The organism is Peribacillus sp. Aquil_B1 (genome assembly GCF_022603275.1).
GTDB lineage: Bacteria > Bacillota > Bacilli > Bacillales > DSM-1321 > Peribacillus.
In genome coordinates, this window is the sequence record NZ_JAKXEE010000004.1 from 288,358 (window position 1) to 346,028 (window position 57,671).

The following is a 57,671-nucleotide window of genomic DNA, read 5'->3' on the forward strand; positions in this document are numbered from 1 at the left end:
AAATTTCATGAGCTTTTGTACGATAAGCAGCCAGCTGACCTGAAATATGAAAAGGAAGATGTCTTTACGGACAAATTCTTAGAAGAAACATTGAAAGAAATCGCAAATGACAAAGATGTGAAAAAGGTCGTTACCTCTTTTAAAGATGAAAAGTCCGAGGACCAATGGAACAAGGATATGGAGCTGGCCGACGAATTGGGCGTTACTGGAACACCTTCCTTATTTGTCAATGGCAAGAAGTTTGAAGGAAATACAATCGATGATTTAGTGAAAATGGTTGATGATGCAGCGAAGGAGAAATAGTGATGAGCAAGCCACTATTATTTTCTTGGATCCTGTCCATCATCGCCACTGCTGGAAGTCTCTACTTTAGTGAGATTCTCCATTATGTACCCTGTACCTTTTGTTGGTATCAAAGGATCTTAATGTACCCGCTCGTTATTTTATTAGGCCGTGCCTTTTATGAGCAAGACTTGAAAATCTATCGATACATCCTCCCATTATCGATTTTGGGCATGTTGGTGTCAGGGTATCACTATAGTCTGCAAAAAATTCCAGCACTGCAGCATTTCGAAATGTGCCAAAGCGGTGTTCCCTGCTCAGGTGAGTATATAAATTGGCTAGGATTCATCACGATCCCGTTTTTGGCCTTTATCGCTTTTACGCTCATCACAATCTGCATGGCACTGCTAATGAAAAAGAAAAAAAGCATGTAATTAAGAGGCGGCGCACCATTCTAAAAGGAATGGTGCCTTTTTATATATCTCCGAAAATTGCAATATATCGACGAAGATCCGGTTATATCTCCGAAATCTGCAATATATCGACGAAAATCCGGTTATATCTCCGAAAAACTCCAATATATCGACGAAGATCCGGTTATATCTCCGAAATCTGCAATATATCGACTGAAAATCCGGATATATCTCCGAAATCTGCAATATATCGACTGAAAATCCGGATATATCTCCGAAATCTGCAATATATCTCCGAAAAACCGGTTATATCTCCGAAAATTGCAATATATCTCCGAAAAACCGGATATATCTCCGGAAAACTCCAATATATCTACGAAACTCCCCAAAATATTATGTTGACAAGATGGTAACCTGTAACTTATATTATTACATGTAATCATTAAAGTTACAATTAAAACTAACAAGATATAGGAGGAATTTAAAATGAAAATCGGTATTATTGGTGCGAGCGGGAAAGCTGGAAGTCTGATTTTAAAAGAAGCATTGACTAGGGGACATGAAGTTACGGCCATTGTCAGGGATGAAGCAAAAGTCCAAATTCAAGGAGCATCCGTACTGGAAAAAGACGTATTTGATCTGAAAGCAGAGGACATTAAAGTATTCGATGTGGTAGTGAATGCCTTTGGAGCTGCTCCGGGGAAAGAACACCTGCATGTCGATGCAGGAAAAATCCTGATTGACGCAATGAAAGGGGCGCCTCAAACTAGACTGATCGTTGTTGGCGGAGCTGGAAGCCTTTTCGTTGACGAGGCAAAAACGATCCGTGTACTGGATACGCCTGAGTTCCCGAAGGAATACTTTGCAACAGCCTTTAATCAATCCAAGAACCTTGGGGATCTGCAAAATGCGACTGGCATCCAATGGACGTTCATCAGTCCTTCCGCCTTCTTTGATCCGCAAGGAAATAGAACAGGCGGGTATAAACTGGGTAAAGATAACCTTCTTGTAAATTCAAAGGGTGAAAGCTATGTAAGTTATGCCGATTTTGCCCTTGCAGTACTTGATGAAATTGAAATTCCAAAGCACATCAACCAACGCTTTACCGTTGTTGCCGAAGCTGAATAATTAAGTGGACGTCAATCCTTGTGGTGACGTCCTTTTTTCGACCTATTATGTACAACGAATTTTTGCCAAAAATGTTGACTGATGCCCATTTTTTGCAGATAATATAGCATGAAAGTCCTATAGAGGCTTTTTTTATTAATTTCTATTGTTAGATTTTAGTAGAAACATCTAGAATTACCAACACGGAAAGAAGGACTATGCGAAGATGAATTGGAAATGTTCTTACGACTCATGGGTGAATTTTGAAGCCCTTGATAATGAAATGAAATCATTACTTAACGAGATGCAAGATGATGAAAAAAATATAGAAGATGCGTTTTATAAGAACTTGGAATTCGGCACAGGCGGTATGCGCGGGGAAATTGGGGCAGGTACGAATCGGATGAATCTATATACAGTCCGTAAAGCGACATTGGGATTAGCCCATTATCTGCAATCGATGGGTGATGAAGCAAAACGCAGAGGTGTCGCGATTGCCTACGATTCACGTTTTAAATCGCCTGAATTTGCCTTGGAAGCAGCCAAGACCCTGGCTACAGAAGGAATCAAGGCTTATCTATTCGATGAGTTAAGACCAACGCCGGAGTTATCGTTTGCTGTTCGTGAACTGAATGCATATGCTGGGATCGTTATTACAGCAAGTCACAATCCTCCTGAATATAATGGCTATAAAGTGTACGGGCCAGATGGTGCACAGCTTCCTCCGGCAACGGCTGATGTAGTGATTGAATTCGTGAACGCGATTGAAAACGAACTTGCCATTTCGGTAAAAGATGAAGAGACATTGAAAGCGCAAGGCCTCATTGAGATTGTCGGAGAGGAAATCGATACCGCCTATAATGATAAATTGCTTACTGTGCCCGAAAACAAAGATTTAAGTGAAGAAGTGGATGTGACAGTTGTATTCTCACCGCTTCATGGCACGGCAAATAAGTCTGTCAGGCGTGCTTTACAAGATCTGGGATACGACAAGGTACACGTTGTAAAAGAGCAGGAATTGCCTGATCCCAATTTTTCGACAGTACAATCCCCGAACCCGGAAGAGCATGCAGCTTTTGAAATGGCCATTGAATTAGGAAATGAAGTATCGGCAGACCTTTTGATCGCAACAGATCCGGATGCAGATCGGCTCGGTATCGCCGTTAAAAATAAAGATGGCGAATATGTGGTGCTTACAGGTAATCAGACAGGTGCACTAATATTGGATTATCTTTTAAAAGAAAAGAAAGCGAAAGGCACTTTACCTCCCAATGGAGTTGTCTTAAAAACGATAGTAACTTCAGAAATCGGGCGCAGAATCGCTAAGGAATATGGTTTAGGGACCGTTGATGTATTAACGGGTTTTAAATTCATCGCTGAAAAGATCAATGAATATGAGGATAGCGGCAAGCATACCTTCTTATTCGGATATGAGGAAAGTTATGGCTATTTAATCAAGGATTTTGCCCGTGATAAAGACGCGATCCAAGCGGCCGTTCTCGCTGTGGAGGTTTGTGCCCACTATAAAAAACAGGGCATGGATCTATATGAAGGATTGCTTAGCATCTTTGAAAAGTACGGGTATTATCTGGAGGGACTACAGTCATTGACCTTAAAGGGGATAGAAGGCGCCGGCCAGATTCAAGGGATACTGAATCAGTTCCGTGAGGCTCCTCCAAAGAAAATTGCCGGAAAAGCCGTAACGATGCAGGAGGATTATCAAAGCGGTGTGAAGCTGACTGTAGGCACCAATAAGGAAGTAGTCATTGATTTACCTAAATCAAATGTAATTAAGTACTTCCTTGAGGATGGAACATGGGTATGCTTGCGGCCATCTGGTACAGAGCCTAAAATCAAATTCTATTTTGGGATCCAAAGTGAAACGATGGAAGAGGCCGAGTTGAAATTGAAGCAGGTCATGAATGCTTTCATGGAAAATATTCATGGTATGATCAATAGTGCTAAATGAATAATTCTAATTCTTTGGACCTACGAGCCATATAATTAAGAAAAATAAGGCCTTTTCCTGAAATATCGGGGAAAGGTCTTATTTATTTCAATAAGAAAGCGGGTTATTGCATTACTTGGAAGTTTAATTTATGGATGCGTTTACAAATGAAGGAATTTTTTCTGTTAAGATATTTACAAAAAACGAGTCTATGTTACTATAAAAAGGATGATTTAGAAAAAAATTGGGTTTTTTGTAGATTTATCTTAATATGAAGGAGTTACAAAGGATGAAAAAAGTTAAAAAGGCCATTATACCTGCAGCGGGATTGGGCACTAGATTCTTGCCCGCGACGAAGGCTATGCCTAAAGAAATGCTGCCAATAGTCGATAAACCAACTATACAATATATTATAGAAGAAGCCGTGAAAGCGGGAATTGAAGATATAATCATTGTCACAGGAAAGAATAAACGAGCGATAGAAGATCATTTTGATAATGCTTACGAACTAGAGAATAATTTGAGTGAAAAAGGGAAATTCGATTTATTGGAGAAGGTGCGATACCCATCCAATTTAGCTAATATCCATTACATTAGGCAAAAAGAACCGAGAGGCCTCGGACATGCTGTTTGGTGTGCCCGTAACTTTATTGGTGATGAGCCATTTGCCGTCCTTTTAGGCGATGATATCGTGGAAAGCGATGTCCCTTCACTACGTCAATTAATCAACGAATATGATGCTACAGGTTCGTCCATCATTGGAGTGCAGCCGGTAAATGAGAGCGAAACGCATAGGTATGGCATCATTGACCCGCTTACGCAAGAAGGCAGAAGATACGAAGTGAACCGTTTCGTCGAAAAACCAAAACAAGGAACGGCACCATCCAATCTAGCCATCATGGGAAGATACATACTGACTCCGGAAATATTCGATTTCCTGGCCAAGCAGGAAACAGGGGCTGGCGGTGAAATCCAGTTAACCGATGCTATCCAAAAACTGAATGAAATCCAAAAAGTCTTCGCTTACGATTTTGAAGGAAGACGCTTTGATGTCGGTGTTGTAGATGGTTTTGTGAAAACGACAATTGAATTTGCCCTGCAACGTCCAGATTTAAGAGACGACATAATAAAAGTAATGGAAAATATCCTCGAAATGCATAAGGCAGTGGACAAATAAACGTTTACTGCCATTCATAATCTTTTAATTTAATGTAGCAACCATCTTTACAAAATCTCCAACTATTGATCATTCATAGTTGTTATTTTTGGTTAATGAAAAGCAAATAATTTTGAATGGTGAATTTAAATCGATAAAAGGGGATGCCTATTTAGTGAATAAGAAGGTAATAAAAAGAAAAGTTGATTTCCTTAAACATCCTATCGCCAATTTTCTATTAAAGGAAAATCATCAACGCGTAAATAGATATGCAAAGTATTATGAGAAATTAACCGTGCAAAAAAACACAATTTTATATGAGAGTCGTGATGGAAACAGTATGACTGACAGTCCATACGCGATGTTTAAATATATGCTGGAGAATCAGGACTATCATGATTTCATGCACATTTGGTCCATCCAGGACTTCAGTGTCCTCTCAGGTGTAATAGCGAAGTATAAGGATATGCCGAATGTTCAATTCGTTCAGCGTAATTCAAAGGAATATTTAAAATGGCTGGCAACTAGTGAGTATTTAATCAATAACTCCACATTCCAGTCTTTCTTCATCCCTAAAAGCGATCAAATTTACATCAATACCTGGCATGGAACGCCCCTTAAGAATATGGGCTTTGATATACCGGGTAATCCTTCGGCCTCTCAAAACGTTGTGAGGAACTTCTTGGGTGCAGATTACATTTTGAGCCCTAATGCCCATACTACCAACATTTTTACACAAAGCTATAAGTTAAATGGATTGTATAAAGGTGAAATTATAGAAGAAGGATATCCGAGGATCGATTTGACGCTGAATACGGATCCGGGGGAGTATAAGGATTATCTAAGAACGCTAGGTTTGAAAATCAGTGATGCCAAGGAAAATATTTTATATGCCCCGACTTGGAAGGGGACGAACCTTGCCAAAGTTGATAATGACCTTCTCCAAATCATTGCCGATATGAATGATTTACAAAGTCAAATCGGTGAACAATATAATCTATTTATTAAGGTACATCCATTTCTATATAAAGAAGCGGCCAAGCATTCGGATATCAAGGATGTGCTAATACCTGACTATGTGGATACAAATGAATTGCTTGCTGCAGTTGATTTGCTTATCACGGACTATTCCAGCATCTTCTTTGATTACCTTGTTACCGATAAGCCCATTCTGTTTTACACATGGGATACGGACGTTTATGCTGAGCAAAGGGGACAATATCTCCAAAATGACGAACTTCCGGGACCAATGCTTTTTAACTCAAAAGAATTGGCACTGGCCATTAAAGATATTAAAAATGTGAAATTGAGATATTCCGATAAGTATAAAAAAATGCAGGAAAAATTCACGAACCATGAGGATGGAAAAGTAACAGAGAGAATAGTCAAAAATATTTTCAATAAGTCTACGAAACAACTGAACACAATTACTCGCCTGGATTCCGCAAAGGAAAAAATATTGATCTATCCGGGTGGATTGAGGGATAACGGAATTACATCCTCTTTCCTAAACTTAATGAATAATATAGATTATGATAAATATGATGTCAGCTGTTTTACTGCCACTCCTCACTCGCACGAGGTTTTGAAAAATATGGCCAAGGTTAATAAGAATGTACGTTTTCTATTCAAACCTGGCTTGCCTGTGTATAAATTTATGGAAGTCTACAAAGATAAATTCATCCATAACAGAGGGGAAAGAGGTTTCTTAGGGAAGAAGCTTTACCCGGAAAATGCCTATATTAGGGAGCATGCACGTTTATTCGGTAAAACGAAGTTTGATTTTGTTATCGATTTTAGCGGTTATAGTCATTATTGGGCTAAATATCTGCTGGCGGCAGATGCAAAAAAGAAAGTTTGTTATATGCATAATGATTTGCTTTCTGATAGTGAGCGTATCATTAATGGAAAGAGACCTCACCGTATTAATCTAAGAGGGATTTTTTCGGTATACAATCGATTTGATAAACTGGTGAGTGTTTCTGAGGGAACGATGGAATTAAACCGAAAGAATCTATTGGAGTATGCAGACTTCGATAAATTCGATTATGTAATGAATTCTATCAACCCGGATAAAATCCTTCAAATCGAGTCAAATGAACCTGAAGTTACCGAAAATGATGAAAAGGCACTGATCACAGAAAACTTCAAAGCAAGGGCGATATTAAACGATGTCAAGGATAATCATGTTTGGAATACTCTTCCGGGAATTTCGAATGCCATCCAATTTCCACTGGAAGAACGTTTTAAAGGTGCTGAAATCGTGATTTCGAGAAAAGCCCATGCCGATCAAAAGACATTTTACAAATTCAGTCATGACAATCAAATAATAGGGTGGATTAGTGAAGAAGCTGTGGAGCTGTTGCCAGACAGCATCATTTATGAAAAAGAAGTGGATAAAATTGCAAGGTTAGTAAGACCTCGATCGAACTATATTTGGTCCTTGCCGTATAAAGTCGAAGGAACGTACAAAGTTTCCGGCAGTCATGATTTTAAAGGAATCATTGTAAAAGTCGATAGGGAAGCAAAAACCCAGCATTCGATTTATAGCAGAATATCTGTAAAAAACAAGATAATAGGCTGGATAGATAATTCAGCTTTATCCATGCTTGAACATTGTACAATCAATGGAGACATGAGTCTTAATGACAAGCTGCAAATCATGATGAAAAGAAAGTATATACTATCCAGAAACTATAAAAACAATAAAAAGTTCATTGATAAGATTGAGAATAGAACGTTGAAAGAAATAAATACCGGTAATCAGAAGTACGGAAAAATAACGAACCCGGAAGACCATACAATCTGGACGAAGGCATATCCGAATTACAAGGCTAAAAGAGTGAGCAAGGCAATCGATTTTGAAGGGCAAATCGTCAGAATCATAAAGTATAACAGAACCAACAAAGGCGGCTATTACCTATTCGAAATCGATAATAAGAAAATTGGCTGGTTAAATACGGGGGCATTCGAAATCATAGAAGAGCCAGTCCTGTTAAAAGAACGGGAAGTGCGTGGCACTGCCGAAATTAACTTAGGCGACTATAATATTTGGGATAAGCCTTATGGATTGCAGGATGCCATGGTCTTGGAAAATGGGCCAACCTTTAATGGGCGGATTGTGGAATTCGATAAAGAAGCGGTTACTCAACTTGGTACTTATGCCCATATATTGTTGGACGGGATATCTATAGGCTGGATCGATAAACAGGCGTTAAATGTACAAGTGGTACATGGATTGGAAGTGAATGATCAGTTCGTTCCATATCCTGATAAAAGTGATTTTAACTTTGTCAATATGGGAAGATTATCTCCTGAAAAAGGTCAAGATAATTTGATTCGTGCTTTCGCAGGCTTTCATGAGAAACATAAAAATAGTAAACTGTATATTTTAGGACAAGGACCTTTAAAGGAAGATTTGCAGGCAATCATTGATGAGCTGGACTTAAATCATTCCATTCATCTTTTAGGCCAGCTTGAAAATCCATTTTCGTTCATGGAAAAATGTGACTGCTTCGTGCTTTCCTCACATTATGAAGGGCAGCCTATGGTATTATTGGAGGCAATGACTTTAGGAATGAAAATCATGGCTACTGATATAGTGGCTAACCGAACCGTTCTGGAAAACGGTAAATATGGTTTACTTGTCGAAAATAGCATAGATGGACTGGAAAAGGGCTTATCAACTATGATTAGTAATGATAATCCTGAACTAGCGAAGTTTGATTACACGCAATATAATGGGTTGGCCATGGAAACTTTCAATAAATGCCTATAAAATGAGGGAGATTCTAATAATTAGAGGAGCCTCACATATATAGGTTGCGAGATTTGGCAATGATTCATTTTAGCTTAAAGTAAAAGGAGAAATTCTATATGATTTTGGTCGTTGGCGGTGCAGGATATATTGGCAGTCATCTTGTAAAAGAGTTAGTGAATACTGAAGAGGTTGTCATTCTGGATAATCTCTCAACCGGTTTTCGTTCGCTGGTCGATTCGAAGGCCATCTTGGTGGAAGGGAATTTAGGGGACGAAGCGGTCTTGAATGATATATTCCTTAAGTATCCCATTAAAGCGGTTATGCACTTTGCTGCAAATAGCTTGGTTGGGGAGTCTGTCCAAGATCCTTATAAATACTATGAAAATAATGTAGGTGCCACTCTTACATTGTTGAATACGATGCTAAAGCATGATGTTAAGAATTTCATCTTTTCATCAACGGCAGCTACGTACGGGATACCGAATGTTGATATGATTGATGAAGATCAGCCAACCAATCCGATTAATCCATATGGCCGCTCGAAATTGATGGTAGAGCAGATCTTAGGGGACTTTGCAAATGCATATGGACTTCATTATGTCGTCTTGCGTTATTTTAATGCGGCTGGAGCACATGCGTCGGCAGAAATCGGTGAAAGTCATGATCCGGAAACACACCTGATTCCGATTATTTTACAGCATTTATTAGGGCAACGTGAGAAGATCTCCGTGTTTGGAACGGACTATGACACAGGAGATGGCACTTGCATTCGTGACTATATCCATGTAACGGATTTAGCCCAAGCTCATATAATCGCCCTTCAAGCCCTATTATCCGGGAAGAAGGATACGGCCACCTACAATCTTGGGAATGGAAAAGGATTTTCAGTTAAGGATGTAATCGACACTTGTGAAAAAGTCACAGGAGTGAAACCGACCATAGAGTATGCAGACCGTCGCCCTGGAGATCCAGCACGTCTGGTTGCTTCGGCAAATAAGATATATGAAGAGCTTGGATGGAAAGCATCGATAGATTTGGAAGAAATCATTGAAAGTGCGTGGAAATGGCATAAATCTCAAATGAATTAATGGTCACTTGGGACTCGATAGTCGTATCAGACTGTAGACAAACTCGAAGGAATACGAGTTTGCCTGCAGTTTTTTTATATAAAGATATTCTACGTGATTTTTACTATGTTATATGAAATGAAAAACTCAATGGATTGAAGAAATTTGCGACACTCCTGCCGATTTACTGGCTAGCCGAGACCCCACAGACGCTTGCTTTGATGCGGCTTGGCAGACAGTCTGCGGAAAGGGAGGTGATTTCTGAAATCAACTGCAACTTCCAGGTTATTTTAAAATCATGGGCCGCAGTCATTGGACCTAGCCGACACAATATTCGGCCGTAGCCGGCAGTCATTCGGCCGTAGCCGGCAGTCATTCGACCTAGCCGGCATTATATTCGACCTACCCGTACATTATTTGACGTTGATGAATTTTTTTCATTCTAAGCTTGCAATGCTTTCTGGATTGATTTTTTCATGGCTTTTACAAAATTCTGGCGTGTGTCATCGGTTAATTCCAACAGGGAAAGGTACGGATTTAAATCTTCCAGTTCTACTAATAAAAGTTCACCTTGCTCATTCCGGCAGGCATCAACACGTTGGATGCCCCAATCAAGATTGTTCCATTCAATAAATCGTTTAGCAAAAGCCAGGTCTGCTTCAGTAGGTGCATATTCTTTTAATTCCCATCTTTTCTCTTTATCAGGCGCATAAAGAGCGTACTGAAACTCCTTATCGATAAAATAAAAAGAGACTTCATAGTCAAAGTTGATAAATGGCTGTACCAATGTGTTTTTTGATTCTGCATCCATTTTATCTACCAATTCTTCTTTCGTGGCAAATTCCAATCCGATGGAATCCGCCCCATCTTTCGGCTTCACTATATACGTTTCTACATTGGGAAGTTTATTTAAAGATTCAAGTGTATCAATGGTCGGAATGACAGGGAATTGGGCATTCGTCAGTTCAATTAGGTATTCTTTCCCGTTCATATCAGCCTTTCCAACAAATGAATTGTACGTTTTCAGATAACCAGCAGCCACTCTATTACGGAATGCTAAATACTTATCTTTAAAATTGGCTACTGGACCGGCATTTCGAAAGACGATCAAGTCAAAATCCTCTTCAAACGTTTCAATGTCTTCAGGATGGCAAAGTACTAACTGAAAATCTTCTCTAAGCTTCGAAGTTAGGAACAAATCCTCCTCATAATAATTTCTTCCTTTTGCTTCATAGTATAAATCCGTTACGAATAATAGTGTCTGCATGACTCCTGCACCTGCTCTCCCGTTATTTTCATTGATTAGGTTAAAACAAAAAATCCCGTCTCATTAAGAGACGAGATTAGAACTAGCGGCACCACTCTTGTTTAATAAAATGCTTACGAACGCACATTAATGCGTTATCCCAATTAACGGGGGAAACCGGTAAAGCTTACTAAAGGTTCGGCTTTACTTCTCGGGGATGATCTTCGGTCAGATTCTGGACACTGGCTTTCAGCAAAGCACCAGCTCTCTTTGGAACAGAACGATAACGTACTCCTTCCCTTCATGGAATTTTACATTTGATGAATTTGAGTAATTGTACAATAGTCAGAAAATAAAATCAATGGTTGTTTCACTTAGTATAGGACGAAAAAGGGATATGGATCGTGATATAGAATTACTATTCAAGAGATTCATTTAATAGGAGATGTTAGATTTGAAAATGGTAAGGGTTTTTCATTACGATGCGTTTAGCAGTAAACCGAATAAAGGAAATCCGGCAGGTGTCGTTTTGGATGCTGATGGACTGACCGAAAAGGAAATGCAGGATATAGCACTTAAAGTGGGGTTCAATGAAACCTCTTTTCCGATGGAATCCGATATTGCCGATCTTAGAATCCGGTATTTTACACCGGGACATGAAATGAATCTTTGCGGACACGCGACAATGGCTACCATTCATGCACTGAAGACCAGGGGATTATTGGATAAAGATGACCTGATGATTGAAACAGGAGCGGGAATATTGCCAATCAAGATCCAAACGACGGAGGATCAAGATATATATATTACGATGAAGCAGGCCGCGCCGCAGTTTGAAGCGTTTAGCGGAGATAAAGGCGGATTGGCCAGTTCCCTGGGACTTGATATAGAAGATTTGGAAAATGAATTACCTATTGTTTATGGAAGTACAGGCTTATGGACTTTACTGGTTCCGGTAAAAGAACGCGATTCATTCAAAAGGATGAAGGCGAACAATAAACTGTTTCCGCAATTATTAAAGGAAATGCCAAGAGCTTCTGTTCATCCCTTTTGCCTGGAAACGTATGATAGTGATGCCCATATGCATGTCCGGCATTTTTCCTCGCCATTTTCAGGTACGCTTGAAGATCCTGTTACGGGAACGGCTTCAGGTGTAATGGGCGCTTACTATGCAAAATACATAAAGGGTGGTCTTGAAGATGAGGTGCACCTGTTAATCGAACAGGGACATGAAATCGGAAGGGATGGCAGAGTTCGCGTTACGGCTACCAAAAACGATGACACATACGATATTGAAATCACCGGTAATGCTGTCTACGTTAAAGAATTTGAATTAGAGATCTAAAGGTTCATGCAGAGGAGGATGGGAGGTTGAATGATAAGCATATAAAAACCCTGTGCTAAGACGTTTCATGTCTTAGCACAGGGTTCTTGATGAATCATTCTCATGCTCATTCCTTTTAAAACGACCGCCAGTCAGAAACACGGACGCGCAAATGATTGAGGTTGGATACTTACAATCGCTGTCGGTAAGTTCATTCCTTTAGATGATGGTCACACCGCTAAGATCAACCTTTGCTCCATGTAAAAAGTTGTAAGTGAGTTTATCCATCGAAGCTCCAGTAAAGTCGATTTTCTTTAAATCGGACATCCGAAATTGAACATTGATGAGTGTGGCATCGCGAAATGATGCCTTTCTCAATGAAGAACTCTCAAAAATGGTTTGTTTGAATGTTTCCCCATCAAATATAAGACCAGATAAATTACAGCCTTTAAAATGGGTTTTATTATAAACGCAGTTCTTGAAAGTTACTCCTTTTAAATTTGCACTTTTAAATAAGGTGCTGGTTAAATTGGCGTTTTCAAAGATGCAATTATTTAAATTAGTGCTTTTAAATGTGCTTTTCGTCAGGTCGGAATGGCTGAAATCAGAACGGCTTAAATCGCAGGAATTAAATTTTCCATCATGGACCGAAACCGAGCGGAAGTCGGAATCCACTAAGCGTTGCCTGGAATAGTCCATGCTTATCGCCTGCTCAAGCACATTGTATTGCAGATTAAGTGATTCCATTAGCTCTGATACTTCCCCAATCGAATCCACAGTCAGCTTATACGCTTCCTGCTCACTGGCACCATTCCTTCTATGGTCATTGTATTTTTCCAGTAAGTTTTGCAGCAGTTCTTCTTCCAATTCCTTTGCTGTTTTTGCACTTTTGTACGGGGCAAAAATGCTATGAACATGTGCATTCAATTTTTCAATCACATTTCATCTTCCTTTCTTACAAGAGGCGCTCAAGTATTCGCTTGGCCTGCTCCCAGTCATTTTTATTTTGGATATATGTGTCTTCCCCGATCTGGGTGAGTTTGTAATATTTCCTTCTCCCGCCTTGTGTGGCATCTCCCCAATAAGAGACGATGCATCCGTCCTTTTCCAGTCGTTTTAAGCTGGAATACATCGTTGCTTCCTTAATTTCATATTTCTCATTGGATTTCGTATATATCAGTTTGCTGATTTCATAACCATATTTATCGCCACTTTGCAGGAGTTTTAGAATCATCGTATCTACATGTCCGCGAAGCAAGTCAGAGGATAGTTGTCGTTGAACCAAATCCTCACCTCCTTTGGTATACCTTATAGTATATTACTATGACAATCAAGGTAATTTAGTTACTATGAATCGTGCATGTTTTGTTCTTTATGAAAGGCTATTTTCCCATACTTTGTTGCTATTTACCAAGTAAAGCGGTGTGGTTGATTTCCTCTCCCGCAGGAGTCTCGCACTTGCGCTCCAATCAACCTTAAATCGTTTTGTTTTAAAAACAACATCTTTACGAAAAGAGCCTTATGAAAAGAAACATGTCCAATTTCGTGTATCAATGCGGCGCATACTTTTTTAATTGTCCTAATTTGCAACATATAATATCCGCTTGGAAGGGATTTATCGTGCTTCATAGAAGAAGTATGTATGGGGGTGGGGATGTTGAACAATTCGTGGAATAAAGTGATTTATAAATTTTGGTCGCCAATTTATGACAAAATCTTCAACTCTCATCTCTTTTTAGATGCCAGGAAAAGAATGTTTGAAGAGATGCATTTTCATGATCATGCAAAGGTTCTGTTTGTAGGCGTAGGTACGGGGGCTGATTTGGAGCTGGTCAAGAACTTTAACCTTGAGATAACGGCGATAGACCTGTCAGCTGATATGTTAAAAAAAGCGATGGGGAAATTTGATGATGCATCGATCAATTTTCTCGAGATGGATGCACAACATATGGAATTCGATAATGAATCATTTGACTATATAGTAGGAAGTTTGGTTCTTTCCGTCGTACCAGATGCCAATGAATGCCTTCGGGAAATGATAAGAGTTTTAAAAGAGGATGGAAAATTAATACTATTCGACAAGTTTATTTCTAAAAATCAAGTGCTTTCACTGCCCAAAAAGCTTCTGAGGCCCATCATTCGATTTTTAGGAACGGATATAGGCTTGAGGTTTGAGGACTTGTTCAGTAGTCATGTTAAGAATATGAAAATTGAAGAAGATCGACCGATCATGCTGAATGGAATGTATAGAAAGATAGTCATCAGTAAACGGATGTGAAAGGAGTGGCAGGGGGAAGTTTCAGAAGTGGATTGGGAGTAGGATTCAAAGACATTGGATACATCATAGGGCTGAGTTTTGTTGTTTGGAAGCATAACCTGATTTGCTGTAAAGAGAATGTAATATTTGACATGCTTATATAAAACCCATGTCCTTTCTAACATGGATAATGAGCCGATCATCGGGTTATTAAGTAAGAATGTAACATACTATCAGAAGGCTGTTCGAACGCATCTTTGATACCTTTAAATTCCAGTGATCATCATATAATCAACAAGTCCAATTGTGTCTGAACGTCCTATGTCACGCTTTTTTGATGCGGCTGTTACATAGGCAAAGGCCGAAATCAGTATAATTAAATGGTGGGATAAAATGGGGAGAGGTGATGGTATTGTCGGAGACGATTACAACCTATGAAGATTTATTGAATATGCTGGACTCGTTATTACGTGAGCCAACTGCATTCTGGAATGATTTTTATGAAGACCGTGAAAAGGGGGTCCCCTTTTTCGAAAATTTCCCTGATGAGAATTTGGTTGCATATTTTGATGGTGGGTTAATCCGGCCAGGAAAGGTTCTTGAGCTTGGGTGCGGACCTGGAAGAAATGCCATTTACCTTGCTCAAAAGGGCTGTTCCGTTGATGCGGTGGATCTTTCGAAGGAAGCACTGGAATGGGGAAAAGAACGAGCGGCAGAAAAGAAAGTGCACGTGAACTTCATTCAAAGGAATATATTTGATTTGGATATTGAGGAAGGGCAATATGACTTCGTCTTTGATTCAGGTTGTTTTCACCATATTGCTCCACATCGAAGGATCAATTATTTGGAGATGGTGAAAAAGGCGTTAAGGCCTAAGGGATTTTATTCGATTACTTGTTTTGTCGAGGGCGGCATATTGGGTGGTGCCGATCTTTCAGATTGGGAAGTATATAGGCAAAGAAGCCTTAAAGGCGGATTAGGTTTTACGGAAGAAAAACTTAGAATGATCTTCAAGGATTTTGAAGTGGTGGAAATACGGAAAATGAGGAAAATGGAACAATCGGATGAAACCTTTGGGATTCAAGGTTTATGGACGGCCTTATTTATGAACAAGTAATTCTTATAGGATGGGCGAAATGGTGATGAACGGAGGATCTGGGAGCAGGTCCTTTTTCGTTATAAGAAAAGGGGGGGATTTGTTAACGAAATATAAAAATGGTAAACTATAATAATAAAATGCTTTTTGGGTGAACGCAGATTTATCAGAATATTAGATGTAGGTTCTTGCAGATTTTTTTTGAAAAACAGTGTTTGTATGGTTTCAAAAACGGCTGGGAAGGTATATGGAAAGAGGGGACCAATGGGCATCAGATCATAAGATTTTAAGTATGGAAGAGGTTATCTTCGATGCTTACTTTGATGATATTTCAATAACCTGACAATGCTGATTTCTGTAATTGGCTGCATAGGATTTATTGATTACTGAGACCAATTGGAATGCTATTTTATAAAAAAAATAGGTGGAGAAACTTATGCACAGAAATAAAGAACTATATTCCTTTTTATTGGGTGTGGCAGGACAATTAACTGAGGATTGGTACGCAACATTGAATAAGAACGATAAGGCGGGGGTTTATAGCTCAACCGATCCCAAAGTGATTAAAAAGCTTAAGCAGCAAAATAATGAATTCCATTTACGTTTCTTTCAGGTCTTTGTTACAGAGGAGAGTGAATTCTTTAAGCGGCTTGGTGATTGGATTGAAGATATCGGTCAGGATGAGCAGCATTTAAATACACCCATCTATTTTATATTGAGGGAGTTCTTTCGAACGCAAGAGCAATACCTGGATTATATTGACCGGTTTGTGGGATTGCATGGAGATAAATATACGCAGGAGGAAATAAATTCCTGGTATCGGATAGTGGTGAAGGTGTTCAGCGAAGTGATGGAGAGGTTTACGGAAGCGAATCATAGGTATGCTAATAAAATCATGAAAGCCCAACAGGCAACGATCGATGAATTGAGCACGCCCATCATTTCCCTTAAAGATCATACGGCGTTACTTCCCCTTATAGGCGATATTGATACAGCGAGGGGCATGTCCTTGCTTGAAAACACATTACAAAAGTGTGCAGAAAAAAATGTCACCAGGCTTTTCGTTGACCTCTCGGGCGTTCATGCAATAGATAGTGGATCCGCACACCAGCTGTCACAATTGATTGAATCCTTACATTTGATCGGAATTCAAACAACCCTTTCAGGACTTCGGCCGGAAATAGCCATGACTGCCGTTAAGCTTCAACTGCCTTTTGATAAAGTGACGATAAAGTCCACTCTTGCCCAAGCGATCAGTACGATAAAATAATACATAACATACATATCCAGGGCATTGGAATGCTCGTTATAAATTTCATCGAGAAGACCTCCATATGGCGGTCTTCTCGCATGTATAGGTGATGCTGCATTCAAAATGGGTACCGGGCTCCATGTAGCAAGAGCCGGAACCTCCCGGTTATTCAATATTGGCAAAGAAGGCTAGATCTACTTTATTGCCAACCACTAAAAGCATATCTTTTTCATGGATATCCTGATCCGGTGAGGGTGCTATGATAATTTCCCCATTACTCACGATGGCAATGACGCTGATATTATATTTTGCCCGTAAATCAAGCTCCCTGAGGCTTTTTCCCTTCATGCTCATGGGGAGGATGATTTCCTCGATATTGTATTCTTTGGAGAGCTCTATATAGTTCAGCATGTTAGGGGAAAGGAGCTGATTCGCGACCCGTTCCCCCATATCCCTCTCAGGATAGATGACCCAGTCGGCACCGATCTTAGTGAGCACCTGACCGTGATTTTTATTAAGGGCTTTGGCAATGACCTTTTCGACCCCAAGCTCTTTTAAAAGCAAGGTAGTTAAAATGCTGGATTGCATGTCATTTCCGATGGCTACGATGACACAATCGAAATTACGGATTCCGATTGATTTCAATGTCTCTTCTTCAGTCGTATCCGCCATGACCGCATGGGTAACGCTCAGTTCCGCACTCTCGACTCTTTCTTCATTGACATCAATACCCAATACCTCTTGGCCGGCCGTATATAATCTATGTGCCACGCTGGTTCCGAATCTGCCTAAGCCGATCACGGCATATTGTCGTTTTCCCATCCTGTACACTCCTTCATTTATGATTAGCCAATCATGATTTTCCCTTTTGGCCGGCGGAACGGATCTGGTTTGCGCCTCATGGCGATAGCAAAGGCCAAAGTCAAAGGACCCACCCGGCCTGCAAACATCGTAAAAATGATGAGCATCCGGCCAACCGGTGATAATTCCGGGGTCAAGCCCATTGAAAGTCCCACTGTGGCGAATGCTGAAGTGGCTTCAAACAAAATCATCAAGAAATCAGTTCCGCTTTCAGTGATGGTCAGCAGAATGGAGATGATTGAAACCATGGATACGCCAATGAATGTAACGGATAATGCTTTAAAGATCGTTTCACTCACAATGCGGTGCCGGAATAATACCACATCACCCTTTCCTTTAATCTGTGACCAAACCGTTCCAACAAGCGTTGCTAATGTAGTCGTTTTAATCCCGCCGCCAGTCGATCCGGGTGAAGCCCCGACGAACATCAGAAAAATGATGAGCAGTAATGTTGGCTGAGTTAAATCAGGGATATTCAGCGTATTGGAGCCTGCCGTCCTTGGTGATACCGATTGAAATAATGATGACAGCGTTTTACCCATGAGAGATAAAGGCTGCAATGTCTTGGCATTGCCGAACTCGAATAAAAAGATTAAAATTGCACCGGCAATCGTAAGGGTCAAGCTAGTCGCCAGAACAATCTTCGTATGTACGGATAAACGATGGGTATTCCGATATTCGTATAGTTCATTCATCACGATAAAACCTATTCCGCCAAACGTGATGAGGAAGGCGACGGTAAGGGTTACGAATGGATCAGATACATAAGGAGTCAAACTCCTGAATTCCCCCATTAAATCAAAGCCGGCATTATTGAAATTCGATATGGAATGAAATACCCCGTAATAGATTGCTTTGCCGATTGGCATGTCAAAAGAAAAGCGAATCGATAAAATAAGGGCGCCAATGCCCTCAATGATGGCTGTGAAAATTAAAAGCCGCTTCACTAATCTGACTACACCTGCCATGGATAGGTTATTTAAGGATTCCTGCAAGAGTAACCTGCCTTTTAAAGAAATCTTTTTGCCTAAAAGGAAAAAGAAAAACGTCGCAAATGACATGAACCCTAAGCCGCCTATCTGAATCAGTGTTAAGATGACCAACTCACCAAAAGTGGTGAAGGTCGATCCCGTATCCACTACGACCAGCCCTGTTACACAAGTAGCGGAGGTTGCGGTGAATAAAGCATCAAGAAAAGAAAGACCATTCCCACTTTCAGTAGAAATCGGCAGGGTCAATATATAGGACCCGATAAGTATCAGGATGGCAAACCCGAGTACAAGGATTTTTGGCGGATCCAACAAATTTTTTGCTTTTATCAAATTGATCATCCCTACCTATAAAAAAATTGTGTAAAACTGTATGATATTTTAATCATCAATCTGATATCAGAATCTTTTTAAAGGCATAATAAAAAGACCAGCGAAAACAACGAACAGTTATTTTGCCACAAAAAGCGTGCAAAAAAACTCCCGAAATAGGCGGTCTTATGACCTCCTTCGCTTTAGCCGACGAAGTTAGCTGACGGGTAGGATGGCGAAAGAGCTGATCTCATCCCTTCTGCAAGGCAGAATTAACCCCAATTGATTGGGTCCTCCGTACTCAATTCCCTTGAGTTTAGGCCGAAATGCATTAAATTGATAAACGTATTCTACTCCCATCATTTAGCAGTTGTAAACCCCTAAATCGCAAAAAAATATTTCTTTAACAAGACTGAAAATTTACGATTCATTTACATTTTAAAAACGTATTGACAAATATTAGTTAGCACATTATGATAGGTTCGATTAATCCGATTATGATAAATGGCATCGATGTACTTTATTCAATACTTTTAAGCAAAACACGCTATTTGCCAATCAAAATTTGTAATAGATATATTATGTTTCTTTTGTAAATGATAAAGAAAAAAGCATTGCATTCGTATTTAAAAATTCAATACATTTTATTAAAAAGGCGGGCAATTATGGAGAAGACGTTCAATAGATATGTTATTAATGCTACAGGCAAGGGTGGCCAGACATATTTAACACAATGCCAGGATAAAGATGCACTAAGGAAATGGATAGCCGATCATGAGGATCAAATCATCATGGATGAGTTAAGGATAACGGATAAGAAAAAGAATCCGTTTTTAAAATTGTTTTCCCTAAGGTAAATCAACCAAATCCCCAACATCATTAGCGGTATTCAATTATAAAATCCCTGTGTTCTATCCGGGAACGCTGAGCGAAAAATCCATATGTTGTTTTGCTTTTAAACTCATTTATTTTAAATGAGTTTTTTTGCGTTATTTACATTACAAAACCATTAATGTTAAAATTTAGAAATAAATAATGTGGACGTAAAGAGGAGAAAAGTAAATGAAATGACCACTTTCCAAAAGAGCCTCGAGCAGCTGAGGGTAGTTGGGGATGTATGGTGACGCATAGAGGTGGCGCCGCAAATTGACCTCGTCCCGAGACCATTGCGTGGGGACGGTTTTTTTATTGTTCGGTCAAAGGGGGAGAAGCGATGACATTAAGAAATACATTAGTATCCTGGAAATACCCATCCATTCTATTGTGCGGAATTGGTATCTCCAACTTCGGTTCTTGGGTTTATTTCATTGCACTTAATTTAATCGTTCTGGATATGACTGATTCAGCCTTGGCGGTAGCTGGACTTTATATCGTAAAACCGATGGCTGCCCTATTTACGAATGTGTGGGCAGGCAGCGTGATCGATCGGATAAATAAGCGGAATCTTATGGTGGCACTTGACCTATTTCGCACGGTATTCATAGCTTTGCTGCCATTGACTTCTTCTATTTGGGTCATCTATTCCGTTGTCTTCGTGATCAATATGGCAGGGGCCATGTTCGTAACAACATCAAGGTCGTATATTACAAAATTAATTCCCGTTGAACAGAGGAAACGATTTAACTCATTACGAAGCTTAATGGATTCTGGAGCTTTTTTGATTGGGCCGGCGCTAGCGGGGATCCTTTTCTTGATTGGTACTCCCGTTTTGGCGATTTATATTAACGCGGCTGCCTTATTGTTATCCGGTATCATCACTCTATTCATGCCTAATCTTGAAAAGGATCATCCCCTTGAACAATCCAGTCACTACCTGTCTTGGACCATCATGAAAAAGGATTGGGGCATCGTCCTGGACTTCAGCCGGAAATCTTCCTATATCATGATCATTTATTTCTTATTCAGCTGCATGGTGGTGATGGAAACGGCGATCGATTCCCAAGAAGCTGCGTTTGCCAAGGCTGAGCTCCTTTTGTCGGACAGCGATTACGGATTCCTTGTAAGCATCGCCGGGGCAGGCATCATTGCAGGTGCCATAGTCAATGCCGTATTCATCAGTAAAGTGCAAATCTCGCACCTAATTGGTCTTGGATCTTTATTTGTCTCGATAGGTTATATGGTCTATGCCTTTTCGAATTCCTTTTCACTGGCCGCCATCGGATTTTTCATCATTGCCTTTTCATTGGCTTTCGCCAACACAGGCTTTCAAACCTTTTATCAAAATAATATTCCGGTGGAAATCATGGGCAGGGTCGGAAGTGTTTTTGGTTTGTTAGAAGCTTTGTTGATCATCATGTCTACCGCAATTGTTGGTGTTTCAGCTCATTTCATTTCGATTAGGTTCGTGGTGATTTTAGGTTCCATGATCATGTTCGCTTTATCAATTTTATTGTCGTTGCTTAGTATGAAGTCCTCGAAGAGCAGATATTATTCCGTTGGTGATGTAGAGGTAGAAACGAAGGAATAGTTGTAATCTGATTTAAAAGGCATGTTGATTGAACATGCCTTTAATGAATCGTTCATTGGGTGAATGTGCGCAATTGACTGATGAAGTTCAAGATTTGAAAATGGATTTTCGCCATTTCTTCCGCCGTTTGTTCTTCACAATTCTCCAGCCACTCCTGAATCACCCCTAAAATCGCCGATGTCAGGAAGGCGTGCATATACATGCGGAATGCTTCATCTTTAGCTGCTGGATGCAGGCTGATCAAACGCTCCAACAGTATTTCACCGAATATGCGCTTAATTTTTTTGGCAAAAGAAGGATCGCCCTGATCACCAAGAATCGCCCTTAATGCGTTGGCATGTTCACTGATGAATTGAAAAATCGCTACGAAAGGCGGGTAAAGTTGCTGTTGATGAAGAGCCAAAAAAGCCTCTTTCGGCAAAATGGCAGTAATGCGGGTTTGAAGTTCATGTAACAATTCCTGCTGTAAGTGATCCATCAATTCATATTTATCTGTGTAATGCAAATAGAATGTGCCCCGATTAATGTTGGCACGCTCTGCAATTTTCTTCACTGATACATGTGAGAACCCCTCTGCTTCAACGAGTGCAATGAAATGATGTTGTATCTGCATTTTCGTCTTCTGTACCATATCCTCATGAATCGATGCCATGGAATGTCTCCTTCACTGAACATTTTTCCAAATGTGTTGATTGTATTAGACCAAATGCTGCCTTAGAATGATGATACACTCAACACCGTGTTAATTAAAGAGAAAGGATGTGTGTACATTGAAAAACGCGATTTCCATTGAAGGAATTGCCAAAGGTTTTCATCAAAAAAAGGTCATTCAGCCATTGAGCCTGAATATTGAAAAAAACGGAATTTTTGGCTTATTAGGTCCATCCGGATGCGGAAAGACAACCTTGATTAAAATGATTGTCGGATTGATTAAGCCCGATGCGGGTAAAGTCACGGTTCTGGATCATGAAGTGCCAAATCAAGCACTGTTAATGGATGTCGGCTATATGGCACAGTCCGATGCTTTATATACAGAACTGACGGGAGCTGAAAATCTCGAATTTTTTGCGAAGCTATATCGTTTTTCGAAAAAGGAACGAAGGGAACGCATTCAGTATGCAGCTGAAATCGTACAGTTGACGAATGATTTGAAGGTTCGGGTTGCGCATTATTCCGGGGGAATGAAACGCCGTCTATCACTGGCGGTTGCACTCATCCAAAATCCGGAGATTCTCATTTTGGATGAACCGACAGTAGGAATAGACCCTTTGTTGAAACAATCGATTTGGCAGGAACTTGAGCGGTTAAAGAATGAAGATCAAAAGACGATCATCATCACGACGCATGTGATGGATGAGGCGGAACGATGCGATAAACTGGCGATGCTGCGTGAAGGTGAAATCATCGCGGCAGGAACCCCGGAAGCTTTAAAAACACAATTTGCCGCGGAAACGCTTGATGATGTTTTTTTAAGGATTGGAGGTGGCCTAAAATGAGAATTGCCTCTCTAGTTACTCGAATTACCCAGCAGCTGCGCCGCGATCGAAGGACACTCGCTTTATTTTTCCTGGCTCCATTGCTCATTTTAACGCTCATGTATTTTATTTTCGATACAGAAGCAAGTGATTTGAAACTCGTAGTTACAGGCAGTGATGAAACCATGGTCAAAGCATTGAAACAAGCGGATTTTCAAGTCACGGCTGCTGAGGAATTCTCGCAGGAAAAGATGATTGAAAATGATACGGATGGCTGGCTGCATATTGAAAATGGCAAAATGAAACTCACACTATTGAACGACGAACCGACCCGTGCAAAGGCTGTTCAAATGCAAATGATGCAAGGCTTGCAAGGGAATGAAAAAAAAACTCCTTCCATTAAGGAGCAATATGTATACGGAGATGCCAACACAAAGAGTTTTGATACTTTCAGTCCGATGCTCGTGAGCTTTTTCGTTTTCTTCTTTGTATTTTTAATAGCGGGTATCGCGCTTTTGAAGGAGCGTACAAGTGGTACGTTGGAACGGCTGCTTGCCACCCCGATTAAAAGATACGAAATCGTAGCGGGCTATGTGATCGGATATGGCTTATTTGCTCTCGTTCAAACCATAATTGTCGTACTATATGCTGTCAATGTATTGGATATCGTCCTTGTTGGCTCCATTTGGCTCGTGTTACTGACGAATATACTGGTCGCGCTCGTTGCCTTATCGCTTGGTACATTACTATCGAGTTTCGCGACATCCGAATTCCAAATGGTACAATTCATTCCGCTGGTCATCGTGCCGCAAGTCTTCTTTACAGGGATTTTCCCATTGGATGGCATGTCGGACTGGCTGCAAAAAATCGGCAAGGTCATGCCTCTCTATTACGCATCTGATGCCATGAACGGCATTATGTACAAAGGCTTCACGTTCAATGAGATTTCACTGGATCTGCTCATTCTCCTGGCATTTGCCGTCGTCTTCATCACCATCAATATCATTAGTTTAAAAAAATACCGTGCACTATGAAATCAACAATTTAACAAAAGAAGCCGGATTCCTGGAAAATGAGGAAGCGGCTTTTTTTTACTGACATACTTTTAGTTGAAAAGGATCTAGATACTTACACTTTTTTGACCATGAGCCTTTCGTTGTTATAATCTGATTCGCCATTGAATGCAAAGCCGAACTTCCTATACAAATGAAGGGCAGCCTGATTATCTTCAACTATGCTTAAATAGATTTCAGGACAATCATATTCTTCTATTATTCTTTTTATTAAAGCCTCCAACAAGATGGTTCCGAGCCCGTAACCCTGATGTGCAGCGTCAATGAAAAAGCGGTCTAACCACACTCTGCCATTTTCGCCTTCCCCAGGGAAAAATCCATACATCGCAAAGCCGACCAAGATATCATCATAATAGAGCCCAACTGGCCTGTAAAATTTACATTCCTTAGCGTCTTTTAAACATTGTTCAGTCGTTTCGATGTAAGTCTTTTGCTTTTCGTTTATTCGCAAATTCAAAATATCCGTTACATTTTCTTTCGAGACTTCATTTATTGTGGTCTTCATCAGTTATTTTCCTTCCTCATTTCGCACTTGGTTATACGCTTTGTTATCATGATATATAAATACCCTAAGGTATATGGTTACCATATAGTCAAGAGGAGAGATCGTAATGCCCGATGGAAATGTAGGCAAATATTTCACTACTGGCGAATTCGCCAAATTATGCAATGTAAAAAAACAAACGCTCATTCATTATGATGAGATTGGGCTTCTTACTCCCGATATAAAAAACGAAAAGGGCTATCGGTATTATTCCTATCAACAATTTGAAGTTTTTTCGGTCATCACTCTTTTAAAAGAATTCAATATGCCTTTGAAAGAGGTCAAATGGTTTCTTACTAACAGGTCACCTATGGAACTGATTGAACTTTTCAAAGAAAAGACCATAGAGTTAGAAAAAAAGATAAGGAACCTTCACAGAGTGCAGAAAATCATTGAAACGAAAATATCCCTCACTGAAAAAGCGATTTGTATAGATGACTCTCAAATCACCTTGGAACTTCAGGAGGAAGAACAGCTCTTCCTTAGTGAATCCATCCTGAACTCTTCTGATGCCGAATTCTTAAAATCTACATCTGACTTCATTAATTTCTGTAATGAAAATGAATTTTACACAGGATTCCCGATCGGGACCATGATTACTAAAGAAAACATCATCAAAGGGAATCATGATGACTATTCATTTTTGTACACGAAAGTCATGGAAAAGCACCCAGCCTCCGCCTTCTATTCAAAACCGAAGGGACTCTATGTTGTTGCCTATCATAAAGGCAGTTATAAAAATATCTCCGAAACGTACGAAAGAATCTTACAATTCATGGAGAGTGAAAACTTGAACCTCAAATCGTTTGCATACGAAGAATACATCTTGGATGAAGTCGCGGTAAAGGGGTATGAAAATTACCTGACGCAAATCATGGTTGAAGTGGAATGAGGCTGGGGGGATTTCACATGGATCGGGAGAGGACTAAAACATTCGAATGAATCATTTCAAGCAATGCCATTAGCCGTGAAAAAGCGGACCCTTGACGAATATACTGACAGATTCTAAATGGCAGGTTTTACTCTTCAGTTTGTTGACGGACTGTTAAAGTTGTCCTAGGATATAAGGATATGCAATGATTTAGAAATAAATGGAATGGGGGAGTTGTATGTCTCTAAAATCGGTCATGCTTTCCCTTTTGCTGTCGCAAGCATTGTTTTTGTGCGGTTTGCCTTTATTCCTTCAGCTTTTACTATACTTGAATCCTTTAGTAATCATGGTTGTCTGGTTTTGTATCCTTCTTTTCGTTTCGTTTGCGGTTCTTTATTTTCGAGGTGAAACGGTCAGAGTTCCGCGCCTTTTAGGGCAGGCAGTATTGTTTGGCTACAGTTTATCATTATTGGTTTTGCTGTTCTTTCGGCCAGAAGGCCAGGTATATTCATATAATTTGATCCCTTTTTCTACGATTCTTTCTTATTTATCGAACGAAACGAACGACCTTGTGTCATTTTATAACCTTAGCGCCAATATCGGGCTGTTCATTCCATTCGGTCTGTATTTGATGTCCAGGGAAGGGCAAGAGCCTTCCGCTAAAAGGAAATTTATTTATCCGTTTCTTTCGATTTCGGGCATCGAAATCTGTCAGTTTATTTTTCGGCGCGGAAGTTTGGATGTTGATGACCTGATCCTGAATATGATTGGTGTTTACCTGGGGTACATTCTGTATCCTTTGTTCAAGAAAGTCGTAGTGTTCCATTCTGGAAAAGTAAAAAGATGAGAGGCAGTACAAATAGGTTAAATGAAAGGGTGTATTTCCATGTATAGCACGTTAGAAGAATTATCGAGCCATCCGGTGTTTCATTATTTTGCAGCGATTTCGAAAATCCCGAGAGGATCGGCTAATGAAAAAGCGATCAGTGACTATCTGGTTCGCTTCGCTAAGGATAGGAACCTGGAGGTGATCCAGGATGAGGCGCTGAATGTGATTATCAAAAAGCCTGCCACAATCGGATATGAGAATGCACCTACAGTCATTATCCAGGGGCATATGGATATGGTTTGCGAAAAGAACAAGGGGACGGTTCATGATTTTGAGAAGGATCCGCTTCAATTAAGGATTGTGGGAGACATGTTGTATGCAACGGATACAACATTGGGGGCTGATAATGGAATTGCTGTTGCTTATGCTTTGGCATTATTGGATGCGAATGTTATTCCGCATCCCTCTCTTGAAATAGTCATAACGACTGAAGAAGAAACGACAATGAACGGTGCACTTGCCGTGGATCCAGCTCATTTCAAGGGAAAAATGATGATCAATATCGATTCGGAGGAAGATGGGAAGCTGCTGGTCAGCTCTGCTGGAGGAATACGCGTGCGGATGATCCTGCCAATCGGATGGGAATCAGCTTCCATTGTTGATGCTGTATCTTATAACATCAGGATTAAAGGGTTGAAGGGCGGACACTCCGGTATGTCCATCCATAAGGAAAGAGGGAATTCCAATAAACTTTTGGGCAGAGTATTACATGAATTAACGACAGACTTCCCTTGCTGCATCCAGCAAATGAACGGGGGCCTGAAAGGGAATGCAATCCCACGTGAAGCGGATGCGACTATACTGATTTCTGTAGAAGATGTTCAGAAGATAGAAGAGAGACTCCAGCAATGGGAAGATACTTTTAAAAATGAACTGCAATCTTCCGACCCTGAGATATCGATTAGGTTTGAAAAAATCGAAACGATTTCTTCAAACGTTTTTTCCAAAGAGACGGTGACTAAAGCCATTACCTCCTTACTGATAATTCCGCATGGCGTTCAAGGAATGAGCATGGGAATAGAAGGGTTAGTCGAAAGTTCGACGAATCTAGGGGTCGTTACAACGAATGAATCGGAAATGATATTCGAAAGTGAAATCAGGAGTTCGGTCAAAAGCATCAAATATAATATGGTCACTCAGGCAAAAGCGATAGCTGATATGCTTGGGTGCGATCTATTGGTCGACGCGGATTATCCGGAATGGCCCTATAATCCCGATTCGAAACTCAAGAAATTATTTGAAGAAACTTACAAAGAGAAATATCATGAGGATATTGAAATCATCGCTGTGCATGCAGGGATAGAATGCGGGGTATTCATAGATAAGATACCAGGGTTGGATACTGTTTCAATCGGACCGGATATGTTTTCCGTACATACACCCGAAGAACACGTAAGCATCCCTTCGACCATAAACAACTGGGAATACTTTGTTTACACATTAAAGAGAATGAAGGATCTATAAACAACTGCATGTCTGGGGACAGTTGAATTCAATAGATTTGGAGACATCCTATCGTTAATCGATAGGATGTCTCTTTTTTAGTTGATATGAGGAACAGCAATTTCTTCAATAGATTGTCATACAGTAAATAGCCATAAAGTGTAACCTAGTCTTAATCAAGGTTGGGGATGAGACCATTCTTTGTCGACAAAAGGAGTTCTATCTAAATGTAAAACAAAGTTGATTGGAACGGAAGGCGAGAGACTCCTGCGGGAAAAGCGCGTCAAAGGGAGACCCACAGGCGCAAAAGCGCCGAGGAGGCTCCCGGACCGCCCGCGGAAAGCGAGTGCCTGGAGTGGAAATCAACGATCGAAATTCTTCAATCGAGTTGCGCCGAGGAGGCTTGGCAGACAGTCGGCGGAAAGGGAGCGGATTTCTGAAAATCAACTGGAACGTTAAATAAAAAAAATGCTGGCAAACTCGCTTTTCTTCGGATTGTAAAGAAACAGAGGTTTCTTTACAATCGTTATAAAATAAACTATTGTAAAGAAAACCTATCATTAATTATTGTTCGAAATCATTATGTATAGAGGAAGGTATATGGCAAAATGGGTGTAAAGTATAGAATGGTCGTAGAACAAATGGAGAAAGAAATAGTAGAAGGAAAATATACATTAGAAACAAAGTTACCTACTGAAGAAGAGTTGATGAAGAAGTTCGATGTCAGCAGGAATACCATTAGAAAAGCGATCAATATATTGGTTGAGCAAGGTTATATCTATCAAGTGCAAGGAAGCGGCATATTCCTAAGGGAGTTTTCCAGACCGGGATGCATTTCGATGAGGGATATGAGTGGCTTAACCAAAGTGTTTCCAAATGATGAAATGAAAAGTAAAGTGTTGAAGTTAGAATTAATAGAAGCCGATGAAAAATTGGCCAAGCAAATGAAATGCCAGGTAAAAACGAAAATATATAACCTTAAACGGGTTAGATATTTAAATGGTGAACCGATTGTAATAGAAGAGTCTTTTTTCAATAAAGATATCATTCCCATCATAAATAATGAAATTGCAAATGGTTCCATTTATGAATATATAGTCGAGGATTTGAAGTTGAATATTGGTTTTGCGGATAAAATCATTTCATGTGAAAAACTGAATGACGATGATGCCAAGCTTTTGGACTTGCAGCCAGGTGATCCGACTTTAATCGTTGAAAGTACGGTCTTTTTAAAAGCAGGAGCCGTTTTTGATCTATCAATCGAGAAATATAATTACACTTCAGCCAAATTATTAACATTGACTTAAAGAGTGCAGGAAATTCTTAAATAAGATTTTACGGTGTGAAATGGAGATATCGATTCACACCGTTTTTTCTTCATTCATTTCTCTTTTTCCCCAACGATCCCATAAAACAAAATCTTCATAATATCCTCAGTCAAAGGCAGGATGCTTTGATAAACCTCTTCCCGTTGGATATATTCATTCATCGCTTTTATATAAAATAAAATCGCTTCATTAGATAAGTTCGGATCAACATATCCTTGTTCCTTCCCCTGGTTAAACAAATCGATAAAGCGGGGCAGGGCCTTTTCTGTATATATTTTTTCCATATAATTGATTCCTGAAGTATATTCCTTCATTAAATATTGATAAAAATCTTCATGAATCTGTTTTGCTGTTTCATTCTTCGTGAACATGAGTTGCTTTATTTTTTCAGGAAAGTCTATATTGCTGGCCAGTATTTGTTCAAATTCATCCAATGCCTTATCTGTATAATAAATAAAAACCTCATGAATTAGATTATGTTTGCTTTCGAAGTAATTATATATCGTTACTTGAGATACATTTGCTTTTTTTGCTATTTCCCCAATCGAAATCTTTTGGACGCCATACTCCATGAATAAAGCTAATGCAGCCTCTAATATGTTCAATTTTTTTTGTTCCCTGCGTCGTTGAAATCCGTCCATTTGTTTCACCTCAATCTTAGTTTAATTAAAAATATGTAATAGAACAATTAAATAAGTTCATAAACTATTGTCAGGAATTCTTCTTTTGTATATTATGAACTAAATTAATTAAAATATTTCATATTTTTTCAATGAGGAAGAGGTGGATGAGGAATGTCAGTTTTAAAAACAACGGATTTAACGAAAAAGTTTGGAAAGTTCACTGCTTTAAATGGTGTGAACATTGAAGTGATTAAAGGGGAGGTATTTGGTTTCATCGGTCCTAATGGTGCTGGAAAATCAACAACGATCCGGGTGCTGCTTGGGATTTTAAAAGCGACCGATGGGGAAGCGAAGATTTTTGGCATGGATGCATGGAAAGATTCCGTTGAAATTCACAAGCGAATCGCGTATGTTCCGGGAGATGTGAACCTATGGCCCAACTTAACAGGCGGGGAAGTTATTGATCTATTTGTTGAATTACGCGGGACGAACAATAAAAGCAGGCGCGAAGAACTAATAAAAAAATTCGATCTGGATCCTTCCAAGAAATGTGGAACATATTCAAAGGGAAACAGGCAAAAGGTTGCTTTGATTGCTGCTTTCTCATCTGATGCCGACCTTTATATATTGGATGAACCAACATCAGGTCTAGATCCATTGATGGAAAGGGTTTTCCAGGAATGTGTGATGGACGCGAAAAAGGAAGGAAAAAGCATATTGCTTTCCAGTCACATTCTTTCTGAAGTGGAAAGGTTATGCGATAAAGTGGGCATCATTCGGCAAGGGCAAATCATTGAAACGGGAACATTGGATGAGCTGCGTCATTTAACGAGAACAAGCTTGCTTGTCGAAACGAAGCATCCTATTCCTGCTTTAGGGAATGTAAACGGTGTTTGGGATATCGTGATGAAAGACCGGGCATTTTCATTCCAAGTGGATACAGGTGAATTGGATAATGTCATGAAGTATATAAGCCAGTTTGGAATTGTGAAATTGGAAAGCGCGCCGCCTACATTGGAAGATTTATTCATGAGCCATTATGAAGGTGTAAGGAAGACTTCTGATTCTGGGGCGGGAGGTGCGTTATAATGGCGAACCAGTCCTATCATAATACAGGAAGACTCTCCCGATTCATCGTACGGCAAGATCGGATTCGAATCCCTGTTTGGATCATTTCCTTATCCGTCCTTTCATTTATGGTTGCGATGGCATTCACCGATCTGTATCCGACTGGGCTAGAAAGGCAAACCATTGCAGAAACGATGAAGAACCCTGCAATGACAGCGATGGTGGGGAAAGGTTACGGCCTGGTTGACTATACAAACGGAGCGATGATGGCGCATCAAATGTTACTGTTAACCGCTATGGCCGTGGGGATAATGAGTATTTTACTTGTTACACGCCATACACGCGCAGATGAAGAGGACGGCCGTATCGAGATGATCCGTTCTTTTCCGGCTGGACGTTTGGCTAATTTATATGCAACCATTTCCGTATCGTTTGGTACGAATGCATTGATCGCGTTAATAACGGGCTTCGGATTATATGCTCTGGGAATTGAAAGCATGGATTTGGAAGGTTCCCTTATGTATGGAGCTGCGTTAGGGGCAACCGGTATTTTCTTCTCGGCAATAACGGCATTATTTGCCCAGCTTACCGAGAGTGCTCGGGGTACGATTGGTTACTCCATCACTGTTTTGCTTCTCTCCTATCTTATTCGGGCGATTGGGGATGTAAGCAATGAAACACTTTCCTGGTTTTCACCATTGGGTTGGATTTTAGGTTCTGAAGTATACGTGAATAATTATTGGTGGCCAATCATCCTTACGATCGGTGCGGCAATCATTTTGGTTGCCTTATCTCTATATTTGAATGCCATCCGTGATTTGGAAGCTGGATTCATTCCGGCTAAGCCCGGCCGGGTATATGCTTCATCGTTATTAAAAAGTCCGCTTGGTCTCGCGCTAAGGCTTCAGCGTACAGGATTGATTGCCTGGGCAGCCGGGATGTTCATTTTGGGTGCATCTTACGGTTCCGTTTTAGGTGATTTAGAATCCTTTTTTACAAAAAATGAAATGATGGCCGAACTATTGACGCCAGTTGAAGGCTATTCGCTGACAGAACAATTCTTGACAATGTTGATGTCAGTCATCGCAATGATATGCACCATCCCGCCTTTAATGGCGATGTTAAAACTTAAAGGGGAAGAAAAAAAGAACCATACTGAACATTTACTGAGCCGCGCTGTATCCCGTACAAGGCTTATGGGCAGCTATCTTATCATCTCCGTTATTGGCGGTTTTCTCATGCTTGCGCTTGCTGACATCGGTCTTTGGGCAGTTGGGAATTCCGTGATGGATGAAGGGATTGCTTTCGGCACTATATTTAGTGCAGCGATGGTCTACCTGCCTGCGATGTGGATCATGATTGGTGTCGCCGTGCTGTTTATTGGCTTTGCACCAAAATTATCCGGCTTGACTTGGCTTTACTTGACATACTCAATCTTAGTCGTTTATTTAGGGGGAATGCTTCAATTCCCGGAATGGATGGGAAAACTAACACCATTTGGCCATATTCCGAAGCTTCCTGTTGAAGATTTGAACTTCATGAAAGTATCCATGCTTACCATCATAGCTATCTTATTACTGGCTGCAGGCTTTATCGGATATAACAAACGTGATATCCGCGGTTGATGGTTCGACTATGATTCTATTATTCCTGAAAAAGCCTGATTCCTCGTTGTTTCAATGAGAAATCAGGCTTTTATTGGTTATCAGTCATGGGGAATCAATAATAGTACACCTAGCGCAATGATGATGAAGAATAAATAACTTTCGAATTTCTTCGCGGGTATTCGCTTATTCATGAAGATTCCGAGACCTGTCGCAAGTAATATGGCTGGAATGGAATAAGCGTAAAGAATAAGTGAATCGGCTGTCCAAAGTCCGCCTAGCGCATGACCTGTCACGACCAGGATTCCGGATATCAGGAAATGGGCTTGCAATGTTCCGCGGAATCGATCTGGATTCCATCTCCGCAAAGTTCCATAGACGACGACCGGCACTCCGTTAAAGTTATAGGCGCTGCCAAGGGCTCCCGACGCAAAACCGAACGGCCATACCCAGCCCTTCGAGTTAAGTAATGGTTTATCCACAGCCTGAAAAAGTCTTTGCTTTAGAAGAGAATAACCCCCATATGCAATCAAAAAAACACCGAGTGCAGAAGTAATGATCATAGAAGGTGCGTAATGGAGCAAAGCGAGGCCGGCTGGTATGCCGATCACCGTTGAAGCCGCCAGCCTGATTAGTACTGAGCGTTCGATATGCCGCCATCCGCTAACGACGGTTAGTGAAGCGACGGTAAGTCCGGCCAATCCAATCAAGGAAACCGAAGTATTAAGCGGAATGTGAAGTAAGGCAAGCAAAGGCATGCTGACAATCGCTTCACCGAACCCGAACATCGTCCGCATCAAGGCGCCGATAAAGACTGCCGCCACCACCAATATGATACTGCTGATCGTCATTCTTTCACCTCCTGAAGCAAAAAGTCACCCTTCTATAATTATACCATACCAAAATGGTATTTGGTCGAGGTTAATATGATTTAAATCAGGTGATTTAAGGCCTTTATTACTCTTTGTGATGGCTTTATCTTACCTTTTAATGGAGAGGTACATGAATTAATTCCCGTTGCTTAGGAGTCCGGAATGAGGGTTAAATGTGGGTGTACATCTTGTGGTGTTGTGTGAAGATAAAGATGGAAAATGATTCTCTTTAATTGAATTTGATGTGAAGGTTGTTTTGCCGATTAATAAAGATAACGAAGGGTTTTTTGTGGAAAATATGTTACGGGCAATGCTTTTTATACAAGCAGATTTAAAGAAAGAGTCATAGCCTTTCATTGGATTTCCCACCAGGAAAGGCTATGAATGCGTTCACCTTTTATCAAGCTTAGCAGAAAGGTAATTTCCGGCGAATTGGACGGATTGAACAATGATAATAAGAAGGAATACGGTTGTTATCATGATGTCAGTCTGAAAACGGTAGTATCCATAACGAATGGCCAAGTCGCCAATGCCCCCGCCGCCCACGACCCCTGCAATAGCCGAGTAGGATATGAAAGAAACGGCAGTAACAGTGAGTCCTAACAGGAGACCGGAACGCGCTTCTAATAATAATACTTTGAAAATGATCTGGGAGGGGGATCCACCCATAGCAACAGCTGCCTCAATGGTTCCCTTTGGCACCTCACGTAAAGATTGTTCAACAAGCCGAGCTAAAAAAGGAATGGCAGCTATCGATAATGGGATGGAAGCGGCCAGCGGACCTACAGATGTTCCCAATATCGTTCTTGTAAATGGTATAAGAGCAATGAGTAAAATGATGAATGGGAAGGAACGGACCGTGTTGATCATTGCGTTTAAAACGTTATTTAAGATAGTCTGTTCGAGTAATTGCTCCTTTGAAGTTAAAAATGTAATGAAACCAAGTGGGAGGCCCAATAAGATAGCTGCCAATACTGCTATTCCCACCATTAAAAATGTTTGGCCTGCACCTAAGTAAATTTCAGGAAGTAAGGAAATAATATTATCAAACACTTACCTTCACCTCTTCAGATTCATGTTTTAATAGAATTTTACCGATTTTCGTTGTGGGTATGGTTCTATTATCCGCTAGGTTCAATTCCTCCATGATTCTCCCCTTTTCCATGACCGCCACCCTATTTGCTAACCTTCGAATTACATCCATTTCATGAGTCACGATCAGGATGGTCACACCATAGGTTTCGTTTATTTTTTTTAGATAGGCCAGGATGGATTGAGTGGTTTGCGGATCAAGTGAAGAGGTGGGCTCATCACATAGCAATACATTAGGTCTTGTGCTTATGGCACGGGCGATAGCGACTCTTTGCTTTTGTCCGCCAGAGAGCTGCGCCGGATAATGATTGGCTTTATCAGTTAAATCAACGATTTGCAGGGATTCAGCTATAATTTTGGCTCGCTCATGCTTTGGTACATTGGCAAGTTCCAATGCGAGGCTAACATTTCCATGTACCGTTCGATTTGCCAAGAGGTTGAAATGTTGAAATATCATCCCGATTTTGTTTCGTGCTTCCCGAAGCCGTTTGCCAGATAAATCACTAAGGATAGAATCATTTATTGCTATCGTGCCTTCAGTAGGCTTTTCTAATAGGTTGCCCATGCGCAGTAAAGTCGATTTACCTGCACCGCTAAAACCGATGATCCCATATATTTCATTCTCCTTAATATCCAGATTTACATGGGAAACGGCAGTGAATAATTCGTTTTTCACAGTAAATGTCTTACCTACATTTTTAAATGTTATCATTCTGGAACCTCCCAATCTTAAAGCGTTATATCCATTCATTTAAAATAATCAGGTCGGTGAAATCCTTCAAATTCTGTATTGCTTTCAATCGCTTTTTGAAATTCAGGGGAGTGGTAGGCGTTAATGATTTCTTTCACGTATCGTTTGTTCTTATCTTCGGTTCTTACTGCTACAAAATTTTGATATTCAAATGGGGGATCCTCTAAATAAAGGGCAGAAGATAGTTTCCGGTCGGATACCAAGATGGTATACCCATTGGCTACCGCATAATCTACATCAGGCAAGATTCGGGGAACTTGAGCCTGTTCCACCTCAACAAATGAAAAGTTCACCTTTTGATCGATGATATCTTTTTTGGAGACAGTCAAGGGATCGTATCCTTTTTTTAATTGAAGCCACCCTATTTGTTCAAGCATTCTTAATGCTCTTGCCACGTTAGCGGGATCATTCGGGATTGCCACCTTTTGCCCATCCTTCAATTCATCCTTGCTGTCATGCTTATCGGAATATAAGCCCATAGGTGCTGTGGGGACTTTAATGGTTTCGGTAAGCTCCAGTTTATTTTCATTGATGAAATTTTTGAAAAAAGCAGTATGCTGAAATACATTTACATCGATGGAGCCTTCGGCCAAGGCAAAGTTTGGTTGGTTTGGGTCACTGATTTCCACGTATTTAACGGCATATCCTTTATTTTTCAAATAAGGTTCTATGCCTTTTTTCACCTGGTCACTATAAGGACCTGGAGTGAAGCCGAAAATAATTTCTTTCTTAGCTTCACCCTCACTCGCTGCTTTTTCACTGCCGTTGCTGTTGCAAGCTGAAAGCAACAGGACGAATAATAGAGACATGATGATGAACAGAAATGAATTTCTCATGGAATTCCTCTTTTCTTTTTTTGTATAGGGTTCATTCTTTTTTTAGGAATAAAAAAAAGCATGAACAAGTTTTGTTCATGCCGCCGGTTATCCGGTAGGCTTGCATAGTATAGTTTTCCAATTGGAATAATTAAACTATAACAAGAGTATGGATAATTTATCAAGTGTTAATTTTTATGGATATTTATGGGTGAAAACTGAAAACACACTTGACCAATTGATTTTATCGGATTATGATAGTGAACATAAAAAAATAGCTTATCGGACAACCGAGAGCCCTTGTTAGGAGTCAGTTCCATACTCCTTCAAGGGCTTTTGTGTTATCCAGGGAGGATTTGGGAACTTAATGAATAAGAGAAGCCGGCTTGCCGAAAGTTTGAAAGATGGAAGAAATGTTTGGCTTGATGGAAAGAAAATAGACGATTTATATGCCCATCAGGCTTTCACAGGCACTTTGAAAACTTTAACAAATTTGTTGGATATGCTGGATTCACCTGAAGAACAAAAGATTGTCGGGTATGAAAGTCCAAAAACAAAGGAATATGTTCATAAATCTTTTCTCATTCCTAAAGACTTGGAAGAACTGATTTCAAGAAGAAAGGCTTTTGAGTTATGGTCGCGGAAAACTTACGGAGTGATGAGCCGATTATCCGACTATGCGAATTCGATGGTCACAGCATATTTCATTGATAGGGATTTCTTTAACCAGTATGATTCAGGATTTTCCGAAAAAATCACTGCATACTATGAACAGGCTAGAGATGAACGGCGTATTGTGATCCAGGCCATTCTTGATCCTCAGATAGATCGGTCAAAGCCAAGTGATGAACAGGAAGATGCGTTATTGAAAGTCATAAGGGAAACGGAAGAAGGGATTGTTGTTAGAGGGGCTAAAATGATAGCTACCGCTTCCCCGTATGCACATGATGTCATCATCATGCCGCATCAGAAGCTGACTCCTGATAAAACGGAGCATGCCAATATGTGCATTATCCCTTTGAATCTTCCAGGCCTGCAAATTGTCTGTCGTGAATCATACGCTTCAAAAGACCAAAAGAAACATCCATTAAGTGCACAATTTGATGAAATGGACGCTGTTTTAATTTTTGATGATGTGTTGATTCCGTGGGAACGCGTATTGATTAGGGGATCCGTAGAAGGAGTGTTTGAAGCTCAGCGGCACCAGCAATTAAACTGTCTCGCCCATCATCAGACGGTCGTTCGCTTGCTTACGAAGCTTCAATTCGTAACGGGGGTGGCTACGGCTATCGCTCAATCGATCGGTGTTGATCAATTCTTACAAGTTAAGGAAAAGCTTGGTGAACTATATACCCAAATCGATAGTATAGAAGCGTTGCTTATTGCTTCAGAGGTTCAAGGTTCACATAACGAAAAGGGCGTTTATCTGCCTGCTCTCGTACCTTTGCAAACGGCCCGAAATCTTGGAACCCGCCATTATCCAAGAGCGATCGAGATTTTAAAACAAATCGGGGCGGGCGGTTTTATCCAGCTCCCTTCTACAACGATAGAGGACAGCAACGACCTCATTCCACTATTGGAAAAGTATTTTAGAGGAGCGAATGTTGATGCCGTCACTAAAACGTCTTTATTTCAAATAGGATGGGAACTGATTGGAAGCACACTGGGATCGAGGCATGATCTGTATGAAAGGCTGTATACGGGGGATCCCATTCGAACCTTCGCTTTTCAGTATGAAACCTATGATAAAGAGCCATTAAAACGAAAACTCCACCGTTTTTTGGAGGGGATAAATGGAAAGGGGAATCGTGATGATCGAAAACAATCGCTATCTTCAACGACTTAATGACGGCAGAAATATCTGGTTAGATGGGGATATCGTCAAAAACTTAGACGAACATCCTGCATTTAAGGGAACGGTCCATACGATACAGTCATTGTTGGATTTACAAACAAAAGCAGACAGTAAATCCTTGCTGACATACCAAACGGAGGAAGGGCTTGCTGCGAACCTGTCCTTTCTCGTTCCAAGGACGCATAAGGATCTGGAAAAAAAACGTTTGGCGTATCAGCATTGGGCCGATCAGACTTTTGGAGTCATGAGCCGTCTATCTGAATATTCGCGTTCCATATTTACTGGTTGGTTTGCAAACCGTTCAGAGTATGAAGATGCACATCCAGGTTTTTCTGAAAAAATAGAAAGCTATTACTATCAATCCCGTAATCTTGATTTTTTGTCAACAGTAGCAGGGCATGATCCACAAAAGGATCGTTCAAAAACATTCGTGGAAAAGAAACCGGGGATTTTACATATCAGCCGTAAAGATAGCGAAGGGATCTATGTTCGCGGTGCGAAAATGATTGCAACAGCAGCTCCGTATGTTGATGAAATTTTAATCTTTTCCTATCACAAGAGAGGAGAAAATGAACGTGAATTCGCCAATGTTTTCTTTGTGCCTGTCAATGCCAAAGGCTTGCATATCGTTTGCAGGGAATCATTTGCCGATGAACGGGAGGAGGACCACCCGTTAAGTGCACGTTTTGACGAAATGGATGCAGTCTTGATTTTTGATGATGTATTCATCCCTTGGGAGCGAGTGCTGGTTCATGAGGATCCGGAATTTGCATGGAAGCTTCGTTGTGATGCCCCTTCATCACGGCTTAGCCAGCATCAAACAGTAGTGAGACTTGTCAGCAAACTGGAAAGTGTCGCAGCAATCGGAAACGAATTAGCGGAAACGGCTGGGGCAACACAATTTCTGCATGTGAAAGAGAAGCTTGCAGAATTGATCATACAGTTAGAAACCATTAAAGCATTACTGCTCGCTTCAGAATATAAAGCAAAAATGTATAACGGCATCCTGCTTCCTAATCAAGATTACTTAGCGACAGCAAGGAATCTGGGAACTAGATTCTACCCAAGGGCATTGGAAATTCTCCAGCAGATTGGGGCAGGGGGGCTATTGCAGGTCCCATCCAGCATAAAAGAATTGGAAGGTCCCATAGGTCCTTTGTTAAAAGAGTATTACCAGGGTACAGAGACATCTGCAGAAGATAGGACACGATTAATTAAATTAACGTGGGATCTATTGGGGAGTCCGCTTGCATCAAGACATGAATTATATGAGAGATTTTATTCCGGCGATCCTGTCAGAACGTATGCAGCCCAGTTTAATAATTATAAAAATAAGCAGAAACTCGTTGATTATGCTTATGAGGTTTTAAAATAAGGAGGTCCTATTATGTCTGTACATTTTTACTGGTATGCACCTACAAATGGTGATGGTGAATACTTAGGCCTAAACGAGCCGCAGAGGAAGCCTACTTTGGATTATATAATAAGCGTTGCGAAAGCAGCTGAAAAGGCCGGTTTTGAAGGGATATTAATTCCTACGGGCATACCTTACCTAGACTCATGGATAGTGGGTTCGGCCATCATTCATCATACAAAAATAATTAAGCCGTTAATCGCTTTTCGCCCAGGATTCATCGCTCCGACGGTAGCGGCTAAAATGGCCGCGACCCTTGATCAATTCTCGGAAGGGAGAATGCTTGTCAATGTAGTGACTGGAGGCTCGGCAAAGGAATTGGGGCAGGATGGTGACTTCGTTGAGCATAATGAGCGATATGCCAGAACAGGTGAATTCCTTGAAGTCGTACAAAAATCATGGACGGAAGAGAAGGTTAATCATATAGGAGAATATTTTACGATCAGTGATGGAGTATTGAATCCAAGTATCCGCCAAAGTCCGAATATTCCGATTCATTTTGGCGGTTCATCCGATGCAGCAAAGGAAATTGCCGCGAAATCTGCCGATGTTTATTTGCAATGGGGAGAACCAGCCCAGCAAATTGAACAACAAATCAATGATGTCAAACAAAGGGCTAAGAAGTATGGAAGGCAATTGGAATATGGTGTCAGGATTCATGTGGTCGTTCGGGATGAGGAAAGTGAAGCATGGGAGGCAGCCGCAAAAATAATAAGTAAGGCTGACAGGGAAACTCTGAGTAATATGAATCATTACTATGAAACGACGGATTCAGTGGCCCAAAAACGGATGAATGAATTAACGAGGAACAATGAGCGTTTTGGAAGATATGGTTGGTCAGGAATCGGGAAAATCAGGAAAGGAGCGGGTACAGCCATCGTAGGCACCCCTGAACAAGTAAGGGAAGGCCTGCAAGAATATATCGATATTGGCGTCAAGCATTTTATCCTATCCGGTTTTCCTCATTTAGAGGAGGCAGAAAGATTTGGGCAAGCAGTACGACCATTATTTGGAGAAAAGGTTTTATGAGCAGGAGGGTCCATAAAAATAAGGAGGGAAGAATATGAAATTTTCAATCTGGGGGGCTAATTTATCAGGTGGGTTCTTGCGGGCAAACGTAGAACAAAATACGGATGGAAGTATGGAGTATAATCGGAAACTAGCTAAAATGGCAGACCAGCTACAAGTTGACTCCATCCTTTATGCCATTCGCTATGTTGGCAGTATTGGAGGTAGCTCGACGGATAGAGGTCAACTTGATCCCTTATCAGTAATCACTGCTTTGGCAGGGGATACCGAAAACGTTCATTTTATTGCTGCGGTTTTACCGGGCTTCATTCACCCTGCAACCCTCGCAAAAGTAAGTTCAAGCATCGACATTATCTCAAATGGGAGATTCCACATAAATTTGGTCAGCGGTTGGTTTAAAGAAGAGCAAGAAATGTTTGGGATAGAATGGATTCAGCATGAAGAGCGGTATAAACGTTCAAGGGAATACCTAGAAGTTTTAAAGGGATTGTGGACGACCGATCATTTTTCTTTTCAAGGGGACTATTATCAAATAAAGAATGCCATATTGGCACCGAAACCGATTCAAAAACCATATCCAGCAATCTATCAAGGCGGTAATTCCCAAGATTCCCAAGAGATGGCGGGGGAATTATCCGACTATTACTTTATGAATGGGGCTTCCATAGTAGAGTTGAAAGAACAAATGGGATATGTGAAGGCTGTAGCACGAAAGCATGGTCGTGAAGTGAAATTTGCCGTTAATGCTTTTGTCATTGCCAGAAAAACGGAAGAGGAGGCAAAAAGCGAATATCAGTATATTATCGAACATGCAGATGATACGGCGATAGCACAGTTCAAAAACCGTAAAGATACGAAAGGAATGTGGAAAAATGCATCCTCTATTAGTGATTTTGTTGCTAATAATGAGGGATTCAGGACAGGGTTGATCGGCAGTTACGATTCGGTTGTAAGCAAAATTCAGGAACTTCAAGCAATTGGAATCGATACGATTCTATTAACTTTTCGGAATGCACTTGAGGAATTACCGGATTTTTATAACAACGTTAACAATCGCTTACAATCAGAGTTCATAAAGAAATAAATATGGACAAGGAACTTTGGGTGAATGGTAAAACACTGAAACACGAAAGACTGCCATATGGCGGTCTTTTTCATTTTTTCCTCTACTGTAAATCTCACATAAAGAATCCGGGCTCACATGGGGAAAAAAGTGAAACACAATAAGACGAAAAAACCAAGAATACTGGAATGTTGAACGCAAAAAACATATTAGGGTTATTTGGGGAATAAAATGAAGGGAATATTTCGAAGGAAAGTGGGGCAGTGCATGTGAAAATCCATGTGGTGAATAGGGGGGATTCTTTGTGGGGAATTTCCCAGCAATATGGTGTCAGTACAAACCGGATTGTTCAGGTCAATGGCCTTGAAAATCCAGATAAGCTGGTGATTGGCCTAGCTCTTTTGATTCCTGAACCTTATCTTCAGTACAGGGTTCAGCAAGGGGATACTCTAGAAAAAATCTCAAATCAGTTTGGAACTACGGTACTGGAAATCATGCAATCGAATCGCATCACAAATCCTTCAGCCATCTATCCAGGGCAGAGACTAACCATCCCGGTTATTTATCATACCGTAAGGGAACGAGATACCCTTTATGATATAGCTAGACGTTATGAAACGACAGTTCAAGCCATTATGCAAATGAATCGGATTACAGATCCGTCCAATATTCATATCGGACGAATAATAAGGATTCCCCAAAAACCAAAACCCATCATTGATGTAAATGGTTTTACAAACGTATACGGGCAAGTAGGTGCGGAGCAGGTACGTGAAGTAGCCTACGATTTGACCTACGTAAGTCCATTTGGTTATAGAATGAGGCAAGATGGCAGCTTAGAAGTCATAGATGACATCCCGACAATACGGGCGGCACAGTCAACAGGCGTCATACCCATGATGTGCATAACGAATTTTTCCGCCACGGAAGCGGGAACTCAGCTTGCACATACGATACTTTCCGATTTAAGTTTAGTGGAAAAAGTATTAACGAACGTCATAAAAACGATGAAAAATAAAGGATACCGTGGATTGAATATCGATTTTGAAAGTGTAGCACCAGAGGATCGTGATTTCTATAATCGCTTTCTCCAAAGAGCAGTGGATCGATTGCATCCTGAGGGCTACTTTGTGTCATCCTCCCTTGCCCCAAAAACCAGCGCCGATCAAAAGGGAGCATTGGTTGAGGCACATGATTATCCAGTTCACGGACGGCTGCTCGACTTCGTAGTGCTGATGACATATGAATGGGGTTACCGAAAAGGGCCGCCGCAGGCAATCTCCCCCATTAATGAAATTAAGCGTGTCCTTGACTATGCCGTAACGGTGATACCAACAAACAAAATCTTCATAGGATTTCAAATTTATGCACGGGACTGGCTTATTCCTCATGAAGAGGGGCAGGAAGCAGAGACTTTCGACATGCAGGAAGCCATCAGACGCGCCGTCCAATATAATGTAGAAATAAAATATGACGAGAGAGCCCAATCACCTTATTATAGGTACCAAGATAATCAGGGACGTACACATGAAGTTTGGTTTGAGGACGCACGCAGTGCTAAAGCAAAATTCGACCTGGTGAAGATTTACAGATCAAGGGGTCTCAGTTATTGGGTGCTTGGTTATCCTTTTCCCCAGAATTGGGAACTGCTTGGGGATACATTTATTGTAAGGAAACGGTAGGGTGTTTTGTTACAGCTTATTAATATAGTGATGGGCAGCTTTTTTTATAAAGCTGTCTATTTTAGTGATTTCGAAATGCACGGTAAGTTTACCGGATTTTTATAACAACGGGCTTAATCGTGGATGCCATATGGGACCTTGGATGAATGAAAAAAATAGAAATCCAAAAGGCCGCCATATGGTGGTCTTTTTCATATGAGATAAAGAGAACTTTAAAAACAAGGGAATGATAAGACCATAAAGGAAATGTGTACTACATTGTGGAAATGTATTACGGACAATCCCATTAAAGGAGGCATTTTTTTTTGGAATTAACCATCATTAATACGTTTACAGATCAACCTTTTAAAGGAAACCCTGCGGCTGTCTGCCTTCTAACCGGGGAAAGTGACAGTGAGTGGATGCAGCAAATAGCTAAAGAGATTAATATGCCTGTCACTGCGTTCATTCACCTTCATAAAGCTGAATGGCAGCTGCGTTGGTTCACACCTTCCATTGAAATCCCTATTTGTGGACATGGGACACTGGCAAGCTCTTTCTTTTTGTGGGGTAAAGGATACGTGCCAAGGGATCGACCAATCGTCTATCAGACGAAAAGCGGGCTACTCACTGCAAATTTCGTTGACGGAATGGTTCAATTGGAGTTCCCGTCATTAATCGAGCAGGAGACCGCTGCCCCTGAATTACTGATAAAAGCTTTAGGCGTTGTGCCTGCGTATGTTGGACAAAACAAATGGGACTATCTAGTCGAAGTTCAATCAGAGGAAATAGTAAGAAATATAAAGCCGGATATAGATTCCATTGCCCAATTGCCGATTCGTGGTGTCATTGTAACGAGTCGATCGGAAAGCGGTGAATATGACTTCGTTTCACGCTTCTTTTCCCCTGCCCAAGGCCTTGACGAAGATCATGTAACCGGCTCGGCCCATTGTTGTCTGGGACCATATTGGGAAAGAAAGCTGGACAAAAGTATTTTTATAGCCTATCAGGCATCGGAAAGAGGAGGACTATTGAAGGTTGAAGTAACGGAAGACACAGTTAAACTTTCTGGACATGCCAAGACAATGTTCGAAGGGAACTTAACTATTTAATGCAAGGAAGGGGAGGGTGAGGCATGAAAAAACTAACGATCCCTTCAGCTGCAAACCCTCATTGGATTGAAGAAATTTGACTCCTGCCGAATAACTGGCTAGCTGAAACACCAAAAGCAGACAGTCGGCGGAAAAAGGGAGCGGATGTCTGAAAGAGGGTTTGTGAAATGATTTCCACTCTAGGCACTCGCTTTCCGCGGGCGGTCCGGGAGCCTCCTCGGCGCCTTTGAGCCTGCGGGGGCTCCCCTGGACGGGCTTTTCCCGCAGGAGTCTCGTACCTTCCATTCCAATCAACTTTGTTTTTTCTTTTAGATAAAACACGAATAACCCTAAAAAACTGTAGGCCGACAATAGAACATGCCAGTCTCAGTCTGATGTAATTACTACCAAATCATTAAACCAAGACTTGGTTATACTCCATGATTCATTACTGATTTATAGTTGAAACCTTGTTGGATTGAAGAGATTTGCGACACTCCTGCCGAATAACTGGCTAGCCGAGACCCCACAGGCGCTGAGCCGAGGGGCTTGGCAGCCAGTCGGCGGAAAGGGAGCGGATTTCTGAAATCATCTGAAAATGTTTTTTTTGAGGAAATGCCGCTAGATTTAGATGGAACGCACCTTCTTAATGGAAGGAGCGTACCGTTACACTTTTAGTGTACAAGAATCGAAATCGCGCTATACACTAATAACAAAGCCATGATTACATTAAACTGACTTCTATACTTTGATAAAAACGTTTGAAAAACAGAACCGAACATACTCCAGCAGAACGTACTCATAAAACCAACAAAAGCCAGAAATAATGAAAAGAATAGTAAGCTGAAATTTGAAGAGTGATAAGGCAGTATGAAGGTCGAAATTGCCGTGATGCCATAAAGAATGCCTTTTGGATTTATGAATTGTAAAAGCATGCCAGCTATAAAACTATTGTTCCTGTCATCATTATCGTCCTTATCTTTATTTGAACTGGAAATGATTTTTATGGCCAGATACAGCATATAAATTGCACCTAGAATCATCATGAAAAATTCAATCTTTGGTATGAAATTTTCAAGCAAAACATTAAAATAACTGCACAATAACATGATTACAAAAAAACCGGCACCTACCCCGAAACAAAATTTAATCGTCTTTTTTAATCCGTACTTGTTCGCAAATAGCATGGCCATGATGTTATTTGGACCTGGAGTGAAACTCGTAATAAAAACAAATAGCAAAAAGGATAGTAAAGGCATGGTTGACTCCCTTCTGTATGTTATAATGACCAAAAATAACATTATAACGACTTCCTTTTTATTGTACAATGCGGACGTTATATTGTAAATAAGGAGAATTTTTATGGAAGAGATAAATTTTATTATTGCTAATAATTTAAAAACCATCAGGGAAAGTAAAAAATTAAGTCTTGAAAAGGTTGCAGAATTAACTGGAGTAAGCAAAACGATGATCGGACAAATAGAAAGGGGAGGATCGAGCCCTACGATTACAACCATTTGGAAAATAGCCAATGGATTAAAGATTTCATTTTCTTCATTGATAAATAGTCCGCAGCCGGATACAAAAATTGTTTTAAAAAGTGAAATTCAATCATTATCTGAAGATAACGGCAAATATCGAGTTTATCCCTACTTTCCCTTTGAGGATGAGAAGCGCTTTGAAGTATATTCAGTCGAGATAGAAAAAGGTGGATTCCTAAGTTCCGATTCGCATAGGGAAGGAACGGAAGAGTACATAACTGTTTTTGAAGGGGAAGTGACTGTACGTGTAAATAACGAAGAATATACAGTAAGGAATGGTGATTCTATCAGGTTCAAGGCTGACAGACCGCACGCCTACCATAATTCAGGGGAAACATTAACTCGATTAAGCATGATCTTATATTATCCAATTTAAAAAAGGGAGTACTGTAGTTCTGTTTATTATATCTTTGCAAAGTGAATATCCCCTATAGATTGACTGGTGGTATGGTCTGCCTGTTGGGGATACTGCTTCAACAAGTTAAAGGCCCAACGATTTGACTTGTCATCAAATTACTAGTAAACTGATGGTGCATCAAAGATGGGAGGTAGGCTTAACATGGATAGACGGGGATTTTCAGATGAGAACAAATTGAGTTTGCTGATTTGGCTGCGAATGGTTCGTTTTTATCATAGAAGCAATCAGCTTTCGAATGAACACTTACAGCATTTCGGCGTCACCGCTGCACAATTCGATATGTTGGCACAAGTGCTTATCCATCAGCCTGTTTCACAAATCGAGTTAGCGGAGCACCTAACGATAAGCCGTGGAGGCGTATCACATATGCTGACAAGGCTGGAAAAAGAGAACTTGATCGTCCGTAATCAACAATGGAAGGTTAAATATATTTCATTAACGGAAAAAGGGAAAGAGTTAATGGAAAAGATCATGCCTATTCAATCCGATTTCCAAGCTTCATTATTCGATGTATTGGATGATGAAGAAAAGAAGCACATGCATGAGATGATGATAAAGATTCATAGACATAGTTTACAGAGGGAAGTGCCTAATCCCAGCCAGGAGGAATCCTAAGACGGATCCCCAGGCAGCATAATGATAGCATTTTCATCAGTTTACTAGTAACTTAAGAGAGGAATGGAGTAATGAAAAGTGAAAATAATCTTAAACGAGATATTGTCGAAGTGAAAGATGTGAAGCTTCAAAGGTATAGTCCGATTCATACGGCCGGACCAGTCATAGAACCAGGAAACTGGGAAAAGAGTGATCCGTTCCTTTTAATGATGGAGGATAAATTTCAAAAGGGATCATTCGATATCCACCCGCACAGGGGAATCGAAACCGTTACATTCGTCATTGACGGAACGATCGAGCACTATGACAGTCATACAGGGGATGGAGGGATACTTGGACCTGGTGATGTCCAATGGATGACAGCGGGAAGCGGCGTTGTGCATAATGAGGTGCCTTCCGAAGGTGTGACTGCCCATTCCCTTCAACTTTGGGTCAACCTTCCCCGGAGTGAAAAGATGACGACACCAAGATATCAAAACTTAATGGCAAAGGATATGCCGGTCAGAAAAGAAGATGGGGCACTGATTCGCGTCTTTTCCGGATCATCCAAGGATGTTATCTCTACAACGAAAAACCATGTTCCCGTGACGATGGTGGAGATGGTCCTGGAGCCTGGAGCATCGGTCACACAGAATTTACCAGGAAGCTACAATGGCATCATCTATCTAATAGAAGGAAGCGGAATCTTCGGTAACAACGAAGTGAGAGCCTCAAAGGGACAGGTCTTATGGCTGGGTGCTTGTAAAGAATCAGGGGAAAGTGAAGTTGATATAACGGCGACAGAACCTTTAAGACTTGTTTTATATGCAGGAGAACCTTTAATGGAACCTGTTGTTGCCCGCGGACCGTTTGTCATGAATACTGAAGAGGAAATCGATCAGGCATATCTTGAGTATCGGCAAGGCACTTTCTTGAAGCATTAAGATGGAAAAGGGCATCGTAACTGATGCTCTTTTTTTTTTGAATCCTTCCATAAGAATGTGAAGGTCGAAAAAATTCGTGAACGGTCGAATAAAGTACGGTGAAGGTCGAATAAAGTGCTGGAAAGGTTGAATACAATCTTCTCTCATGCGAGAAAAGAACGTATCCGGTATTAGCTCCAGTTTCCCAACTGGACTTTTTTAAAGAACAAACTGGAGGCTAACTAGACTTCTTCTACATTGTCTGCAGTCGGGGGAGATTTAAATCTCTCCCTTTTTTGCTTTTTAGCAATTAGGTATAAAGACTAGTTTGGATTTAGTTAAAATTGATTCTATTTTACCATTAAATAATTTTCTTGATATATCATCAATTAGTCACTAGGTATTTTAGGGTGATTATAATGATAATATTCTGTTAATATTCCGTGATGTATTGTAAATTTGTTTTAAAATTGGATTATTTTGTTGTAATATAAGAGATACACGGATCTTTAGAGGAAAAAAGTAGGGTGGATTTGTGTATGGGTAAGTCATTTGTCGGAATTCTATTTTTGGAAAAGCGCGACAATTGTATGGATAAGTTAGCTGGATGTTATGTCAGTATAGAACTTATGGGGGGATTAACTATAATGGGGAAAAAGAAAATCGTAAAAATTGCATCAGCTACCATAATGGCTGCGACAACGATCGTAGCAGTGGCACCGGCACCTTCGGATGCTGCCACTAGCCTGAATAGTAAAATCAAAACGGCCAAGGCCGCCATCAAAAAACCATTCGACACCTATTTCTACACTTCTAAACTCGCTTCAGTGTCCACTGTGGAAAAACAAATCAAGTCTGCAAAACAAGCAAAAAAAGACATCAACTCTACCATTAAAAAATCAATGCTAAGCAAAAAAGAAAAAGATGCCAAATACAAAGAAATCGAAGCTTATGATAAGTATATCACTCGTTCAGAAGGCTATGTAAAAGGATATAAAGCGGCAGAGAAAGCAAAAGCTGCACATGGCAAATCGATTGGCACCCTTACGAATGCAATCGTTGCCAAGAAATCAATTGATATCAGAAACCAATACGAGGCACTGGATAAAGCCGTGAAAAAAGCAGATAAAAATATTAAAGATACCGTTTACGGTGCGAAAATCGAAAAGCTTTTATACGATAAATTCACTAAATCGACCAAAACAGCTTTGAACGGTGACCTGAAAGTTCCGTACTACTATGAAAAGGCGGATTACTGGGTGAAGAAGGGTGATTTAAAGACCGCGGACAAGCGTATGCACACCGTTTCTTCACAGTTGAAAAAAGTCAGCAAAACATCCAAGCTCGGAAAAGCCATACATGCCTATGTTAAAGAAGTGAAAGGCAAGTATGATGATGCCGTATATGCAGAAAAGAAAAAAGAAGTGGCAAAACGGGTCAATGCCTATGTAGCTCTTGCCAATGGGGAACTCAAAACGAAAGAACAGATAAATGCAGCTAAAAAGGCGAAAGCAGCCATTAATTTAAATGGAATCAAGGAAGCGGATCGAAAGGAATTCCTGGAGAAAATGGCATTGGCGGATAAGAAAGTTGCTGCCGCCGAAGAAGCTTTGAAAAATCCTGCGAAGGCGATCACGCTTTCCTTGATGCATACGAATGACACGCATGCCCACTTGGACAATGTGGCCAAAAGAGTGACGGCTGTTAAGGAAGTCCGTAAGAGTAAGCCGCAAGCTCTTTTGGTTGATGCTGGTGACGTATTTTCGGGAACTCTCTATTTTAATGAATTCAAAGGGCAAGCGGATCTTCGCTTCATGAATTTAATGAAATATGACGTCATGACATTCGGGAATCATGAGTTTGATTTGGGATCAAGTGCCGAAGGGCATCAAGCTTTGGCTGACTTCATTAAAGGGGCACAATTCCCAATTGTCAGTTCGAACGTGGACTTTTCCAAAGATGATAAGTTTAAAGGACTATTCTCGGACTTGATTTCAAGTAAGCCAGAGCAAGGGAAAATATACAATGGGATCGTAAAAGAAGTGGATGGCCAAAAGGTAGGGTTCTTCGGGCTTACAACTGAAGAGACGAAAGATATTTCAAGCCCTGGAAGTATAGAATTCGAAAACTACCTTGAAGAAGCCGAAAAAGCGGTCAAGGCGTTCAAAGGCATGGGAGTCAATAAGATCGTTGCCGTATCCCATATCGGTTACGATGACAATGCGGCTTATGACAATGATTTAACATTGGCTGCCAAGGTCAAGGGCATCGACGTGATCGTTGGCGGGCATAGCCATACGCAGTTGGACGCCCCCGTTGTTATTGATAAGGATGATAAAGGGAAAGCCAAAGAGCCGACAGTCATCGTTCAAGGGTATCAGTATAGCGACTACCTAGGAACGATCGATGTGGAATTCGATAAGCAAGGCAAGATTGTCGGACAAGCTGGTAAGTTAATTAAGCTTTCTGAAAAACAGGATGATGCTGAAGCGGCAAAAGTGCTTGAAACATATTCCTCTAAGATTAAGGAGCTGAAGGAAACAAAGACGGGTGCAACAGCTGTGAAAGCCTTGGAAACACCGCGTGATGCAGGAGATGAAACGAAGCCGAGTGTCCGCAAAAATGAAACGGAACTGGGTAATTTAATTACGGATGGAATGCTTTCTAAAGCGAAGGAATTCAATAAGGATACGGTCATAGCATTCCAAAATGGCGGGGGCATCCGCGCTGGCATCGATCAAGGTGAGATCACTTTAGGGGAAATCCTCACCGTTTTACCGTTTGGGAATACGTTGGCGACGATGAAGCTTACGGGTGCAGAAATCATTGAAGCATTAGAGCATAGTGTAAGCCTGGCTCCTAAGGAAAATGGCGGCTTCCTGCATGTTTCCGGAATGAAATTCAGCTACGACAGTTCGAAGGAAGCTGGCAATCGTGTGACAAAGGCTGAAGTCCTTGGACAAGATGGAACATATTCCGAATTGGATGCAGCGAAGGAATATGTCGTGGCGACCAATGCTTTTACAGCAAAGGGCGGAGATGGATTCACCGTTTTCAAGAAGGCTTATGAAGAAGGAAGAGTGACAGATATCGGACTCGCTGATTGGGAGAATTTACGGGATTATGTAAGCGGGCTGAAAACTGTCGATCCAAGCATTGAAGGGCGCATCAAGGATGTGGCCGGAAGCAATACAGACCCGACTGTGGTATTGGCCAAAGACTTTGGCGGAACGGCAGATGCCCCAAAAGCACATGAAGGTGATGTGGTTGTGGATATCACGGATATCTCTTCATTGGAAAATGCAGTCGTTAAAGGAAATCTTACATTAACGGGAACTCCTCCGGATAACTTTACTTTTTCACAGGTTACAGTCGAGGGTAATTTGGATTTATCGGGACTTAACGGTAAGACCGTGAGCATGAGCGGTGTCACGGTGAATGGCGAAACCATTCTTTAAGCGGTATTCAAATGATTGCTGAGCCTGCGAAAAAAAGTTGGAGGGGTTGAGATCTTGAAGAAGAACGGGATAAGCAAGCTTTTCTTTGCCATGCTGATCGTGCTGTCAACGGTTTTGCCAAATGCAGCCGCTGCAAAAGCGGAAGGAACAATATCGGTAATGGAAGCGATTAATAATAACAGCGGAACGGCGACGGTGAAGGGATATATCATCGGTACAGCTAAAAGCGGAACAAGCTATCAGCAAACATCGCCTTTTACTGAAAGTACGAACATAGGTATTGCGGATAGTCCGGATGAAACGGATGTTAAGAAAATCATGCCTGTCCAGCTTCCGGCCGGAAATATCCGAACGGCTTTGAATTTGGTAGAACATCCGGATTTACTTAAAGCGCAGGTGACGATTACGGGGAAGCTGGAAAAGTACTTTTCAGTACCTGGCCTGAAATCCGCAACGGATTACACGATCATCACTGATGGAGGAACAACTCCTGAACAGCCTGATGTGAAGGTTCTGGACTCGATTGCCGAGGCACGCACGAATACCGAAGATGTCGTGCAGGTCGATGGAGTGGTCACCACTGGGCTTGGTTATTGGGGAGGAAAAGGCTTTTATATCCAGGATGAAACGGCTGGGCTATATGTTTATGGTTCTTCGTGGCCTGCGGATGTAAAGCAAGGGGATAAGGTTACTTTAATTGGAAAAGTATCCGCTTATAATAAGGAAATGCAAATCCAACCAACCTCCCTTGAAGTGGTTTCTTCCGGGAATGAAGTTCCTGAAATCCAAAAAGTTGATGCATCTGGCGTCAATGAGGAAACACAAGGTGAGCTGGTCACCATTGAAAAAGCGACCATTACAGAATTGGCAGCATCGGGAACATACGGAACATTCGAATTCAAGGCGGAAGATACTGAAGGGAAATCTGTTATCGTCCGCCATGATAACCGGACCGGTTCGAGTTATGAGGATTTCGTGAGGAACTTTAAAGCAGGGGATGTCATTTCCGTAACCGGGATCGGATCGAAGTTTAATGACACGTATCAGTTGAAGCCGCGTGGTCTTGAAGATTATGAACTCGTGAACAAACCAGCCGTATACACGGATATTTTCCCTGGCACGGTTAGTGAAAATACAAAAGTATCACTTGATTCTGGTTGGGAAGGAGCAAAAATCCATTATACGCTGGATGGATCCACACCGACATCTTCAAGTGCTTTGTACACGGATCCGATCATTTTAACGAAGAATACTGTCATCAAGGCAATCGCTGTCAACGACAAGACATCGGAAGTTTTCACATTTGCCTATACTGTTACCAAAACCAATGAAGTGAAGATTCGTGACATTCAGGGGATGAATCATTTTTCATCATATGAAACTCAACTCGTCTCAGGTGTGGAAGGTGTCGTCACTTATGTAAAGGATGCGAATAATTTTTACATGCAAGATCCCAACCCGGATAAGGACTTAACGACATCCGAGGGAATACTTGTGTACAACAAAGAACATGGCCTGAAAGCGGGAGATCATGTCAAAGTGGCAGGGAAAGTTGCCGAATGGTATATCGAAGGATACGCTGAAATGAAAACGACGGATCTGCCAACAACTGAATTGACCAATACGACGATTGAAAAGCTTGGCACTGCAGCAAGGCCAGAACCGATCATCATTGGAAAGGATGTCATTCCACCGTCTGAGAACATCGATGATGATAGATTGACAGACTTTAACCCAAGTGAAGACGGCATTGATTTCTACGAGAGTTTGGAAGGAATGCTTGTAGAAGTATATAACCCTAAAGTGGTTGCTCCTCAAGACTATGGTGAATTGGTCGTGATTCCGGGGAATATGGAAACGACGACTGCAGTTGGAGGCGTCAAAATAACGGAAACGGATTTCAATCCTGAAAGAATTACCTTGGATATAAATGATGAATCATTTACAGCAAAAACCGGTGATTTCTTTGAAGGCTCGGTTACGGGTGTCATCAGCTATGGATATAGCAACTATAGGGTACTGACGGATAAAACTCAGCTGCCGGCATTAAAAGATGGCGGTACGGCTCGGGAAGTGACATCCTTGGAGAAGGATGCTGATAAGCTATCGATCGCTTCCTATAATATTGAGAATTTCTCGACTCAAACTGCTAATTCGAAAGTTGAAACGATCGCAACATCGATCATTACCAATCTAAAACAACCCGATATCATCGGCGTAACGGAAATGCAAGATAATGATGGGGCAACAGATAGCGGGACAACGGATTCTGCTCAAAGTGCCAAGAAGTTAACCGACAAAATAAAAGAGCTGGGCGGACCGCAATATCAATACATCGATATCGCACCGGAAGATAAACTTGATGGCGGGGCACCCGGCGGGAATATCCGGGTAGGCTTTTTATATAATGTCGACCGTGTCAAATTGACTGAAGGTACGAAAGGAACGGCAACGCAGTCCGTGGGCTTCAAAGATGGAAAACTTACCTTGAACCCTGGACGAATCGAACCTGCCGATCCCGCCTTCACTTCAAGCAGGAAGCCTTTAGCCGCTCAATTCGAATTTAAAGGTGAAAGCGTAGTGGTGGTAGCCAATCACTTTAATTCCAAGGGCGGTGACCAGCCGTTATTCGGCAAAAACCAGCCTCCCGTCCTTTCAAGTGAATCGCAAAGGCTTCAAATTGCCTCTATCGTCAATCGGTTTGTCAGTGATATCAAGTCACAGGATGCCAAAGCGAATATCGTCCTGCTTGGAGACTTTAATGATTTTGAATTTTCGGCTCCGCTTAAAACATTAAAGGGCAAAGACCTAACCAATATGATCGAGAAAGTCCCTTTTGAAAAACGTTACTCTTACACATATCAAGGCAATTCACAAGTACTGGACCATATCCTTGTATCGAATAATATGGCCGAGGCGACAAAAGTCGATATTGTCCATATTAACTCATCCTTCATGGAAGCTCATGGAAGGGCTAGCGATCATGACCCTGTACTGATCTCAACCTCTTTATCTGGAAGAGGCGGAGTTGAACCTCCTGCGCCAGAAAAAACGTATAAACTAACAAACGTTAAAACAAAAAGACTCACGATTGCTTCACCTAGTGTTTTGATAGACCTTGATGAAACATCCAACATTGAAGAAGGTATCTGGTTAAAAGGTTCATATGCTGTACTCAAAGGCCTTGGGCTGAAGAATGCTGCTGTGACGATAAAACCGGATAAGGAAGGCGCAATCATTGATTTTGGAGGCTTGGCGGTGAAGGAAGTCATCATCGATAACGCCAATGTAAAAGAAATCAGGGGCGCTGAAAATGTTCAGAAATGGTCGGTAACAGAAGGTGTCGACACATCGAATATCAAGTTTGTCGATTCGAAAGGGGAAGCGATCGCTTCCCCTTTCGACCCTAAAGAAAATCATGCGCCAGTCGTAACGAAAAACTTGGAAAATCTTGAAGTGAAAGCCGGTTCCAAAGTCACCATCGATTTGAGTGAGCACTTCTCAGATCCAGATGGAGATGAACTGACCTTTTCATCCACTATTGGTACAGTCGCCGGCCAGACGTTAACCATTGCTGCAAATGATGCTGAAACATACCTTGTCGCCATAAAGGCCGAGGACCAGCAATCGGAAGCGGTTGCCCGTTTCTCGTTGACCGTATCGGATGATAAGCCGCTTGAAGCTTATTACGAAACCGCGGCAGGAAAAACGGGAAATGAATTGAAATCTGTTTTGCACTCGATAATCAAGGGGCATACGATGTTATCTTATGATCAAGTATGGAATGCCCTTAAGGAAACGGATGAAGACCCGGTGAACAAACAGAATGTCATCTTGCTTTACTCTGGAAAATCAATCTCGGAGAACGCGAATGGGGGCAATACCGGACAATGGAACCGTGAACATGTTTGGGCAAAGTCCCACGGTGATTTTGGGACAAGCAAAGGTCCCGGGACAGACCTTCATCACCTCCGTCCCGCTGATGTAACAGTGAATGGTAAACGGGGCCACCTAGATTTCGACGAGGGCGGTCAAACATATAGTGGATGTGAATGTAAGTTTGATTCAGATTCATGGGAGCCGCCAGACCATGTTAAAGGCGATATAGCACGGATGCTATTTTACATGGCCGTCCGATATGAAGGAGGCGGCGAGTTGGATCTTGAATTATCAGATACAGTCAATACGTATCCGAAGCCGCTTCATGGAAAGCTATCGACACTTTTGAAATGGAATGATCTCGATCCAGTCGACGATTTCGAGAGCCATCGCAATGATGTCATTCATGACTGGCAAAATAACCGCAATCCATTCATCGACCATCCTGAATGGGCATCCGAAATTTGGGGTGCCGCTAAATCCAACGATGAGAAAAAGGCAAGTTAAATCGGAGATAGAAGGGAAAAGCAGCCTGAGGGCTGCTTTTTTAGTTTGCTGAAAGTGCAACCATGATAGCAAGAGGAAGTTTAACTGGCTTGCGGAGACCCTGATAAATGGGGCGCGCCGCTTGGCATTTAATGCGTGGACCGCGATAAAATGGTTAACGGTCGAATAAAGTGCGGTTTAGGTCGAAACGAGTGGGTGGTAGGTCGAATAAAAAGCGTGAACGGTCGAATTGAGTGGGTGGTAGGTCGAATAAAAAGCGTGAACGGTCGAATCGAGTGGGTGGTAGGTTGAATAAAAAGCGTGAACGGTCGAATCGAGTGGGTGGTAGGTCGAATAAAAACCGTGAACGGTCGAATCGAGTGGAAACAGATATTGCTAAGCTTCAACAAATTATGTCGCTTAAGCAGTTAGGTTTTACCTATGTCCCTTATCAGAAGACTGCGAAGGAGAAAATAAACCAATTTTGTCATAATGGTGGAGCATCCGTACCGTAAGTCCTGTTTGCTTAGCTAATTCTCCAACTTTCCACGTATTATTATTCAGGATCAACCCCTCATTTCGTAAGAATTAGTGTATTTTTGCCGGCAACATTACTATACAACCTCACATAGTGTTAGGTTCAAGTACCTCATTAAAACTTTTTTATTTTTTATTGTTTGTATAATTTGGACATTGATTTCCGCTCCAGGCACTCGCTTTCCGCGGGCGGTCCGCGAGCCTCCTCGGCTTGTGCCTGCGGGGTCTCCCGAGACTCGCTTTTCCCGCAGGAGTCTCGTGCCTTCCGCTTCAATCAACTTAGTTACAACAGTTAGATGGAAACCATGCCTGAGGAGTTGAAGGGCTGCTTTGGCTCAGTTGTTCGGGAACATCATTTGCTGAAAGATAAGTTTCCCGAACCCCTTTTATTGTTTGTACAATTTGGACATTGATTTCCGCTCCAGGCACTCGCTTTCCGCGGGCGGTCCGCGAGCCTCCTGGCTTGTGCCTGCGGGGTTCTCCCGAGACTCGCTTTCCCCGCAGGAGTCTCGTGCCTTCCGCTTCAATCAACTCTGTGTAAAATGTAAAGAGAACCATACCTATGGAGTTGAATGTGTTGGTTTGGGAACAACGTTTAATAGAAGTCACGTTTTCCGCCCCCCATTTTGTCTAAACTGAAATGGCCAAAAGGCTGCCATTTTCATGATTCTCAAAAAGTTAATCACTGATGACTAGTTATCTTAAAATACTGAAAAATCAAATATTGATTTTAAGTTAAATAATAAATATTTTTTGGTAGGTATGTTATGTAATATATGTTAATATGGGATATGCAATGAAAGGGTTTTCATTGCAGGAATGAAAAAAATATTTTAATATAGTAAATATGCCGCTTTTTAATCTTCACTCACACTTAAAAGACGGTTAAAAAATATATTGCCAGAAATGGGGCATTACACGATGAAATACAGATCTGCATTTGATATAATCGGTCCCGTCATGATTGGACCTTCAAGCTCACATACAGCAGGAGCTGCCAGAATTGGCAGGGTAGCAAGGACATTATTTGGAAAGCAACCGAAGAAAGCCATTATTTCTTTATATGGTTCTTTTGCAAAAACTTATAGGGGACACGGTACGGATGTTGCTGTCGTAGGCGGGATATTGGATTTCGATACGGATGATGAACGAATCCCTGCCTCTTTAACGATAGCGGAAGAAGCCGGTATGGACGTTTCCTTTTCAATCGAGGATACCGTGATGGATCATCCTAATACAGTCAAAATCAGGCTTTTTGACGAAGATAAAGAATTGGAACTTGTTGGGATATCGATTGGCGGCGGAACGATAGAAATAACGGAGTTGAATACCTTCAAGCTTAAATTGTCGGGTGAAAACCCAGCCATTTTAGTTGTGCATAACGATGTGTTTGGAATCATATCTTCCGTTTCGACAGTATTGGCGAATCATGAAATTAACATTGGCCATATGGAAGTTTCACGGAAGGAAAAAGGTCAAATGGCTCTCATGGTTATTGAAGTCGACCAGAAAATCCAGAGCGATGTCATGAAGGAAATTGAGCGATTGGAAAATGTGTCGCAAGTCATAAGGATGGTTGAGTGATCATCATTAAAAGTGTTGGCATAGATATGGAGGTAAAAACATGTTCCGAAATGTAGCAGAGTTGGTTGAACTTGCTGAAAGTAAAAATGTAAAAATCGCGGAAATCATGATTTTACAAGAAATGGAGTTCTCGGGCCTGTCAAGAGAACAGAT

General features: G+C 41.1%; 49 protein-coding genes, 1 riboswitch and 1 other annotated feature (2 of these 51 only partly in view). Of the genes, 35 read left to right on the plus strand and 14 right to left on the minus strand.

Annotated elements, in window-relative coordinates:
* The 7 genes from MPH60_RS22670 to galE all read left to right on the plus strand — a co-directional run.
* Positions 1-303: the 3' portion of a DsbA family protein gene (locus tag MPH60_RS22670; RefSeq protein ID WP_241589942.1), read on the plus strand. It extends 387 nt beyond the left edge of the window; the window shows 303 of its 690 coding nt (coding positions 388-690); the start codon falls outside the window, past its left edge; its stop codon occupies positions 301-303.
* A gap of 2 nt (positions 304-305) precedes the next feature.
* The gene (locus tag MPH60_RS22675) at positions 306-716 is read left to right on the plus strand and encodes a disulfide oxidoreductase (protein WP_241589941.1); all 411 of its coding nucleotides are present in this window, start codon (positions 306-308) and stop codon (positions 714-716) included.
* 465 nt (positions 717-1,181) lie between these two features.
* Entirely contained in the window at positions 1,182-1,823 is a 642-nt protein-coding gene (locus MPH60_RS22680) for an NAD(P)-dependent oxidoreductase (RefSeq protein WP_241589940.1), read from the plus strand.
* 205 nt (positions 1,824-2,028) lie between these two features.
* The gene (locus tag MPH60_RS22685; protein ID WP_241589939.1) at positions 2,029-3,771 is read left to right on the plus strand and encodes a phospho-sugar mutase; all 1,743 of its coding nucleotides are present in this window, start codon (positions 2,029-2,031) and stop codon (positions 3,769-3,771) included.
* Between the two features lie 268 nt (positions 3,772-4,039).
* Complete coding sequence (gene galU, locus MPH60_RS22690; RefSeq protein WP_241589938.1) at positions 4,040-4,927, plus strand: UTP--glucose-1-phosphate uridylyltransferase GalU; 888 nt, start codon at positions 4,040-4,042, stop codon at positions 4,925-4,927.
* Between the two features lie 154 nt (positions 4,928-5,081).
* Positions 5,082-8,684: a CDP-glycerol glycerophosphotransferase family protein gene (locus MPH60_RS22695; RefSeq protein WP_241615865.1), complete on the plus strand. Its 3,603-nt coding sequence runs from the start codon at positions 5,082-5,084 to the stop codon at positions 8,682-8,684.
* A gap of 98 nt (positions 8,685-8,782) precedes the next feature.
* Positions 8,783-9,754 (plus strand): UDP-glucose 4-epimerase GalE, encoded by a 972-nt coding sequence (gene galE, locus MPH60_RS22700; RefSeq protein ID WP_241592070.1) that lies wholly within the window; start codon positions 8,783-8,785, stop codon positions 9,752-9,754.
* A 421-nt stretch (positions 9,755-10,175) separates the two neighbouring features.
* Here galE and MPH60_RS22705 read toward each other — a convergent pair whose 3' ends face one another.
* Entirely contained in the window at positions 10,176-11,000 is an 825-nt protein-coding gene (locus tag MPH60_RS22705) for a hypothetical protein (protein WP_241592068.1), read from the minus strand.
* 63 nt (positions 11,001-11,063) lie between these two features.
* Positions 11,064-11,293: a binding site (T-box leader), on the minus strand.
* Between the two features lie 140 nt (positions 11,294-11,433).
* Here MPH60_RS22705 and MPH60_RS22710 point away from each other — a divergent pair.
* Positions 11,434-12,324, plus strand: a complete 891-nt coding sequence (locus MPH60_RS22710; RefSeq protein ID WP_241592066.1) for a PhzF family phenazine biosynthesis protein — start codon at positions 11,434-11,436, stop codon at positions 12,322-12,324.
* A gap of 198 nt (positions 12,325-12,522) precedes the next feature.
* Here MPH60_RS22710 and MPH60_RS22715 read toward each other — a convergent pair whose 3' ends face one another.
* Both MPH60_RS22715 and MPH60_RS22720 read right to left on the minus strand, forming a co-directional pair.
* A complete protein-coding gene (locus MPH60_RS22715; RefSeq protein WP_241592064.1) occupies positions 12,523-13,242 on the minus strand; it encodes a pentapeptide repeat-containing protein in 720 nt (239 codons plus the stop codon).
* Positions 13,243-13,258: 16 nt separating this feature from the next.
* The gene (locus MPH60_RS22720; RefSeq protein WP_405390675.1) at positions 13,259-13,537 is read right to left on the minus strand and encodes a PadR family transcriptional regulator; all 279 of its coding nucleotides are present in this window, start codon (positions 13,535-13,537) and stop codon (positions 13,259-13,261) included.
* Positions 13,538-13,960: 423 nt separating this feature from the next.
* Between MPH60_RS22720 and MPH60_RS22725 the strand changes: the two genes are divergently transcribed.
* From MPH60_RS22725 to MPH60_RS22735, 3 genes are all read left to right on the plus strand, one after another.
* On the plus strand, positions 13,961-14,581 hold the full coding sequence (locus MPH60_RS22725) for a class I SAM-dependent methyltransferase (RefSeq protein ID WP_241592061.1): 621 nt from the start codon (positions 13,961-13,963) through the stop codon (positions 14,579-14,581).
* A gap of 391 nt (positions 14,582-14,972) precedes the next feature.
* Positions 14,973-15,677 (plus strand): class I SAM-dependent methyltransferase, encoded by a 705-nt coding sequence (locus tag MPH60_RS22730; RefSeq protein ID WP_241592116.1) that lies wholly within the window; start codon positions 14,973-14,975, stop codon positions 15,675-15,677.
* Positions 15,678-16,092: 415 nt separating this feature from the next.
* Positions 16,093-16,926, plus strand: a complete 834-nt coding sequence (locus tag MPH60_RS22735) for an STAS domain-containing protein (protein WP_241592060.1) — start codon at positions 16,093-16,095, stop codon at positions 16,924-16,926.
* Between the two features lie 147 nt (positions 16,927-17,073).
* Here MPH60_RS22735 and MPH60_RS22740 read toward each other — a convergent pair whose 3' ends face one another.
* Positions 17,074-17,730, minus strand: a complete 657-nt coding sequence (locus MPH60_RS22740; protein WP_241592058.1) for a potassium channel family protein — start codon at positions 17,728-17,730, stop codon at positions 17,074-17,076.
* 23 nt (positions 17,731-17,753) lie between these two features.
* Positions 17,754-19,091, minus strand: coding sequence for a TrkH family potassium uptake protein (locus MPH60_RS22745; RefSeq protein WP_241615866.1), 1,338 nt, complete (start codon positions 19,089-19,091; stop codon positions 17,754-17,756).
* 169 nt (positions 19,092-19,260) lie between these two features.
* Positions 19,261-19,403, minus strand: a riboswitch (cyclic di-AMP (ydaO/yuaA leader).
* Between the two features lie 332 nt (positions 19,404-19,735).
* Between MPH60_RS22745 and MPH60_RS22750 the strand changes: the two genes are divergently transcribed.
* A complete protein-coding gene (locus MPH60_RS22750; RefSeq protein ID WP_076370632.1) occupies positions 19,736-19,927 on the plus strand; it encodes a hypothetical protein in 192 nt (63 codons plus the stop codon).
* A gap of 356 nt (positions 19,928-20,283) precedes the next feature.
* Positions 20,284-21,537 carry an MFS transporter gene (locus MPH60_RS22755; RefSeq protein ID WP_241592055.1) on the plus strand — a complete coding sequence of 418 codons (1,254 nt, stop codon included), beginning with the start codon at positions 20,284-20,286 and terminating at the stop codon, positions 21,535-21,537.
* Between the two features lie 52 nt (positions 21,538-21,589).
* Here the strand turns inward: MPH60_RS22755 and MPH60_RS22760 are convergent, their stop codons facing one another.
* The gene (locus MPH60_RS22760; RefSeq protein WP_241592053.1) at positions 21,590-22,189 is read right to left on the minus strand and encodes a TetR/AcrR family transcriptional regulator; all 600 of its coding nucleotides are present in this window, start codon (positions 22,187-22,189) and stop codon (positions 21,590-21,592) included.
* 118 nt (positions 22,190-22,307) lie between these two features.
* On the opposite strand from MPH60_RS22760, the gene MPH60_RS22765 reads away from it, so the two are divergent.
* Positions 22,308-23,033 (plus strand): ABC transporter ATP-binding protein, encoded by a 726-nt coding sequence (locus MPH60_RS22765; protein ID WP_241592051.1) that lies wholly within the window; start codon positions 22,308-22,310, stop codon positions 23,031-23,033.
* The gene (locus MPH60_RS22770; protein WP_241592049.1) at positions 23,030-24,046 is read left to right on the plus strand and encodes an ABC transporter permease; all 1,017 of its coding nucleotides are present in this window, start codon (positions 23,030-23,032) and stop codon (positions 24,044-24,046) included. The genes MPH60_RS22765 and MPH60_RS22770 overlap by 4 nt, the downstream gene beginning before the upstream one ends.
* A gap of 94 nt (positions 24,047-24,140) precedes the next feature.
* Here MPH60_RS22770 and MPH60_RS22775 read toward each other — a convergent pair whose 3' ends face one another.
* The gene (locus tag MPH60_RS22775; RefSeq protein ID WP_241592047.1) at positions 24,141-24,590 is read right to left on the minus strand and encodes a GNAT family N-acetyltransferase; all 450 of its coding nucleotides are present in this window, start codon (positions 24,588-24,590) and stop codon (positions 24,141-24,143) included.
* A gap of 106 nt (positions 24,591-24,696) precedes the next feature.
* On the opposite strand from MPH60_RS22775, the gene MPH60_RS22780 reads away from it, so the two are divergent.
* The 5 genes from MPH60_RS22780 (at position 24,697) to MPH60_RS22800 (ending at position 29,139) form a co-directional block, all read left to right on the plus strand.
* Positions 24,697-25,521 carry a MerR family transcriptional regulator gene (locus MPH60_RS22780; RefSeq protein ID WP_241592045.1) on the plus strand — a complete coding sequence of 275 codons (825 nt, stop codon included), beginning with the start codon at positions 24,697-24,699 and terminating at the stop codon, positions 25,519-25,521.
* Between the two features lie 217 nt (positions 25,522-25,738).
* On the plus strand, positions 25,739-26,347 hold the full coding sequence (locus tag MPH60_RS22785) for a VanZ family protein (protein ID WP_241592043.1): 609 nt from the start codon (positions 25,739-25,741) through the stop codon (positions 26,345-26,347).
* Between the two features lie 39 nt (positions 26,348-26,386).
* Complete coding sequence (locus MPH60_RS22790) at positions 26,387-27,853, plus strand: aminoacyl-histidine dipeptidase (protein ID WP_241592040.1); 1,467 nt, start codon at positions 26,387-26,389, stop codon at positions 27,851-27,853.
* A gap of 180 nt (positions 27,854-28,033) precedes the next feature.
* The gene (locus MPH60_RS22795) at positions 28,034-28,291 is read left to right on the plus strand and encodes a hypothetical protein (RefSeq protein ID WP_241592038.1); all 258 of its coding nucleotides are present in this window, start codon (positions 28,034-28,036) and stop codon (positions 28,289-28,291) included.
* Positions 28,292-28,440: 149 nt separating this feature from the next.
* The gene (locus MPH60_RS22800; protein WP_241592036.1) at positions 28,441-29,139 is read left to right on the plus strand and encodes a GntR family transcriptional regulator; all 699 of its coding nucleotides are present in this window, start codon (positions 28,441-28,443) and stop codon (positions 29,137-29,139) included.
* Positions 29,140-29,213: 74 nt separating this feature from the next.
* Here the strand turns inward: MPH60_RS22800 and MPH60_RS22805 are convergent, their stop codons facing one another.
* The gene (locus MPH60_RS22805; protein WP_241592029.1) at positions 29,214-29,801 is read right to left on the minus strand and encodes a TetR/AcrR family transcriptional regulator; all 588 of its coding nucleotides are present in this window, start codon (positions 29,799-29,801) and stop codon (positions 29,214-29,216) included.
* A gap of 153 nt (positions 29,802-29,954) precedes the next feature.
* Here MPH60_RS22805 and MPH60_RS22810 point away from each other — a divergent pair, with 153 nt between their 5' ends.
* Positions 29,955-30,872 (plus strand): ABC transporter ATP-binding protein, encoded by a 918-nt coding sequence (locus tag MPH60_RS22810; RefSeq protein WP_241592026.1) that lies wholly within the window; start codon positions 29,955-29,957, stop codon positions 30,870-30,872.
* Positions 30,872-32,476, plus strand: coding sequence for an ABC transporter permease (locus MPH60_RS22815; RefSeq protein ID WP_241592017.1), 1,605 nt, complete (start codon positions 30,872-30,874; stop codon positions 32,474-32,476). Before MPH60_RS22810 ends, MPH60_RS22815 begins: the two co-directional genes overlap by 1 nt.
* Positions 32,477-32,556: 80 nt before the next feature.
* On the opposite strand, the gene MPH60_RS22820 is transcribed toward MPH60_RS22815, so the two are convergent.
* From MPH60_RS22820 to MPH60_RS22835, 4 genes are all read right to left on the minus strand, one after another.
* On the minus strand, positions 32,557-33,306 hold the full coding sequence (locus tag MPH60_RS22820) for a sulfite exporter TauE/SafE family protein (RefSeq protein WP_241592015.1): 750 nt from the start codon (positions 33,304-33,306) through the stop codon (positions 32,557-32,559).
* 411 nt (positions 33,307-33,717) lie between these two features.
* Complete coding sequence (locus MPH60_RS22825; RefSeq protein WP_241592013.1) at positions 33,718-34,380, minus strand: methionine ABC transporter permease; 663 nt, start codon at positions 34,378-34,380, stop codon at positions 33,718-33,720.
* On the minus strand, positions 34,373-35,131 hold the full coding sequence (locus MPH60_RS22830; protein WP_241592011.1) for a methionine ABC transporter ATP-binding protein: 759 nt from the start codon (positions 35,129-35,131) through the stop codon (positions 34,373-34,375). Before MPH60_RS22830 ends, MPH60_RS22825 begins: the two co-directional genes overlap by 8 nt.
* A 35-nt stretch (positions 35,132-35,166) precedes the next feature.
* Positions 35,167-36,006, minus strand: coding sequence for a MetQ/NlpA family ABC transporter substrate-binding protein (locus tag MPH60_RS22835; protein WP_241592009.1), 840 nt, complete (start codon positions 36,004-36,006; stop codon positions 35,167-35,169).
* A gap of 346 nt (positions 36,007-36,352) precedes the next feature.
* On the opposite strand from MPH60_RS22835, the gene MPH60_RS22840 reads away from it, so the two are divergent.
* The 6 genes from MPH60_RS22840 (at position 36,353) to MPH60_RS22865 (ending at position 44,119) form a co-directional block, all read left to right on the plus strand.
* A complete protein-coding gene (locus MPH60_RS22840; RefSeq protein ID WP_241592000.1) occupies positions 36,353-37,831 on the plus strand; it encodes a 4-hydroxyphenylacetate 3-hydroxylase family protein in 1,479 nt (492 codons plus the stop codon).
* Positions 37,779-39,215, plus strand: coding sequence for a 4-hydroxyphenylacetate 3-hydroxylase family protein (locus MPH60_RS22845; protein ID WP_241591997.1), 1,437 nt, complete (start codon positions 37,779-37,781; stop codon positions 39,213-39,215). The genes MPH60_RS22840 and MPH60_RS22845 overlap by 53 nt, the downstream gene beginning before the upstream one ends.
* A 12-nt stretch (positions 39,216-39,227) precedes the next feature.
* The gene (locus MPH60_RS22850; protein WP_241591980.1) at positions 39,228-40,283 is read left to right on the plus strand and encodes an LLM class flavin-dependent oxidoreductase; all 1,056 of its coding nucleotides are present in this window, start codon (positions 39,228-39,230) and stop codon (positions 40,281-40,283) included.
* Between the two features lie 34 nt (positions 40,284-40,317).
* On the plus strand, positions 40,318-41,367 hold the full coding sequence (locus tag MPH60_RS22855; RefSeq protein WP_241591978.1) for an LLM class flavin-dependent oxidoreductase: 1,050 nt from the start codon (positions 40,318-40,320) through the stop codon (positions 41,365-41,367).
* Positions 41,368-41,615: 248 nt separating this feature from the next.
* Complete coding sequence (locus MPH60_RS22860) at positions 41,616-43,028, plus strand: LysM peptidoglycan-binding domain-containing protein (RefSeq protein ID WP_241591976.1); 1,413 nt, start codon at positions 41,616-41,618, stop codon at positions 43,026-43,028.
* 305 nt (positions 43,029-43,333) lie between these two features.
* Positions 43,334-44,119, plus strand: coding sequence for a PhzF family phenazine biosynthesis protein (locus MPH60_RS22865; RefSeq protein ID WP_241591974.1), 786 nt, complete (start codon positions 43,334-43,336; stop codon positions 44,117-44,119).
* A gap of 653 nt (positions 44,120-44,772) precedes the next feature.
* On the opposite strand, the gene MPH60_RS22870 is transcribed toward MPH60_RS22865, so the two are convergent.
* A complete protein-coding gene (locus tag MPH60_RS22870; RefSeq protein ID WP_241592113.1) occupies positions 44,773-45,357 on the minus strand; it encodes a LysE family transporter in 585 nt (194 codons plus the stop codon).
* A gap of 103 nt (positions 45,358-45,460) precedes the next feature.
* On the opposite strand from MPH60_RS22870, the gene MPH60_RS22875 reads away from it, so the two are divergent.
* The 5 genes from MPH60_RS22875 (at position 45,461) to MPH60_RS22895 (ending at position 55,418) form a co-directional block, all read left to right on the plus strand.
* On the plus strand, positions 45,461-46,015 hold the full coding sequence (locus MPH60_RS22875; protein ID WP_241591972.1) for a helix-turn-helix domain-containing protein: 555 nt from the start codon (positions 45,461-45,463) through the stop codon (positions 46,013-46,015).
* A gap of 183 nt (positions 46,016-46,198) precedes the next feature.
* Complete coding sequence (locus tag MPH60_RS22880) at positions 46,199-46,672, plus strand: MarR family winged helix-turn-helix transcriptional regulator (protein ID WP_241591969.1); 474 nt, start codon at positions 46,199-46,201, stop codon at positions 46,670-46,672.
* Between the two features lie 71 nt (positions 46,673-46,743).
* On the plus strand, positions 46,744-47,595 hold the full coding sequence (locus tag MPH60_RS22885) for a pirin family protein (RefSeq protein ID WP_241591967.1): 852 nt from the start codon (positions 46,744-46,746) through the stop codon (positions 47,593-47,595).
* 518 nt (positions 47,596-48,113) lie between these two features.
* On the plus strand, positions 48,114-51,032 hold the full coding sequence (locus MPH60_RS22890; RefSeq protein ID WP_241591964.1) for a bifunctional metallophosphatase/5'-nucleotidase: 2,919 nt from the start codon (positions 48,114-48,116) through the stop codon (positions 51,030-51,032).
* A gap of 54 nt (positions 51,033-51,086) precedes the next feature.
* Positions 51,087-55,418, plus strand: coding sequence for an endonuclease (locus MPH60_RS22895; protein ID WP_241591962.1), 4,332 nt, complete (start codon positions 51,087-51,089; stop codon positions 55,416-55,418).
* Between the two features lie 414 nt (positions 55,419-55,832).
* Here MPH60_RS22895 and MPH60_RS28015 read toward each other — a convergent pair whose 3' ends face one another.
* A complete protein-coding gene (locus MPH60_RS28015; RefSeq protein WP_241592112.1) occupies positions 55,833-55,901 on the minus strand; it encodes a hypothetical protein in 69 nt (22 codons plus the stop codon).
* A gap of 954 nt (positions 55,902-56,855) precedes the next feature.
* On the opposite strand from MPH60_RS28015, the gene sdaAB reads away from it, so the two are divergent.
* Positions 56,856-57,518 (plus strand): L-serine ammonia-lyase, iron-sulfur-dependent subunit beta, encoded by a 663-nt coding sequence (gene sdaAB, locus MPH60_RS22905; RefSeq protein ID WP_241591960.1) that lies wholly within the window; start codon positions 56,856-56,858, stop codon positions 57,516-57,518.
* Positions 57,519-57,558: 40 nt separating this feature from the next.
* Positions 57,559-57,671 carry the 5' end (the start) of an L-serine ammonia-lyase, iron-sulfur-dependent, subunit alpha gene (gene sdaAA / locus MPH60_RS22910; protein ID WP_096340651.1) on the plus strand. Its footprint extends 763 nt past the window's final position, so the window shows 113 of its 876 coding nt (coding positions 1-113); the start codon lies at positions 57,559-57,561; its stop codon lies beyond the right edge, outside the window.

Excerpts from the sequence above, each read along its gene's own strand:
- MPH60_RS22675 (WP_241589941.1), top strand. The coding sequence starts at position 306 with ATGAGCAAGCCACTATTATTTTCTTGGATCCTGTCCATCATCGCCACT.
- MPH60_RS22680 (WP_241589940.1), top strand. The coding sequence starts at position 1,182 with ATGAAAATCGGTATTATTGGTGCGAGCGGGAAAGCTGGAAGTCTGATT.
- MPH60_RS22685 (WP_241589939.1), top strand. The coding sequence starts at position 2,029 with ATGAATTGGAAATGTTCTTACGACTCATGGGTGAATTTTGAAGCCCTT.
- galU (WP_241589938.1), top strand. The coding sequence starts at position 4,040 with ATGAAAAAAGTTAAAAAGGCCATTATACCTGCAGCGGGATTGGGCACT.
- galE (WP_241592070.1), top strand. The coding sequence starts at position 8,783 with ATGATTTTGGTCGTTGGCGGTGCAGGATATATTGGCAGTCATCTTGTA.
- MPH60_RS22705 (WP_241592068.1), bottom strand. The coding sequence starts at position 11,000 with ATGCAGACACTATTATTCGTAACGGATTTATACTATGAAGCAAAAGGA.
- MPH60_RS22720 (WP_405390675.1), bottom strand. The coding sequence starts at position 13,537 with ATGATTCTAAAACTCCTGCAAAGTGGCGATAAATATGGTTATGAAATC.
- MPH60_RS22735 (WP_241592060.1), top strand. The coding sequence starts at position 16,093 with ATGCACAGAAATAAAGAACTATATTCCTTTTTATTGGGTGTGGCAGGA.
- MPH60_RS22740 (WP_241592058.1), bottom strand. The coding sequence starts at position 17,730 with ATGGGAAAACGACAATATGCCGTGATCGGCTTAGGCAGATTCGGAACC.
- MPH60_RS22750 (WP_076370632.1), top strand. The coding sequence starts at position 19,736 with ATGGAGAAGACGTTCAATAGATATGTTATTAATGCTACAGGCAAGGGT.
- MPH60_RS22755 (WP_241592055.1), top strand. The coding sequence starts at position 20,284 with ATGACATTAAGAAATACATTAGTATCCTGGAAATACCCATCCATTCTA.
- MPH60_RS22760 (WP_241592053.1), bottom strand. The coding sequence starts at position 22,189 with ATGGCATCGATTCATGAGGATATGGTACAGAAGACGAAAATGCAGATA.
- MPH60_RS22770 (WP_241592049.1), top strand. The coding sequence starts at position 23,030 with ATGAGAATTGCCTCTCTAGTTACTCGAATTACCCAGCAGCTGCGCCGC.
- MPH60_RS22775 (WP_241592047.1), bottom strand. The coding sequence starts at position 24,590 with ATGAAGACCACAATAAATGAAGTCTCGAAAGAAAATGTAACGGATATT.
- MPH60_RS22780 (WP_241592045.1), top strand. The coding sequence starts at position 24,697 with ATGCCCGATGGAAATGTAGGCAAATATTTCACTACTGGCGAATTCGCC.
- MPH60_RS22785 (WP_241592043.1), top strand. The coding sequence starts at position 25,739 with ATGTCTCTAAAATCGGTCATGCTTTCCCTTTTGCTGTCGCAAGCATTG.
- MPH60_RS22790 (WP_241592040.1), top strand. The coding sequence starts at position 26,387 with ATGTATAGCACGTTAGAAGAATTATCGAGCCATCCGGTGTTTCATTAT.
- MPH60_RS22800 (WP_241592036.1), top strand. The coding sequence starts at position 28,441 with ATGGGTGTAAAGTATAGAATGGTCGTAGAACAAATGGAGAAAGAAATA.
- MPH60_RS22805 (WP_241592029.1), bottom strand. The coding sequence starts at position 29,801 with ATGGACGGATTTCAACGACGCAGGGAACAAAAAAAATTGAACATATTA.
- MPH60_RS22810 (WP_241592026.1), top strand. The coding sequence starts at position 29,955 with ATGTCAGTTTTAAAAACAACGGATTTAACGAAAAAGTTTGGAAAGTTC.
- MPH60_RS22815 (WP_241592017.1), top strand. The coding sequence starts at position 30,872 with ATGGCGAACCAGTCCTATCATAATACAGGAAGACTCTCCCGATTCATC.
- MPH60_RS22820 (WP_241592015.1), bottom strand. The coding sequence starts at position 33,306 with ATGACGATCAGCAGTATCATATTGGTGGTGGCGGCAGTCTTTATCGGC.
- MPH60_RS22830 (WP_241592011.1), bottom strand. The coding sequence starts at position 35,131 with ATGATAACATTTAAAAATGTAGGTAAGACATTTACTGTGAAAAACGAA.
- MPH60_RS22835 (WP_241592009.1), bottom strand. The coding sequence starts at position 36,006 with ATGAGAAATTCATTTCTGTTCATCATCATGTCTCTATTATTCGTCCTG.
- MPH60_RS22840 (WP_241592000.1), top strand. The coding sequence starts at position 36,353 with ATGAATAAGAGAAGCCGGCTTGCCGAAAGTTTGAAAGATGGAAGAAAT.
- MPH60_RS22845 (WP_241591997.1), top strand. The coding sequence starts at position 37,779 with ATGGAAAGGGGAATCGTGATGATCGAAAACAATCGCTATCTTCAACGA.
- MPH60_RS22850 (WP_241591980.1), top strand. The coding sequence starts at position 39,228 with ATGTCTGTACATTTTTACTGGTATGCACCTACAAATGGTGATGGTGAA.
- MPH60_RS22855 (WP_241591978.1), top strand. The coding sequence starts at position 40,318 with ATGAAATTTTCAATCTGGGGGGCTAATTTATCAGGTGGGTTCTTGCGG.
- MPH60_RS22870 (WP_241592113.1), bottom strand. The coding sequence starts at position 45,357 with ATGCCTTTACTATCCTTTTTGCTATTTGTTTTTATTACGAGTTTCACT.
- MPH60_RS22875 (WP_241591972.1), top strand. The coding sequence starts at position 45,461 with ATGGAAGAGATAAATTTTATTATTGCTAATAATTTAAAAACCATCAGG.
- MPH60_RS22880 (WP_241591969.1), top strand. The coding sequence starts at position 46,199 with ATGGATAGACGGGGATTTTCAGATGAGAACAAATTGAGTTTGCTGATT.
- MPH60_RS22885 (WP_241591967.1), top strand. The coding sequence starts at position 46,744 with ATGAAAAGTGAAAATAATCTTAAACGAGATATTGTCGAAGTGAAAGAT.
- MPH60_RS22890 (WP_241591964.1), top strand. The coding sequence starts at position 48,114 with ATGGGTAAGTCATTTGTCGGAATTCTATTTTTGGAAAAGCGCGACAAT.
- sdaAB (WP_241591960.1), top strand. The coding sequence starts at position 56,856 with ATGAAATACAGATCTGCATTTGATATAATCGGTCCCGTCATGATTGGA.